The organism is Pseudomonas sp. YA1 (genome assembly GCF_058680555.1).
On sequence record NZ_JBZWBG010000033.1, the window covers coordinates 1 to 47099 of the forward strand.

Annotated in this window: 30 protein-coding genes; 6 read left to right on the plus strand and 24 right to left on the minus strand. The window is 57.1% G+C overall.

Translation table 11 applies throughout. From position 1 onward, the window contains the following. On the plus strand, positions 1-227 hold a 227-nt coding region (locus AC4OR5_RS30320), incomplete at its 5' end, for an integrase core domain-containing protein (RefSeq protein ID WP_491952858.1). Between the two features lie 26 nt (positions 228-253). Here the strand turns inward: AC4OR5_RS30320 and AC4OR5_RS30325 are convergent. Then, positions 254-442, minus strand: coding sequence for a plasmid mobilization protein (locus AC4OR5_RS30325; RefSeq protein WP_123789325.1), 189 nt, complete (start codon positions 440-442; stop codon positions 254-256). 439 nt (positions 443-881) lie between these two features. Here AC4OR5_RS30325 and AC4OR5_RS30330 point away from each other — a divergent pair, with 439 nt between their 5' ends. The 3 genes from AC4OR5_RS30330 (at position 882) to AC4OR5_RS30340 (ending at position 3332) form a co-directional block, all read left to right on the plus strand. Beyond that, a complete protein-coding gene (locus AC4OR5_RS30330; protein WP_058161069.1) occupies positions 882-1367 on the plus strand; it encodes a hypothetical protein in 486 nt (161 codons plus the stop codon). Between the two features lie 42 nt (positions 1368-1409). Then, complete coding sequence (locus AC4OR5_RS30335) at positions 1410-2015, plus strand: MbcA/ParS/Xre antitoxin family protein (RefSeq protein WP_031756422.1); 606 nt, start codon at positions 1410-1412, stop codon at positions 2013-2015. 255 nt (positions 2016-2270) lie between these two features. Beyond that, a complete protein-coding gene (locus AC4OR5_RS30340) occupies positions 2271-3332 on the plus strand; it encodes a type IV toxin-antitoxin system AbiEi family antitoxin (protein ID WP_071536203.1) in 1062 nt (353 codons plus the stop codon). A gap of 223 nt (positions 3333-3555) precedes the next feature. Here AC4OR5_RS30340 and AC4OR5_RS30345 read toward each other — a convergent pair whose 3' ends face one another. From AC4OR5_RS30345 to AC4OR5_RS30425, 17 genes are all read right to left on the minus strand, one after another. Continuing rightward, on the minus strand, positions 3556-5364 hold the full coding sequence (locus AC4OR5_RS30345) for a hypothetical protein (RefSeq protein WP_023082742.1): 1809 nt from the start codon (positions 5362-5364) through the stop codon (positions 3556-3558). Next, the gene (locus AC4OR5_RS30350) at positions 5364-7820 is read right to left on the minus strand and encodes an AAA family ATPase (RefSeq protein ID WP_003158574.1); all 2457 of its coding nucleotides are present in this window, start codon (positions 7818-7820) and stop codon (positions 5364-5366) included. The genes AC4OR5_RS30345 and AC4OR5_RS30350 overlap by 1 nt, the downstream gene beginning before the upstream one ends. After that, positions 7820-9310 (minus strand): hypothetical protein, encoded by a 1491-nt coding sequence (locus AC4OR5_RS30355; RefSeq protein WP_058160789.1) that lies wholly within the window; start codon positions 9308-9310, stop codon positions 7820-7822. The genes AC4OR5_RS30350 and AC4OR5_RS30355 overlap by 1 nt, the downstream gene beginning before the upstream one ends. After that, a complete protein-coding gene (locus tag AC4OR5_RS30360) occupies positions 9294-12686 on the minus strand; it encodes a DEAD/DEAH box helicase (protein ID WP_034002988.1) in 3393 nt (1130 codons plus the stop codon). Before AC4OR5_RS30360 ends, AC4OR5_RS30355 begins: the two co-directional genes overlap by 17 nt. A gap of 6 nt (positions 12687-12692) precedes the next feature. After that, on the minus strand, positions 12693-14096 hold the full coding sequence (locus AC4OR5_RS30365) for a protein kinase domain-containing protein (protein ID WP_003158577.1): 1404 nt from the start codon (positions 14094-14096) through the stop codon (positions 12693-12695). Between the two features lie 5 nt (positions 14097-14101). Beyond that, complete coding sequence (locus AC4OR5_RS30370; protein ID WP_058160786.1) at positions 14102-14794, minus strand: PP2C family serine/threonine-protein phosphatase; 693 nt, start codon at positions 14792-14794, stop codon at positions 14102-14104. Further along, positions 14794-15465 (minus strand): vWA domain-containing protein, encoded by a 672-nt coding sequence (locus AC4OR5_RS30375; protein ID WP_003158579.1) that lies wholly within the window; start codon positions 15463-15465, stop codon positions 14794-14796. Before AC4OR5_RS30375 ends, AC4OR5_RS30370 begins: the two co-directional genes overlap by 1 nt. 134 nt (positions 15466-15599) lie before the next feature. Beyond that, a complete protein-coding gene (locus tag AC4OR5_RS30380) occupies positions 15600-15962 on the minus strand; it encodes a DarT ssDNA thymidine ADP-ribosyltransferase family protein (RefSeq protein ID WP_071536202.1) in 363 nt (120 codons plus the stop codon). Between the two features lie 191 nt (positions 15963-16153). Beyond that, positions 16154-22489 (minus strand): DEAD/DEAH box helicase, encoded by a 6336-nt coding sequence (locus tag AC4OR5_RS30385; protein WP_058160784.1) that lies wholly within the window; start codon positions 22487-22489, stop codon positions 16154-16156. Next, positions 22482-25817, minus strand: a complete 3336-nt coding sequence (locus tag AC4OR5_RS30390; protein WP_058160782.1) for an STY4851/ECs_5259 family protein — start codon at positions 25815-25817, stop codon at positions 22482-22484. Before AC4OR5_RS30390 ends, AC4OR5_RS30385 begins: the two co-directional genes overlap by 8 nt. Before the next feature lie 51 nt (positions 25818-25868). After that, complete coding sequence (locus AC4OR5_RS30395; protein WP_058160780.1) at positions 25869-26201, minus strand: hypothetical protein; 333 nt, start codon at positions 26199-26201, stop codon at positions 25869-25871. A gap of 20 nt (positions 26202-26221) precedes the next feature. Further along, positions 26222-28051: an AAA family ATPase gene (locus tag AC4OR5_RS30400; RefSeq protein WP_058160778.1), complete on the minus strand. Its 1830-nt coding sequence runs from the start codon at positions 28049-28051 to the stop codon at positions 26222-26224. Between the two features lie 14 nt (positions 28052-28065). Continuing rightward, complete coding sequence (locus AC4OR5_RS30405) at positions 28066-29208, minus strand: restriction endonuclease subunit S (RefSeq protein WP_071536201.1); 1143 nt, start codon at positions 29206-29208, stop codon at positions 28066-28068. After that, the gene (locus AC4OR5_RS30410) at positions 29205-30779 is read right to left on the minus strand and encodes a type I restriction-modification system subunit M (protein ID WP_058160777.1); all 1575 of its coding nucleotides are present in this window, start codon (positions 30777-30779) and stop codon (positions 29205-29207) included. The genes AC4OR5_RS30405 and AC4OR5_RS30410 overlap by 4 nt, the downstream gene beginning before the upstream one ends. A 32-nt stretch (positions 30780-30811) precedes the next feature. After that, entirely contained in the window at positions 30812-32941 is a 2130-nt protein-coding gene (locus AC4OR5_RS30415) for a DNA recombination protein RmuC (protein ID WP_016253785.1), read from the minus strand. 8 nt (positions 32942-32949) lie between these two features. After that, positions 32950-36330, minus strand: coding sequence for a DEAD/DEAH box helicase family protein (locus tag AC4OR5_RS30420; protein ID WP_031758998.1), 3381 nt, complete (start codon positions 36328-36330; stop codon positions 32950-32952). A 50-nt stretch (positions 36331-36380) separates the two neighbouring features. After that, complete coding sequence (locus AC4OR5_RS30425; RefSeq protein ID WP_003158589.1) at positions 36381-37862, minus strand: sigma-54 interaction domain-containing protein; 1482 nt, start codon at positions 37860-37862, stop codon at positions 36381-36383. Between the two features lie 322 nt (positions 37863-38184). Between AC4OR5_RS30425 and AC4OR5_RS30430 the strand changes: the two genes are divergently transcribed. Both AC4OR5_RS30430 and AC4OR5_RS30435 read left to right on the plus strand, forming a co-directional pair. After that, positions 38185-39312: a hypothetical protein gene (locus AC4OR5_RS30430; protein ID WP_003158590.1), complete on the plus strand. Its 1128-nt coding sequence runs from the start codon at positions 38185-38187 to the stop codon at positions 39310-39312. A gap of 263 nt (positions 39313-39575) precedes the next feature. After that, positions 39576-41105 (plus strand): glycosyltransferase family 9 protein, encoded by a 1530-nt coding sequence (locus AC4OR5_RS30435; protein WP_058160775.1) that lies wholly within the window; start codon positions 39576-39578, stop codon positions 41103-41105. On the opposite strand, the gene AC4OR5_RS30440 is transcribed toward AC4OR5_RS30435, so the two are convergent. The 6 genes from AC4OR5_RS30440 to AC4OR5_RS30465 all read right to left on the minus strand — a co-directional run bounded on the left by AC4OR5_RS30440 (position 41060) and on the right by AC4OR5_RS30465 (position 46841). Then, complete coding sequence (locus tag AC4OR5_RS30440) at positions 41060-41794, minus strand: glycosyltransferase family 32 protein (RefSeq protein WP_049308275.1); 735 nt, start codon at positions 41792-41794, stop codon at positions 41060-41062. The two genes, AC4OR5_RS30435 and AC4OR5_RS30440, sit on opposite strands and share 46 nt — an antisense overlap. A 62-nt stretch (positions 41795-41856) precedes the next feature. After that, on the minus strand, positions 41857-42978 hold the full coding sequence (locus AC4OR5_RS30445; protein ID WP_031640407.1) for a hypothetical protein: 1122 nt from the start codon (positions 42976-42978) through the stop codon (positions 41857-41859). Between the two features lie 5 nt (positions 42979-42983). Then, positions 42984-43850: a histidinol-phosphatase gene (locus AC4OR5_RS30450; RefSeq protein ID WP_003119453.1), complete on the minus strand. Its 867-nt coding sequence runs from the start codon at positions 43848-43850 to the stop codon at positions 42984-42986. Then, positions 43847-44875: a radical SAM family protein gene (locus tag AC4OR5_RS30455; RefSeq protein WP_003158594.1), complete on the minus strand. Its 1029-nt coding sequence runs from the start codon at positions 44873-44875 to the stop codon at positions 43847-43849. The genes AC4OR5_RS30450 and AC4OR5_RS30455 overlap by 4 nt, the downstream gene beginning before the upstream one ends. A gap of 249 nt (positions 44876-45124) precedes the next feature. Further along, positions 45125-46078: a hypothetical protein gene (locus tag AC4OR5_RS30460; protein ID WP_003158595.1), complete on the minus strand. Its 954-nt coding sequence runs from the start codon at positions 46076-46078 to the stop codon at positions 45125-45127. Next, the gene (locus tag AC4OR5_RS30465) at positions 46071-46841 is read right to left on the minus strand and encodes a YaaW family protein (protein ID WP_003124228.1); all 771 of its coding nucleotides are present in this window, start codon (positions 46839-46841) and stop codon (positions 46071-46073) included. The genes AC4OR5_RS30460 and AC4OR5_RS30465 overlap by 8 nt, the downstream gene beginning before the upstream one ends. Positions 46842-47099: the final 258 nt, after the last annotated feature.

Sequence of the window (47099 nt, forward strand, 5' to 3'; positions counted from 1 at the left end):
AGTCGTTCAACGGTAAGTTCCGGGACGAATGCCTCAATGAGCACTGGTTCTGTTCGCTGGCCGAAGCGAGAATCCGCATCGCGGCCTGGCGGCGGGATTACAACGAACACCGACCGCACGGCGCGATTGGCAATCTCACCCCGGCAGAATTTGCTGCAAGTTGGCGAACTCGCCAGCAGCAGCTGAAGCAGGAAAAATTAATATCAACCCCAGGGCCTACTAACTAGGCAGCGGTACTAAAACTGGGGGCAGGTCAGATGCGGGACAAGTGATTGATCGACTCAGCGTCCCAGACTGGAATCGGCGGAATGATTTCGCGATCCAGCGCGGCCCGGACCAGCCAATCGGCAACGCTGAGATGGAGACCACGTGCTTTGGCGGTGATGATTTTCTTGTCGTGAGGAGTTATTCGGAGGCATAGCCTCGCTGTTTTTCTATCCATGATAAGCACCTTGTTATTATTTTTATATCAATGCTATTGACGTATTAAGTACGCCTTTCTTTTTCAAGCGAAGCGCCGAAAAAGCGAGCCGCGTTGGTAGGAACGAAGTGACGTACAACGCCTTTACTCGCAATCGCGCGGCCTCAAATAAAGTATCTCACAGCTAAACCTGCGAAAAACGCCGACAGGGAAACTTGGTCGTTTTCCAGGGAAATTCGGTCATTTACCCCCAGGTTAGTCACCTTTTGTGAGCGCTACTGTCGTCGAGTGTCTTTCCCATTCAGGCCTTCCTTTTCCAAATTTGGACACCTAACGTCCGAATTCGACCATGCCATTCCGACTTCGGCCGCGCGTGGCCATACGCGGTAGTCGTCTGCCGTATTTGGCTCATTGCCACCGAAATCGCCGAAGAAAAACCGAATTGGGAAAGGAGGTGCCAATGGCCCAGCTACGTATGATCAATGAACCTGGACTGGTCGAGCAGGTGCAATCCAGCCTTTACGAGGCCGGAATGATCTCCCTGACAGAAGTCAGAGACTGCATCTCGAACCCCAGGATCCGGGACTTCTACGTGAGGGATCTCGACGCATCGGGTCTTCCGCTCGCCGGTATCAGTGCCCTGAGTGAAATCAGCATGCTGGCGGACAACTGGCAGAAAACCTATGCCATCAGCCTTGATGGCTGGCGAGACAGGCAGGGGTCGCTTCAGCTTGTCGATGGCTTCCCCTTCCGGGACCCGAGCATCTCGATCGTGCAGGTCTGGTATTGCGATCCACTAGAGATTCACTCGCACGAACTGAACTGGCTGCTCGCGCTGGCAGTGTCATTCACCGATTGCGAATTGCGTCGCTGCGAACGGACCTGCGGGGCGATCAACGAAGTACTCCTACCCCATGGCTTTGCGATGGAGGACTCCTGGTTCTGAGAGCAGCACGAATCACCTAGCTCTTGAGTGAGGGAAACACCTATGGACAAAAACCTGGAATCCATCCTGTGCTCACAGTACCCCAAGCTTCTCCCTGCGCAGGGGCACGGATGCCTTCAGTTATTCGGCTTCGAATGCCAGGACGGATGGTTCGGTCTGATCTACGCGGCATGCGATTTGATACAACAGCACATCGATCACACAGGTTCGGAACAGGCCATTGCCTCACAGATAAAGGAAAAATTTGGTGGGCTTCGTTTTTATTACCACGGAGGCGATGACTACGTCGCAACTATGGTGGATCTGGTGGAAAGGCTGTCGGAGTCCATCTGCGAGCTATGCGGAGCCCCAGGCTGCATCCACGAACGCGATGGCTGGCTTAGCGCTCGTTGCCAGCACCATGAGAAATACAGTGAAACGTCACCGCCAGACTCGAGCGCCTGGCTCAGGCAAGGGGAATCACTGACTGAGGTACTGGAAGCAGCACTCGCGCTCTTCGCCCTCAACTCAACCCAAACATCGCGCTGGTTGGTATCGCCAGCCAGAGCCTTTGGTATGAAATCTCCTGTCGAACAACTGCAAGAGCACAACGGCTTTCATGATGTGATGACCCTGATCGGGCGGATTGAATATGGAGTGCTCCGGTAATCGAATCCGCTTGGCCAACCATCAGATCAACACCAGCCAGTCTGTATCGATTGGTGATGCATAGCAGTCACGAAGCAATGCCGACGCCAAGGGATGACTACCCCAAGGTGTCTGCTACAACATGGACTTCTGACCTAAGCGTCGCTTTATTAGCTCTATTGCATTGATTAGCTGTACAGCTAATCAATCTGGATTACAAAATCTGCGATGGCACACTCCGTGGTTAGACACCAGCAGTCCCACTTCGAACGAGAGATGCTTGAGCTAGTCAGGCAGGCCCTGACAAAGGCTTTCGGCAGAAGCGTTCAAGCAGAATCCAGATCCACGATCATTACCTCTGCTCACTCCATTAGCCTGCTCAAGATCGACTGGGATGGGGAACCCGCATTTGTTGCGATTGAGGTCATCCGAACTGCCTATCCCCGAGATATCCATGGTGTGCTGTGGCGCCTTGATGCACTGGAGTTGGCAATGCCAGGGACTCTCATAAAGCTGATCGCCGCGGCGCATCTCAGCCCCGGAGCGAAGTCAACACTCAAAGACAAGGGCTACGCCTTCTTCGAACGCAGCGGAAGTCTTTTTCTGCATACGGAAAAAATGCTCATCAATATCGAGTGTCCGTCCACGTCGTCAGCCCGCTCACACTCAATTGATCTATTCACAGAAGCCCGTGAAAGGGCTGTACATGGACTGCTCAAAAACGCCTCTCAATGGATGGCAGGCGCAGACCTCGCAGAGCAAGCACGGACCTCCACATACACCTGTTCCGTCGTGCTACAGGAACTGGAACGTCGAGAGTGGTGCGAATCTCAAGGTGCAGGTCGAACTAAACGGCGCAGGCTCGTTCAGCCTGGAAAGCTACTGGATGAGTGGGCTGAACATTGGCGGCAGCGAGACGTAAACAGAAGCCGCTGGTACACCTTCGTCGAACATCCTCGCCTGCTGATCGATCGGCTTAGCGAGCTGGTAAAGGAATCTGGCGTTGACTTTCCTTGGGCCTTTACCGGGGCAGCGGCAGCAAACATCTACGCCCCTTTGCTCCCCCATGTTGATTCAGCTGAAATCATCGTTCCACCTGGGTATGCGACTATTCTGGGGACAACACTTAATATGAAACCCGCGCCGAAAGGCAGCAACGTCACGATCGTCGAGCGTGGTGGCGCCAGCCTGCAGTTTCGAGAGTGCTCCCCCTTGCATTCCCCCTACTTCGCCAGTCCATATATCCAGTACCTCGATCTGCTCGATGGGCGTGGAAGAAATAAAGAACTGGCAATCCATCTCAGAGAAAGACTGGAGCAAAAATGGGTGACAGCCTAAGCCTGTGACCTGGAAAACATCATCACGAGGTTTCAATCCACGCCCTCCCGCACGGAGTGCGACCAAAGCTCGATGCCCAGAAGGCCTGGGCAGTCTCCCAAACATGTTTTGGCGACACCTCAAAAGCATGCAAGACGCTGATCACCTACTACTGGAGCAAGGTATTCATCTACCCCTTCGCTCATCTGTCAGTATTAGAGAGACTGAACAAACGACATCATGACTATATCTGCATTGAAAATGCTCTACGCCCCAAGGTAAGAAATTCGGCTCGCCCGGAAACATTTTGTTCAAATACGAATCGGCCGTCTTGCTGTCGCAGGTAGCGCTGAGTGCCACATCCCTCGCAGTTTGTCCGGAAGCCAGCAGGGCTCTGAAAAACTAGATCCGCTTTGGCTTTACAGACTGGGCAATTTTCCAAGGCAAGTATTTCTTGGTTGAGCTGTTCCAGTGCTAGCCCTTGCCGAGTTGAGTTAGCTGCAATCAAGGCATTTTTCAGCAATTCAATGGACTCTGCAGGCACGATCTCCCGCACCTCCAGAGCATGGGCCTGATGGTCAACATGTACCCCCTGGATACCGTCTGCCAAAGCCAGCACTTTGACCGGGATTTTGGTGAGCGGCTGGCTGTACGACAGCAGCACCATGCGGTACAGCGCCTGATCGACGAGCAGGCCAAAGCGTTCCACGCAGTACATATCTGATGGCGACAGAGTAATCCAGTGCCCCTGATATGCAGACTGTTGAGGCTCCTGCCCAATAGCGGGCCATGCGATGAACCTCTCCACAGGGAGATGCTGAAGCCCCTCCGGCCAAGGCACGTCGGTTAGCCAGGGCACTACGGTGAGCAGAACGTCCTCAGCAGCATGCTCACTTGAGGCGGCGCTCACCAACTGCCACTCCAACCCGCTCTGCTGGAGACGTATGCGTCTACCAGCCCATGTGCCCTCGACTTGCCCATGCAGATACGGACGTAGCGCATGGCGCAGAACCAGGCCGGCATAACGAGAATAGGCATTTGCCAGATACTGGTTCTGCCTGAATCGCTCCTCAGACGTCGCGCGATTAGCTACCGTCGTCTTAGCCAGAAGATCCCAAAGAATCGCCAAATGCCGGTAATGCGGGTCATGGCTGAGGATGTTGGTCAGATGCAGCGCGCCTGTAACCTGCGCCTGCCGGCTAACCAGCAGGTACAAGCCACTTTGCTGCAGCCCCGAAATGGTTCGGTGCAGACGCTGAAGAGTCCCTAGCGTTTCGCTTAAAAGCTCAGAAACCTTGCTGGTTGCCACTTGGTCAAATGTCATTCCCCAGAGTCGGCAAACCTCGTGAGAAAGGCGAAAATCAACATCCTCAGACCGATAGAACTTCAGTGCCTGGTCCAATGTTGCCTGCAAGCTCTTCAGTGCTGACAGCCGCCGCTGCAAATGACGCTCAGTTTCGTCCAGCAACCGGGCATAAACGCGGTTTTCATAGATGCCGTAATCATCCTCGCTAAATCGCGCTAAAACCTTCTTGGGAATCACACCGCTCAGTGTCTGCCGCTGCCAACACTCCGAATGTGATGCCAGATACACCAGAGCGCCTTTGGCCAGGCGCCGTGCCCGCGCGACATCGGCCACCTCATCCTCGTAGTGAAGATCCAGGCGCGGCCGCTGAGATATCTGATGCAGATGCCCTTGTTGCACCACATCAATCAAACGCTCCTCAAAGGGCAGCAGATGGCTCTGAGCATCAATGATCGCAGCCGGCATCAACGGCGACATCAATGAAAACTGCAGCATGTCGGCATCGATGGTTGCTATGGCTTTGCACAGCAGCTCTGCTGCCGTAGCCTGTGCCTGCTGCGGTAAAACAAAGGACCGTACCTCACCACCCAACTGGCACCGCTCACCGCCATCACTCACCAAAACACCTGAAAAAGCAGGTGTGTGCCCGTTGAAGGCTGGGCCACTGGCTGCAAGCTCATAGCGCCCCGGCTCGATTACAGGCGGTAGCTGACGACATTGTTCCCCTGTGAGTCGATCAAGCCACATCAGTTACGGCCTTCCAGGCGTCGAACATCTGCATCCAGCAACTCGAGGGACTTTCCCGGCTCCCCATCAAGACCAGCCTTGATCCAGAAAGTCTCCAAGGCGTCCTTCAAGCTTCGGACTGCGTCAGTACCAATGTTGTAGCGACCAGTGACCTTGCCCGAACGCATGACCCGAGTAGACAGCAAATGATCCAGCGCCTCGCCTGAAGAGGCGCCGCTTGCCAGCATCACCGGGATGAAGTCCAGCGCCTGCTTCTCAAAACGATTGCCCCACCCAAGCGCAAATTGGCTACCCAACTGCTCAGTGAAAGCGTCCCGAGTCATGCGCTGTATCAACTCCACGACCTCCGCCTTTCGCTCCGTGCGAGCTCGAACAAATGCCTTGCGAAGGGAACGATAGGAGTAACTCGCCGGCGCCATTTTCTTGATATCAAAACGATGATCCTGCTTGGGCAGAGTCATCACATGAGCACGGTCGTAGGTCTTGTCAGCCAGTTCATTGGTGGTTTCATCGTGGTTGGCCGTGCCAATGAACCAGACATTCTCAGGAACCAGAATCTTGCGCCCCTCATGAAGCTTGGCTGGAGCATTTGGTAGGGCTGTCTCGGACAGACTGATCAAGCGCTCGTCCCGATTGTTCTTCTCCAACGCGGAGAGGAACTCGGCGAAGTACTGCTCGGGGCGAGAAAGATTCATTTCATCCAGCAGGATGACGTTACAGGTGTCCTCCCAGCGTGGCGTCTGAGCTTTGTACAGAGCCTGCAGGCAGTCCTTCTCGTAAAAGCGCCGCTCAAAAGCGTTGTAATGGCCCAGCAGATCATCGCGATCACGCCAGCCCGCCTGCACAGTAATGTCTGTACAGAAGCCCCCCATGGCCTTGGCAAAGGCCTTGGCCAGACTTGTTTTGCCAGTTCCGCTGATACCCTGAAAGACATGCAATTGGCTCATGGCCAAGCCACCCAGCAGCACGCGAATATCTTCGAGGGGATAGAACAGCTCTACATGCTCTTCTGCTGTGGCAATCCGGTGCTGCAGCTCCTCGGCAAACAACTTGAGATCCGGCACGGCCTCCAACTCCATGCTGGCGCGATAGTCGCGGTGAGAGTCCATGAGCGACATGGCTGGGAAAGGCGTCTGGGTTTTCTGTGCGTTGGTGAGCTGCTCGATTCGGCTTTCAAGATCATCGATATGCACAGCCAGCGTATTCTTGTGCTGCTCTAACACACGCTTCTCCCGCGCTACAGCCTCCAGCTCAGTCGATGCAACACGCTTGATGCTCAGCTCTCGCCGCAGATCATCCAACTCGGGTCTCAGCGTTGCGATATCTCGCTCAAGATCAGCCTTGCTGCTGCGCAGATATTCATTTTCCCGCTGCAACTCGGCTGTGTCCGACTGCTCCAGCGAGCGTTTAAGGGCCCTATTCTCCTGCCGCAAGCTCTCAAGCTGTTCCAGAATCTCTGCAGCCGACTGCTCACCCAGCACTTGCTTGAGCTCCTGAATATCCGCCAGTTGTTCTTTCAACCCCTCAGCTTTGCTCCAGGCGTTGTCACGCTGACGCTCCATCCTGGAAATAGATTGCGCATGGCTCGCACGCTCCGCCTCCATTTCAGTAGCGATACGTTGCTCCAGGTCGCTCTCTGCAGCCTTGATTTCAGCCCACTCACGATCCAGCCTGCTACGTGCACGATCAAGCTCTATCTTCCGCTGCTGGATTTCATGCTCACGCTGATCCAACTGCCTGGTGCGTTCGGCCTCCGCCTCAGTACAGTTGAACTTGACCTCGGCCAAGCGCCGAGCGACCTGACTGAGCTCGCCATCAAGTTGGCGTTTTTCATCCTGCAACTGCTGTAGATGAGCTTCATGCTGCTGCGTCAGTTGGCGCTGTCGCTTTTCAAGCTGGCGTAGCGCATGCTCGTTCTGCTCGGCGTATCCAGCTTCTGCGTTTGCTTCACGCAAGTTCAGAGAACGTTCGGTATCCAGCAGCTCCGATTTCTTTCCAGCAAGTAGTGCTTGTTCACTTGCCAGTTCAGCCTTTTCATTCTCCAAAGCAGCGCTTGCCTCCTCAAGCGCTTGCTGCTGTGTCGCAAGTGCTTGCTCCCTTACTTCAGCAGTTAAGGCGAGCTGGTTAGCCGCCTCCCAGCGCTCGGCATATTCGTCGTGCAGATGCTCCTTGAACCTCACCAGCTCTTTGCACACATTCGCAAACTGCTCAATCCATCGTGCAAGATCGGTGTCCCCGTCGCCCCGGAAACGTTCACACACGCTGCGTAACCAATCCGGCTCAACCTGGATATCAAGGCTCATACCAAACGACCGGTACACCTTGGAGGCGCTCTCAAATGAAGCACTCCAGACAGGGATCTGCTTCTCCAGCGAAGGACGTGGCACTCCTCCTGTGGCAGTTGCAGCCGCGGGCATCTGCTGAGGACCAAACTTGTTTGAGCTCTTCTTCGCCATTACATCCATTCCTTAAAACATGCTGTGAAGCTCAGGGCGTACTGGATACTGTCCAGCGCCATACGGCTGGTGAGTTGAGTTTTTTCTCTTCCGGTAAAACTGCTCTGGGCGTGGCTACTCCGATTACGCAAATCCGCGAGCTCCAATAGCTTCGACAACTGCAGCTCACGAGTACCCAGCACCTTGAGCGGATGCTGCGGCGTATTAAGAGTGCCCATGGCTGCGGCAAAAGTGAGCGCCTTAAGCGAGGACTCAGGCTTTGAGCAAGCCCAGATAACCTGATCAATCTTCTGCCTAGCCAGCAGCCTGATGACATCCTCCGTGAATGCAGGGATCTGCAGCGCTGAGAGAATCCGCTGATTAAGCTTCGGATCGGGCCGTTGCTGTTTTGGTAGCTGTCCTACGTCCGCTGGATACGTGCGAATCAGCCACTGCATGACGACTTCCAGCAGCTTCTGGCACTCCATCAGCGCCGCGTCCAACTCTTGGTCGTGGCTGTCACCTTGATGGAGCTTCTCCTTGCGCACGAGCAGTGCAGCCAAATGACGCTTGATATCAGGCTGGCGCTCCACCCAGGGGAACTCAATCAGGACCTGCAGCTCAGTCTGCTTGCGCAATGCTTCCAGCCACTGTTCAACGCTTTGATTGTCAGCTCGCGCTATACCCACCAATGGCTCCAGGCGAGCAAGCAGATTTGCGTCACTATCAATTACCCGCCGAAGCGTGGCTTGCAGCCACCAGGCATTTTCACGTAGCTCAAATGGATCCTTGACCGCCCACAGGTCACCACCATCGTCATCAGCCGTCACCCAGACAAGAGCCCGCGCAGATTGCGGTGCATCATCCAGTCGCTGCACACCCTGCAAACTGATCTGTTTCGGTAGTTGGTTGCCGTGACCCAGCTGCTGGTTGGCGCGATAGTCTTCGCGATAATCCCGATAGGCCAGCGTCAGGGACTCATGATCGAGTGGAGGCAGATCACTTATCCCGCTCGCGATCATGAATGGCCTGATCGTCTCCCCGGTCTTTCTTTCCCCCAGAAATTCCGGGTACCGGACCAGCGGGTCTCTTGGCTCGAGCTGGTTTAGCTGAGCAACCAGGCGCGGCCAGAACTGCCCCGTCAGCGCGTCTTGGAGCAAATAGCCGGCTTTCAGGTTGGCCTCGTCTATCTCCTCGTCGTCTAGCAGACGGTCACCCGTGGCTGTCAGGGCCTGAGCATTCTCCACCAGCCAGCCATTACTAACGCCCTGAGCCAAGATCAGCTTGATCAGGTTCTGGTGAAGCCCGGTCAGCTCGGCGATTGTCTCATCGCGGACAGTGCGTGCACGAATCAACCCAAGCACCGCACGCTGAAACAGATTCAACTGCGGTCGTTTGGCGTCGGGGTATAGCACTCGATGCACTAGCACAGGCCAGAGCACCGGCCTTTTCTTGCCCCTCGGGGCGGGACCGAACCTGAGGTATGTGCCGGTTTCAACGAAGGCTGCCATGCTCACCTCCACACATCTGGTAGAAGGCCGCCAATGCCGGCACCGCCTCTTCCGCCTCGGGACTGGTTGCCAGTGCCGCGTCACCCACGCAAATCAGCATTTGCCGTTGACGGCTCATAGCCACGTTCATTCGGTTCGGCAAACGCAGGAAGCCAAACTGGCGATTCAATTGCTTCTCACGATCGTCGGCTGCATCGTCGCAGGCTTGCCCAGGCCTTGCCTGCTGGTAGGTACGTACGCAGGACAGCAAGACGACATCAAACTCCTTGCCTTGAAAGGCGTCGACTGAGCCCACACGCAGTCGCTCTTCGAGGCTGACTGAGCCATCGCCTCGCACCTTTTTGGCCCATTTGAAATGCTCGTGCGGCTCATAGGCGCCGTTGCGGCGCTCCATCAACGCAACACCCTCTATCCGCTGCTGAGCGAGCTTCTCCATGATCAGATCACGTTGCGCCGCATAGAAGGTGATGATGCCAATCGAGAGGCTGCCACCTCCGGCATGCATCAGCCTTACCACCTCTTCAGCAATGCGCTGAGCCTCAATATCCCTGACTCGGCTCGTCCCGCGGCGCTGATCCTTGCCCTGGGCAACAGGTACGTCGATCCATTGGCATACCCGGCCTCGGTAGTACGGCTCACGCTCCCCTAGAGCAGCCAGCAAATCCTGGGAGAAGACAAAATCTTCCGCAGCCCTGCCGGAGCGTACCGCCCCTAGACCAACAGCCTCGTAGAACTGTTTGCTGACGAAATCCCCCAATATGGGATGCATGCGGAACTGGGTATCCAGCATCACGACCCGGCGAATCGTGTCCTGTTTCTCCAGGTCTTGCAGCTTCACGCGCATGCGCTCGAACAGGCTGGAGCGAAAAGCCGCCAGTTGCAGCTCGGTCAGCTCGTGCTCCTCCTGTAGTTGCCCTTCAATGTCAGGCTCGAGCATGTGCGGCAACTGCCGGTCATCGCCCACCAGGACGATGCGCCGCTTGGCCATGGACATCGGCACAAACAGATCCAGAGGGTTGGCGCGGGCGGCCTCATCGATCACCACGGTGTCGAACTCAATATCGGAGCTATCCAGACCAGCCACTGACTTCAGACTCGCCATCTGCCGGCCTGCAGCTTGCTGACAGGTTGCCCCCACCACCATGGAGTACTCGTTAACCACAGCCTGAGCAGCATTGCGGTCCATCGCCAGGCTGTCGACGAGCTGCTCCAGCACCCAGGCTACGCCCTGCTTGCGCTGGCGCAGTTTGCTCTCCAGATGCCTGTCGACTTCATCAAGCAGAGCCTGCCCCTCAGGGTCCGCCTGACGCCTCAATTCCGTAGGTCGGTAATCGGGCAAATACTGTTCGAGTAGGCGACCCTGGCACTCCGCAAGCGCATGCAGGGTCGATTCCGCCGGGTGCGAGCTATCCGCAGCGTCTTGCAGCAATGCCAGCAACTCGGCGCTGCAACCTTGGCCACGACGCTTCAACCAGCTGAGCAAATCCCAGGCTCGATCGGGGCCATCGTCAGCGAATGAGGAGGTCTCGACACGTAACGCTCGAATGCGTCTCAAGGCTTCTACATCCGGCCGGCTCTCGGCGGAACTTGGCGCCTGCTTTTTTAGTTGCTCGATATGGTCCTCAAGCTGACTTTCCAGCCTGGGCGGCAATACCAGACCGCTTTGCTCCAGGCCTCGCAGTCCGTCCAGAATGCGGTCGAACACTTCCACTTGTTGAGCTGGCGATGCGCCGACAACTCGAGCTAGCGCCAATCTGGTCGACAGATCCCTGATGCGCTCCAGTTCCGGGTACTTGCTGTACTCCGTGGTAATTTTTTCCTGCAAATGGGCCACATGCCGCTCAAGCCAGGGATCGATCAGCGACGCCTCATCGCTCGCGCTGCGCTTACCGCCCACGCGCGCGCCAGGTAAGCCGAACACATCGCTGCGATCCAGAGCGTTGTCTACGGCATCGTGCTGAAAGCTGCTGATCAGGACCTGCGCGGCAATGTTCCGCTCTTCTGCCTCCTCAGCCAGACGACGCTGCAATGCCGCGATTACCTGCGTTTTGCCCGTACCGGGTGGGCCAATGATGATGGCTAGGTCTGGTGTATTGAGTGCAGCATCCAGGGCCAGGGCCTGCTTCTCTGTTGGCTTGCCCCCCTTGAAGGTTTCCTGCGCATAGGGCGTAAGCCCTTTGATGGGCCGGCGCCGGGCCGCCGGCACCGCAACGCCCTCCAGAAGCCACTTCAACTGCGACAGCCGCTTGCCCGAGTCAATGGATTGTTTGGCCGCAAGGCGCCTCTTGCCTACGGAACGCTGGCCTGCCAGTGAGAGGTAGAGCCAGCCCTCAGCCTGTTTCGGGCGAACATCGCGCCGGTTTGAGGCAGTCTTGAAGACAACACAGTCAGGCTCAAAGCGTACGGTGCCGCGCGGCGTGCTCGCGGCTGCCTTCGCCTCGTCGGTGGTCAGCTCTTCAGCCCAGTCGGGCCGCTCAGTACCCAGGTCGAACTGGGTGTCGCTTGGCAATTCGAGATCGCGCCATCGCTGACGAAACTCCCGGTAGTCGTCCTGCGATTTCGGAGTCAGACGCCAGACGTTTTCACGTCCATCTTCCCCTCCATCACATTGCACGAAACGCAGTGAGCGCAGGGTCTCGGCCTGCCGCAATGCACTCTGCCATTCCTTGTCGTTGTAGAGATTCCACAACTCCAAATAACTGGCACTGTCGCGCAGCGCGGCATCCAGCAACGCCTGCTGACTGGCGCTATTGAGAACAGCGGCAACGGAGGCATCACAAAACGCAAACTGGCCGATCAGCAATGAGAATGCACCATCACGGCGAGAGTGGCGGGTAAGGCGTTTGATCAGCAATCCACGGTCCTGCCGTTGCTCCACATCGGCGCGCCAACCCTTGCCCAGCAGTTGGAAGCCTCCTTTGGAGGCGCTGTTGCTAAAGCGCGCGACGGTGAGCCAGTCCCCCTCGGCCAGCCCACGCACCAGAAACTGCTCCGCGAACCATCGGCAAGCAAGGTCGATGCTCTTATCGGCGATTTCCTGCTTGCCGTAGAGATCATCTGCGATCAGCTCGTCTATCCCCAGTTCAAGCTGCATGGCGGACACTTCGACTGGTGCGCAGTACTGCACCAGCAGCTTGCTGCCCTGTTTGCTGGTCAGTAGCCAGCGGCTCTGATCGCGCATTACCAGACGGCTAAATAGACCATGGTCAGCCGGAGCGCAGTTGACCCTGACACGTGAGTCGCCCTGAACCGCCAGCCACTCATCCTGATAGCTCTGGAGGAAGATCGCCTGGCCGGCCAGGAAACCGTCGATACGCTCATCCGTAGAGAGAGCCAGAACATCCTCGGACAGCATGGGAAAGTCTTTAAGTTCCATACGCCATCACCACCTGAACTGCCAAATGACATGGGACTCTTCCAAGTCGCCTACATGGATCTGGTAAGGCTCCTCGTGCTGTCCACGCAGACTTTCCTTAAGCCCCTGGTAGCGCTCAAGAGGCTTCTTCGCCGCCCCCCGCTGTAGATGCAATTTGCTTTGGGACAGGGGGTGAATACCGAGCCCCTGCTCGGTGTACTCGATGCGGATATGGTCGGCAGGCCAACGGTCATAGCTGAACGTTGGCATCAGGCGCTTGAGTTCCAGATTGCCTCCCGGCTGCAGCCATACCTTGCGGCCAGTCGCCATCAAGTTGCCTAGCTCATCAGACTGACTCTCACCTTCTACCGGTAGAGCAATGAACTCCTGGAGCAACACCAGCCGGTTATCGGCAGGCTCGTCGCAGAAAAAGCATGACGCGTCATCGAGTGAGTCAAGCTCCACAGGCAGCAAGGTAGTGCCACCACAACTTGCGCAGCAATAAAGGCGCTCGTCAATTTCCGCCAGCGCCTCAAGCCACTCGGCCATGCTCGGCCGCTCGCTGGCGCGATGCCGCCCCTGCTCGAAGCAGCGGCTGAAGAGCACAGGCAGCCGACTGTGCTCAATCAGTTGGATGGGCAGGTTGGCAAAACACTGATTGGCATCGTCCTGCACGTCATAAATCCAGGGATGCTCACCACGCAGCGCAGCCTCTTCTTCCTCGGGTTCACCTTCGCTGACCAGCTCGCCCTTGAAGGGGTGGTTATGGGTCAGCAACTGGTAAGCGATGACCGCAAAACTCCAGCTGTCCGTCAGGCTGGACAGCAGCGCATCACCGCGCACCACCTCGGGCGCCCCATAGTCCGCCGTATGCACGGTCAGACCGCCATGCGCTTCCAAGCTGATGTTGTCGCAGTCAATCAGCCAGGTTTCTGCGTGGGCAGTGTCATCCGACACGAAGATATTGCTCGGGGATAGATCGCCGTAAAGCATGCCGCGCGCATGCAGTTGGTTCAGTGTTCTGGCCAGTTGGCTCAAAATACGGATACGCCGCCGAAGGCCACCCTGCCGCAGATAATCGGCAGACGCCTCATCTTCAGCATTGATGAAGCTGTCGAGCAGGCTTTGCAACGGAACCAGACCGTCCATCAGTTCCATTACATAGCCGAAGCGCGGCTCCGCCAGCAGCGCCAGTGGCCTGGCCAGTTTCAGATCACTGAGGTTCTGACGAATCAGCCAGGCAATATGCCGATGCCAGCGCTGGCGAGCTTGCGCATCCTTGTTGGTAAAGCCCTTAATCAGGGCCTGGGGGTACTGAGTTCGGTAGACGATACCCTGTCCTCCCCGGCTCATTTCCTCTCTCAGCTCATAAACCGAGCCTTTGGTGTCCTGCACCACACGCTTCTGCTGCGCTGTCGTAGTCGCGGTCATCTGCTTCAATCCGTTCTGAAAATTCCAGCGATGGTCTTGTCGTCACCATGACGAGGTGTGGACCAGCCGTGCAGCTCTCGCGTCAGCCACTGGCGCATACGGCGCTTGCTGCAACGCAACTGGCGCTGGTAAATCGCATCGAAGAATGGCTCCAACTGCTCCGGAATCAGGTCATCAGAGATGCCATCCGTGATCAGCAACACGCCATCACCCGGGAGACTCAACACAAGGTCGACGCTGCAGCCATCCTGAGAATCCGCCTGCGCCAAAGTAGTGGTCTGATTTCCGAAGCCTTGGCGCCGCTCAGCCAGCGCCGTGAACACACCCTGGCTTCTAACCAGCAACAAGCCATCCCCAACCTGACCAGCCACACCTCGCCCGGAGGCATCCACCCGAGCCCACAGACAGGTCGTTTCGTGGTCCCTGTAACAGTCACCAAAGTGAACCAGCCAGGCATCACGCAAGACCGGGGCAACCGTGCCATGCGGCATGTCTTGTCGCTGACGGGCTAGCTGCCTGAACAGCTGGACGGCTTTACGGGAGCCAAGATGACTAAGCGGACGGCTGCCCAACCCATCAGCCACGGCAATGCACCAACCGCCGCGTAGACCGCTGACGCACAGAGCATCCTGATTAGGCGTGCCATCGAGCTGATGCGCGGGACCTCGCACCGAAGCTCCGCCTGCCAGCAGGCGCATCAGAACTCCCAGTCTTGATCGTCAGCGCTGGGGATCTGCAAGGGCGTCGATTGATTAGGTGTAGCCGACTGGCTGCGCGCACTGACGCTCATGGTCACTGCCCGGAAGAAACGGTGAATGTCTCGGGCGTTCTCGGCATGGAACAGCGGCGCCTCAGGGTCATTGGCGAAGTCGCTGAGCATGACCTCCTCCGCATCGGCGCCGATGGCCATGGCAAAGCGAGTGGCCTTGGAGGAGCGTTCGCCATTGACCAGGCGAGCAAAGGGACCCTGCCAGTCATCATTGGGATAACCATCAGAGACCAGCACGATCACCGGCTTGTAGGCGCGGGAAGGGATGCTGTCCTTGTCTTCGATCATCTCGCTGGCCAGCGACAGGGCACCGCCCAGCGGGGTCATGCCCTCTGCCACCAGCGGTGTGAAACTTTGCAGTTGGTGGGCCGGGGTCAACGGCAGGTTCAGCTCAGCCTGGCTGCCGCCAAAGGTGATCACACTGACCTGGATCTCTGCACGCAGACGGCTCTCACCGGCAAAACTGCTGATCATGTCCTTGAGCCCCTTGTTCAGGGCTTCGATCTTTCCATCGACCGACATGCTGCCACTGGTGTCGGCCAGCACGATGATCGGCAGCGGGCGAGCGGTTTGGACCTGGAATTTTTTGAGTTCAGACATCTGTACTTTCCTTGTTGATTACTAGGTGACATTCACCACTAGGCGCATTCCATGCCAACTTTAGAAATTGGCTATTAATCAATTACTTAAGAAACGCATCACGAAATCGATAGCATCCGAATCCATAAGGAAATTTATGAAAATGCAATATTTTTTACTTTCCCGTTGATACCAAGGCGGCGGTTAGAGCAACGAAACCTGCACCGGTGTTGACACACGTCTGGGCGCGAGAGCGAAAGATTGGGATTTCTGGGGATCAGGTATAATAGTACGTAATCATGCAAACAGCGCTGAAAAACCGGCTCGTGCCTGTTGGCTCGCCGAGACTGTACCTCCTGATCCGAATAGTCTCGAACGTGCAGCCCCTGCTCCATTGCAGTACTGCGGGACACAAGGCCATGCTTGCGTACCCTCTGGAAGTTCTCCAACGGCATCATGTAGTACAGACAAGGCGGCAAGCCGGACATGGGCGCCATCCCATCGAGCATGGACAGCATTAACTCACTGCTCTTCGCGATCTTTGCAGTATTCACGCCGCACCACCTTGTGCAACGAAATCACCGCACCACCAATTGCAGCGAGATTCTGTTGCCATATTGGGATTGAATAAGACGATGTGACCCGCCTCGTCTGTCCTAGACGCGCTCCCCCAAAAATCGCCCCCTTCTCCGCACCAAATCAGTCTCAATTAGCTCTTTAGCTCGACCAACACGTCCGTCGCCCACTTCTGCTCAGAGTTTTGTATCCGTGCGGTTTCAACTATCCTGGCCATGTGCATGAGTTGATCCTGGGCAGCCAGATCAAAGTCAAACCACATGTCGCTATGCGAGCTAAAGCGAACCTGCCAATAGGCCACTCCTTGGTCGAACCGGACCTTCAGCGTCCTGCCGTCTTCAAACTCAAGCTCCAACCTACGGTGATGAGGGATTTCGCGATTCGACGACTCCACAATCAGTTCAACTTGATGCCCAACCATTGCCGACAGCCAATTGCGTGAAAAGAACTCGAAATCGTCCTGATTGGCCCAGTCGTCGAAGGCTTTACGACCTTGCAGCCGACCTGATTTGAATAGCGTCTTCACCTGCACAACCGCATCCGCAGAAATGCGGCTCTTCAGATCTTTCAGAACCGCACCCAGGATCGTAACTACCGCGGGGTTCTGAATGTAACGATCTGAGTAGGTCAGCCTGTTGATCTTCGCAGTCGCAATCACGTCAGCAACTTGCTGATCTCGAGCGCCAAGCAGCTCCCAGAAACGCTCACCGAATTGCAGCAGCGACCCATTGAGTTCCTCGTGGATTGATATGTCGACGATCGCTACCTTGCCGAAGGAGTCGCTCGCTGCACTGGAAAGATCCATCACCTGCCAGCCAAACTCCGGCTGACTCTTCGAGAGTACGACTAGCTCATCACTTTGATGCCAGCTACGGCCTGGAACAGTTGCCACGAGGCTGCGCGAGGCCAGCGTGACAACTTCGCTCTCTTTAAACACCTGGGCAACGAGATGCTCACCTGGCTCAGTGATCGCATTCCCGACGTTTACTCCAAGGTCCGACAGGCGCTGGAGATCCTGCACAAGAACCCCATCAGTGATATCTGCCGGGACGAGCAGCTCAACAGTCAGCTCGTCGGCCAGAACATAGGCCTGAATCGCCTTACGAAACTGTGGAGCAAGAAGATCCCACTCTGCCACATCACCAGAGGCCACTAGAGTAATTCTCTTTGCACCCTCGTTGATCAGCCGGCGCAGAACGCTCTCAATGCTGCCAGGCGCATACTGGCCATCGGCGAATGAGAGTTTGTTTTCGGCGGTCAAACCCACGTGATGAATGAAGTCTGGGCCCAGCCAGTCGAGCGCTGCCTTGCGATCCAGCTTGTCGTGATCATGCCGTGTTTGGGAGTCCAGCAGGCACTCACTACAGCCAGTTTCACAATGCTTGCAATCGAGCTTCTTCACCATCCCCCGCAGCAGCTCCTCGACATGCAGCGGCGCGCTAGTGGCAAAGCCCGCACCACCGCTGATTACGTCGAAAAGCTGAAGGACGCGAATGGACTGTCCACTTGGCAGTTTGCTTGGCCGAGTTGCATAACCCAATTCGGAAGCAGATACGCCCAGTATCTCGGCCAGCGCAGCCCGCAAAGCCACTGCTAGCGTCATGGCAATTGCACTTCCCTGCGCTGAGTCTGCAATGAACTCCCCGCGCACGGGATGGTGCAAGGTGAGTTCAAACACATCAGTAGTAGCTACAGCGCCAAGGCTCACACTAGGAAGAATGCTCCCGCTGCCCTGGCAGGGAAGGCGCTTGTTGTTCTGATCTTTGTCCTCTTTGGTCGGGCGTGGCGGATAGTGCTCGCCAGACGGCGACAGGTCTCGCGGGAACCCGCTATCCGGTTGCATGGACTCAGCTCGACCACAACTCATGCACAAGGCATAACCTGTTCCGTGCTCGCCCGAGCTGTGATGGAAGACCTTTCCATCCGCACCATAAGCCATTGCCCCAACCGCCGGGTTTGGCAATGGAGTCTTGTTGGCGTTGACGAAAACCCAGGCGGTTTCAACTGGGATGAATTTCTGATGCTGGATGTCATTGGAGGCCGACTCATAAGCATCGGTGACAAAACCAGAGGGCTGCAGGACCTTGCGAATGTTTTGGGGCTTGATCAGTGACTGGCAGTCGACATTGCTGCAAGTCAGCTCATCGGTCTTTATCAACCCCTCCTCATAGTCCAGAGCGCCACAGACATCGCAACGCCACGCAATGTCCATTTTCTGCGCTTCTTTGCTATCAGCATTGAGGTTATGCCAGTGGAGGGAAACGCCGGCAGACCTGAACACCCGGCCATCCAGAACGATTTCTGCACCAGGAGCGTACTCGCGAATGGCAATCGACAGATTGCGTGACGGCAGCCCCTTGTAGCGGGATACGTTGTCCTCGCGATCGTGCTTCAACTTTTTCCCTGCGTCCTGCTCGCGGATGTAATCCTCAATCGTGAAGTTATCGAAGTTCACCACGTCGGTAGGGAAGCCATAACCAGGCAGGAAGGTACGCGCAGCAAGATCCCGCAACAGATACTCATTGCAGTGGCGAGCCTTTTCAATCTGGAGACGCTTCAGATAGGGGCTGTTGGCTTTCGCGTGCTTCTCCTCAGAAAGTAAGAAGCGATAGCTCTTCAGCCAACGACTCTGCAGCGGCTTGATCAAATCGATTGAACGACGGCGCAGCTGAGCCGGGTCCACACCGACCAGAGCTGTGCCTTTCACCAAGTCTTTGAGCGCGTCGTCCAGATCGGAGACAACTTGTCCCAGCCGCTCAATGAATCGGTCACATTGTGAGAGACCGTGCTCATCGTCGTAGAACCACTGCGTATTCAGACTGGTTTTCTCAGTCTGAGTGAGCCCAACCACATTGCAGAGAAAGTCCGCCAACAGTAGCGAGTTGATGTGCCGTTGTACGAGTCGCTCGGAGTTCAATGCCACCACTGGCGCGGGGATCCTGGTCTCGAACGGCCAACTCGGATTGGCGAAAACCTGCTGATCATGCGGGTTGTTCTTACAAAGCGTGTAGGTAATCGCCCTGGATTCCTTGCTTCGCCCCGCGCGACCGGCACGCTGCAGGTAGTTGGCCGGGTGCGGTGGTACATTGTTCATGACCACAGCAGAAATACCGCCAATATCTACGCCCATCTCCATGGTGGTGGAGCAGTTCAGAACGTTGAGCTGCCCCTTCTTGAACATCTCTTCATAGGAGCCGAGGCGTTCAGAAGACTGCTGGGCCGAGTGCTCCGCTGTGCGGTAATAGAAGCCACCTTCCACTACCCGATCATTGATATCCGTCCACAGGTTCCGTGCTCGTAGATCGCTTACAAGAGGATCATTCGCCACCAGGTTTCTAACTCGCGCAAGTCCCGGCGCATAGTCGTCCTGAGAACGGTCAAACTCCCACAGGTCAGGTAGCTCAATCGGCTCTGCCTGATAGCTCTCGCGCTGCTCTTCAGTCAACTGAGAGAAATCCAGGTGAGCGGGTAGGTAAGGCGTAAAGCCTTTGAAGGTGGTATCCAACAGCTTGTTGGTAACTGGACAGACATAGGCCCGGTCAACCAACGAGAACAGCATGTGCTCTCTGGGTAGGTAGTACCGGTTTTCGTCAGCCTTCAGCGCTGAGCCCGGTCTGGCCAACTGCAACCAGGCAGCTCTTAGCCAAGCATTGACCAGATCAACGTCGGCCGTGTTAGCCGGGTTCAAACCAGCGCCAAGCAACAATAGTTTGATCAGGCGCTGGGAATGGTTGCCATTGCGGATCTGAGGCCAGCGCTTGACCCGGATCTCATCCGCTTCTTTCGACTCGGGATTACGCAGACTCTTGGCAGAAAAACGGCTACCGATCCAACTCAACCAGCCCTCATCGACCTGAATATAGCTGTTCTCCCGAACATGAAAGTCCAGCGCCACCTTTAGGAAGTCACGCCAATCATCGAGCGTCAGACCTTTCTGCCCCCAGTACGCCGGCACTTCTTGGACCTTATCCATGCCAACGTATGCGACCTTCACCAGCCCTTGGGTTTCCAGACTGTTCTGCCGTTTCGGGCGGCGCATAAACTCGCGGAACAGCAACATTTCCGCCAGCTTGTAGGGGCCATCATGGTCCCGGAAGATCTCGGGCTTCTGATACTTGTTGTAAAGCAGCATCGAGCCTTTCAGGTCTGCCTTCTGCTTGAGCTCATTGGAGAGCTCCGACCAAGCTAGAGAAACTAGCGTCGGCCTAACTTTCGCTCCAGTTGCTGAAGCTAGCATGGCTGTAAACCGTGTAACTTTTTCCTCCGCGGCCCTGACTTCCTCCTTGATACCAACGCTGCGGTATAGCTCTACTTCCTCTTTCGCCTTGGCGATTAATTGTTGCAAAACCGACGGATCGATGCGGCTGGAATCTACCTGAGAGCTGGCCTGGCTCCGCTGGTGCCAGCTCAAAATCTCCACGACAAGTCCACGCAACCTGCTGCGCTCCGCCTCCTGTTGCATACGTACAGCCATGCGCGCCGTGCCCTGGCGGCTGTCCGTAAAGGTAATTAGCCGACGGCCTCTGCCAGGCAGAGACTGCGGACCGTGCTCCGGCGTCTGATCTTCCTCTTGATAGTCTTGACAGTATTCAAGGACTGTCGGCACGGCATTGGCTACATAGAAGGGTCCGCCCAGCATTGCGCGGCGGAAAGGAGAAGCTCCGTGCAGCCCACTAAATCCACAGCTGTTGTGGCTGCACTTGGCATCAAGATCTCTAACCCCAAACCGTACCCGTTCAGCTGAAACAGCTGCGAATGAACCAGCGAACTTATCGACCTCAACGGGGATGTATGCGCTGCCGGCATTTTCGAACGAGCAAAGCACCAGCGGTGTCTTGACTGAAAGTACCCCTGAGCCACCAGCCCCCGCATCTTCCTCAACAGGTGTTTCAGTCTGCAGGGAAAATTCATCGCCACCAGAGCTTTCCCACTGGATCAGCTTTCCGTTCTTATCCCGCGCCAACAGATGCGGCTCATTGCAGTCATTGCAGAACGCCAACTCGAATACCGGGCTGCCACAGCTGCAGGTTTGCCTCTGATTGGCGTAGACATAACCAAAGGGCCAGTTTTGTTGCAGCGCCGTTCCGGACTTTGCTGAGCAGCACTTGTCAAAGCAGGCCCATAACCCGTGAGTAGTGCGCTGGAAGAAGTGCGCCCGCAGCTTCAGAAACGCCGGCTCACTGGCTGAAAGACGAGTGCCTGAACACACATCCAACCAACGTAGTATTTCGTCCTGTGACAGTGACCACCCACCTTCCTGACGCATCTGGCTGACCATCTCGGTTAGCTTCAACGGCTTGGGGGTGGTCACCAGCAGATTTCTCAGTGCTCGGGCTTGCGGAGAATGGACCAGGGCCTCGTATCGATCCGGATGAACCTCTGGATCGTCCGCAATTACAGGCGGCATGGACTCGAGCGTATCCAGAGCAACCAGCGTTTGTTGACAGGGGGCAAGAGGAGGAATGACCCGGTTACCCCCCCAGACATCAATCTGCGTAACCGGCCCCCCCGACAGATCCGAGAGAAACTGCTTCAACTGTCCTGCAGCGTCCTCACCGGCAATAGTCGCAGAGGTCGCCACAAAGCGGACATCCTTAGGCGTAACGCCGAAGGCTGTCATCACCCGTCGCAGCTGCAATGCCAATTCAGCCGCCTGGGAACCCACGTAAGTGTGAGCCTCGTCCAGAACAATCCAGCGCAGCGATTTCTGCTCTCTGGAGATTCTTACGATGGGCGCATCGACCTGGCGCACCATTATGTATTCGAGCATGGTGCCGTTGGTGACCAGAATAGGCGCCGGTTGCGTACGCATCAGCTCGCGCGACAGAATTTCGTTAGGCTTTAGGCTCTGCTCGCTGCGCACATTCGCCTGCAACTCCGGTGTATTGCCGTTGTACAGGCAATAGCGAATGCCGCTTCCAAAGCTCTGAGTCCAGGCATTCAAACGTTCGCGCTGCGAGTTGATCAGGGCGTTAAGTGGATACAGGAACAGCGCCCGAACCCCGACCAGCGGCTGACGAGCTGCGTCACGGTACTCGCGATAAAGATCCTCCAGCACCGGCACCATAAAGCATTCGGTCTTACCCGAGCCGGTACCACTGGTGACGACCACCGAATGCTTCTTCTCTAGCAATGAGCGCCAGCTGGCCAACTGGTGGGTGAAGGGTTTCCAACTCGCGCCAAAGCGGTAACGCCCATTCGCCTTGCCATCGAGCGAGGCCACGATCTCCTTGCTCAGCAAGTGCTCCTTGCTCGCCAGTTGCTCCATGGTGAACGCCGACTCTTCCCAGCTGAAGGTCTGCTCAAACACGGGTGGCGCCAGGAATGCACCCTCTTTCCCGCACTCCGCGCGCATCAGACTTTCCAGGTGCTCACGCAAGTCCGGATCGGTAATGCTCAAGATACTCAAGGTGGACTCAGTGGCACGGGAAAGCGCCTGCTCGACTAGCCCAGAGAAATACTTATCCATTAACCGACTCTGCCTTCTGCATATCCATGACGCTGTTCAACAAGCAATATTGATAGATCGAGTTGAACCACTTCGAATCGAAATCGCGGACCTGGCGCAAGAAGAAAATCGCCTCGACGCCATCCGCAAACGCATCTGTGAACCGAGCCTTGCCACAGGCGACCGCAGCGGCGAATACCGGTAGATAGAGCACCGCATTGCGGTAATCCATTTCCGACCTGAAGGCAATCACCGAGCAGCCTTGGCTGCTGTGCCAACGCTCCAGCCGCTTGCCGCCGAACTCCGGCCACTTTGCCTCACTGCGCTCGCGAATCAACTCAAGGTACCAGCCATGCAGGACACTCTTGAAAGTCGCTAGCGGCACCTTGATCTCTGGGCCAACAGGCTTGCCAGAAAGGAAGCGCTGCACACTCTGCCCGTAGGCTGAATAGGTTTCCCCCAATCGCGAAAACATTCGTCCGATCAGAGCATCAATGGCTTCCTCAGCGACCCCTTTCACCTTAAGGAATGCAGCGAAGCGCTTGGCCGCAAGATGGATTTCTGTAATGGGAAGAAACTCCCAGAAAATCGGAAACTCAGTCTCCAGCCGGCCAAGGAATGTCGCCTCCATTTCAAACTTGAAAAGTGCCATCGCCAACGCGCGGGTGTGCCCTACCAGAGCCTTCCAGACCTCGAAGGTCGCCAGGGGCAGATAGCCGTACCCTTCATACAAGGCCCGCAAGAACTGCCAGCCGCTATGCATAGGGTTAACCGCCATGGCATCCAACACAGGCGTGAAGGAGCTAACAGGTGAAGCATGATCGAAGGTCAACACTGCCTTTTGCAGACTCTGGATTCCATCGCTCGGCGCCAACGGCTTCCATCCACCAGCGATAAATAGCGGCCGGAACGATACAGATGAGCCCGATTTGGGCAACACCAGCCAGGGACCATCCCTTTCAACAGCTATCGGTAACTCGAAGTCGCCGGTGGGCACACCTTCGCTGGTGCGGGAACGGAGCGCGATGGAGCTACGCATAGGATCATGCAACAGCATCAACACCGGTTCGGGAATGGCGTCGGCGCCATCGTGCAGATTGGCAGCACACAGCATCTGACGGTCGCGATCCAGTTGCATCTCCGTCGAATACCTACGGATGCGGTAACTGGTATCCTGACCGTTACCGAACACCCGCAACTCGACGACCTGATCAATGCCCGACTGAAGCGAAAGCAGGTCAACAATCTGTTCACGGATATTGAACAGACTGAGCTCCAGCGGCTTTTCGGCCACCGTGTAGGTCCAGCTGTAACAAGCATTCCTGGCCGCACTACCCCTGAGGGTCAGCTCAAGGCTAAAACGGGTTGGTGCGCCAGCCCGGCCAAACAGATACAGACGCGCCCCCAACAGGTCGTCGACACTGAGATCGCGTTTCAGATGTTTGCCTGTGCCATCAAAGGCCAGAAAACCCGAGTTGGGAAACGGCAGGTCAATCTCCACTGGGTCAGCCATCAAGCTGGGGGTAACTGAAAGGCGGACCCTGACTGGAGGAAAGCCCTTTGCCGAGAGCCTAAGCTCGGTGTGATCCTCATGCTTTACCTGCTGTACCTGCAGACTGTCGTCAACAATCTGAAGCAGGCAACGCTGCCGGGAATGCACCAAAATGCTCCCCTGCCCCAGCTTCTCACCACTGCGCAGCTCAACACGGAAATCCGTCGGCAAGATACCCACCCTGCGACGTAACAGGGCGTTGCCACTGCGGTTGCGCACCGACACATATTGGGTACCGAGTACCTCCTGCAACAAGCCGCTTCCCGGCTGTTTGCCGGCAACGTACAGGTCACCGCCATGCTGTTGCAGTTCTCCAGCAGCGGTCGGCCACTGCACACGAGGCAGACCGACAAAGGTCAGAGCGGGCTTGGTCGGCCAGTCGATCTGGGTACCAGCCAGTTCCAGCCCCAAGCCCATACCAACCGCATGTCCCGTGCGTATCCGGTAGAGTTCATCACTCTCAACCTGGAACTGCGCCTTGCCCTGAACCTTTACCGTATGCAGCGAAAAAGCCGGTGCCATATCGCTGAAGATGGCTTCCTCGCCCTCTGCAGCCATGTTCAACTTCCCACCTTCGGGCAGCACCAGCAGCAGCTCTTCACCAGCCGTATTGAATGAAGCCTGACCGCACAGCTGCCAGCGATCATTCACTGGCTCGAAACCCAACGGTACTTCGCCAAGGGCCACTGCACTGCCCTCTATCGGCTGGGTGGCGATCAGCATGCCACCTGCCATAGCCACCAGGCTCAGTTGGGCACTGCAATCCTGTCGCTTTCCGATCACCTCACGAAGGCGCAGCCGGATATGGGCAACACCGTTGTCGACCAGCGCGTAGCCGGGTCCAAGCGCAGCAATCGCCTGTCCATCTTCGACAATGGCCAGCTCAAAACGGGTAGTAGATGGCTGCGTCGTCAGACGAAGCTCTACCTCCTCCGGCATCGAGACCTGAACCTTGAGCACATCTGGCTGCGCCTCATGCCAAAAGTGTCGACAAGACCATCCAGTCGCATCCCGGCGTCGCTTTTTGCCCTCAATGGTCGCTGTCTTTAAAAGACCATTGAGGAGTTCGCTGCCGGTCTCGTTATCCAGAGGCAGAGGGAACAATTCACGCCACTTGGGGTTCATGGTATCCAGGTGGACGACGGGCTCGTCCGCCTGCGCCAGCCCATAATTCCGGACCAGAGCCACAAGCTCATCGACCATACGCACAATCAGTTCGATCGACGTACGCGAGGCAAATACCTGAGGAAGGCTGGCCTTTTCCAGTTGCTGCTCCACCTGCTGTAGGGTGTTGAAGCCCAGCAGGTGCCACTGGTCGTACTGCCTTAGCAAACGGTCAAACAGCCACTGAAAGCGACTGCCTCCCTCGCGCAATACCTGAAAGGGCAAGCCTCCCTCGCCAAACAGCGACCCTAGAAAATCCCGGTGACCCGCTTCGTAGAAATGAAGGGGACGTTTCCAATACCCCTCCAACCCTTTAGGGATGACCTTGCTTAGCTCACCCGGCGACAGATTGAATCCCAGAGTTTTCCAGATCGGGTCCCAGGTCCAGGCATACTCACTGCGGTACTCACGGCGATACCACTCCGAACCAAAAAGTACCAAACAAGCACAGGCTGCCGGGTCCTTTAACGCCGCATCAAAGCCCCCAAACTCACGGAGCAAATGCTGCAGCTCTCCGTACTCTTCGAGACTGCAGTGGTACGCATAGAGTCCGCGCTGATCAGGCGCTGAAAGCCCACGACGCTGGAGAAAGCGTCCCAGCCAGGACGAGCACTTAATTACGGAGTACGACATCAACAACCTCCCTGATTGAACCACCCACTCCTAAACGCAATGAGACAGACCTTAGGACAGCGGAACCCAATCCCCCTCTCCGCTCCCTGAACTGATTGACCTGATCATCCGCTCAACCGCAGGTCGTTCTATATACTGGGAATTCCCGGCACGGTAGCGGTCTTGAAAATAGTCTTGCCCACGACGGGTCAATCTGTACCCCTCGGGCACGCGTTCGATCCGACCTGCGTCCACGTGGGTCTGAAAATTCCCCAGGAACCGCTTCAGCGGGAACGGCTTTCCCTGATCCATTTCCGTGACTTCGAGAATGGCCGCCATGTAAGTCCATAGGCGTTGCCCGGAGGGGGTGGTTGAAAGCTTGTAGAGATGATTGTTGCCTTCCATTCTTTGCTCCTTTCACGCCATCAGGCAGCCAACGCCAGCAGGTTCTCGATCAGCTCTTTCAGCTCAGAGCGTTGCTCACTGCCCTCTTGATACATCGAGCGCTGAAGGATCTGCTCGGCAGTCATCAGCGGCCAGAACCTGTCGATCACATCATCCGCTTTGACGCGCACCGCCTGGCCGATGATTTTCTTGGCATCGCAGGTGTCGGCGAAACTCACCCTTACCCCGGTTTGAACCTCAATCATGTCGGGGCACAGGTAGTTCTCGATTTCCCTTTTGCGCGTCGAGTAGAAAGGGCGCCCGCGGGCTTCGACTTCCTGTTTGCGCTTTGCGATTGAAGCTACCTGCTCCGGGCTGCCGCCGATGTCGGAGTCCAGGAACACGCACCAGGGCAACCCGAGGTCATCGGCGAGGTTGAGGGTGACCCAGTGCTTCACGCTGCCACAGCCGCCAATCAGAATCGGAACGATGCCGGCATCCTCAAGACTGGACGGAAGATACCCGCCAGCCTTTAGGGTATTGGCCGCATGGCGGAGGAAGGTGACGTCTGATTTGCCTTCTACCAGCACAACGCCTTTCGCCCGCTCCATCCCCGTTTCGGGGAGCACACCCAGGCTCTCGGCGGCCTCCTTGAGCACATCGTCATTGGGCATTTTGACGGTGGGGATGCTGTTCTCATCCTTGGTGACATAGCGGATGCCGCCGATGGGCATCAGGCCGGCCAAGGCGGGGACGTGGGTGGTGACGATGATCTGCCGGTTGGGTTGGTTGGAAAGCTCCAGCAACGCCTTCATCAGCATCATTTGGTAGTTCGGGTGCTGGGAGGTCTCTGGCTCTTCGATGGCGTAAATCACGTTGCGCTGGGAGCCCACTACCGCCTTCTCCGACTCGGCGCGGAAGAAGTTGAGCAGAATTAGTCGGCGCACGCCGCTGCCGCGCTTGTTGATGGGGATGCCGTTCTCACCATCCAGAGTGAAGCTGAAGCTCCACTTGGGCTTCTCCTTGAAACGCGGAGTCAGCTCATTGGCCAACTCGGGAGCCATTTCCCGCAGCTTGTCGAGAGTGCGGGCGGCGACATCCAGCACGCTGGCTTCGATCTGCTGCTCCAGTGCGCTGATCTGATCCTGCATTGCAGCCTGAGCTTCCTTGACCGCCTGCTGTAGCGGGTTCTTGGCCTCTGCGTCGCCATCACTGCTTTCACGATCCGCCTTGAACAGGGCGAAGGTGGGCAGCAGGGCCTCGATCTTTTCCCAGATGGATTTGCTGTCGGTCGACAGTCCTTTGCTGACGTCGAGCATCATCTCCTGGCAGACGATGGGCTGCGCTGCCGCACGAATAGCCTGCCGCCACTGTGACGCCACGCGCTTGTCGGCCACTTGCTCAGCAACGCCTTGCTGCTCACCGAGCTTTTTCAGATCGGTCATCTTCAGGCTCAGCAGCCCAGCCAGCGCTTCATCCGCAGGGTGCTGACAACGGATAGCAGTACGCTCCAGCTTGCCTGTGTTGGCCTTGAAGGTTTTGACGATCTCCAGCGCGCCCTCGGCGTTGAGCAGGTATTCCTGCGCCAAGGAAGTCTGGGCATTTTCATCCAGCACCAGTGCCTCGGGCAGGCCATCAAACTCACAGGCAATCTCGAACTGCTCGGCGCCCTCGGCCAGGCTGAAGCAGTTCATATCGCTCTTGTCGGCTTTGACGTCGCCGCTCTCGAAGAAGATCGCCAGGGCTTCGAGGATGGTCGATTTGCCATAGTCATTGCGGCCGACGATGCCGGTCATAGCTTCGTCGATGGGAATGACCGTGGTGGCACGGTAGCCGCGGAAGTGGGTGAGCTTGACGGACTTGAGGCGCATGGGGATTTCCTTATCTATAGATGACCAGAGAAGGCTTTTTTGCTTATCGAAGAAAATTCATCACTCAGCCCATCCTGGGAATGCTCCATCCCCTTACGCAAACCTTGGTATCGATGAAAAGCTTCAGCAAATTTCTGTTGTATGCTCTCTGGCGGGCAAATAAAGCGGACTTCCTCCAGCCTCCCCTTGCTAACCATGCCTTTCATGCCGCCAGTAGAGGCTGCCTGGATGGCTTTTTTGCAATACTTGGCAAGCGCATATAGAAAAATGCCATTGACACCAGGCATAGGCGTTAGCGCGTTAATCTGCTGATTAAACGAAACCTCTCTATCTGCGTAAGCCGAATTACCGATACAATCAAAACTTCCTGCAATACATGTCAGTAGCGTCGAGCCAGCAGGAACACGACGTCCGACCATGCAACCTGTCTCCGACAGATATTCAGTAGCAACAGTCAAGAAATCACTTGACGTATTTATGTTGTCTGATTTGATCCATTCGATAAAATCGCCGTAGTATTCTGGCTTATCCCTTGGAGGGGTATTTCCCGTTGTTACTTTGGCCATTTCTTTGATAGGCCTAATATTCCACCCCTTCGGATTGATCACCGGGTCGCCGAACATGTCCAGAAACACGGCGCGGAGGAAGTCGTCAGCGATCTGGATGGCTTGCTGGCGTTTGCGGCGGATGGCGTCGGCCTTGTCGAGGATGGCGGCGATGCGCTTTTGTTCGGGCAGGGGTGGGAGGGGGATTTCCCACTCAGCTATATGCGTTCGATTAACCTGCTTAAACGTTGATCCAGTTCCCTTTGATGCTAGTTCGTGCTTATGGGTGCAGATAAAATTCCAAAGATAGGAGGCGTCAAGCTTATCTTTAATAACTCTCAATCCCGCTACGCCCCGACCAAGGCAGTAAGCTCTATCACTCCAATTCAAACCCCCAATTGTAGCGCGAATACAAAGTATCAAATCCCCGGACTGGGAAAGCTTACTTGCCTCAGTAGTAAATTTTTTTGGGGCAGGAGTTATCTCTCCAAAATCTCCGGCGCCAGCCAGTAGCGGAACACCCTCACCGACTTCGTTATATGAGGCCCCCTCTGGCGCCTGTCCCATTGTAACGTTACAAACATCTGCCAGTTTAACCAAAGGCCAACTCACAGCATCCCCTCCAGCTCACCCAGATCTGCCAGAATTTCCTGCTCCAGCCCTTTGAGCCGTTGCAGAATCACCTTCGGGTCCTCGTACTGCTCCTGCTGGTATTCCACTTCCTTGTAACGGTTGATCGAGAGGTCGTACTTGTTAGCGGCGATATCCTCAGCGGGCACGACAAAGGCCCTTTTGCGCTTGTCACCGAACAGGGTGTTGATAGTGCCGGCGCTGAGATTGCCTTCGACCATCTGCCGGTATTTGTGCCACTGGGCGATGGCGTCGGGTAGGTCGTTATCCTCTTCCGGATTCCGTCGGTCATCTAATGAATAACCATCCTTCTTAAGATCGTAGAACCACACCCGCTCGGTACTGCCCCCTTTGGTGAAGATCAGGATGGCGGTTCTGACGCCAGCGTAGGGTTTGAACACGCCGCTGGGCAGGCTGACGATGCCTTCGAGCTGATTATTGTCGAGCAGCTCCTGGCGCAGCTGCTGGTGAGCCTTGGATGAGCCGAACAGCACGCCGTCCGGCACGATCACCGCGGCGCGTCCGCCGAGCTTGAGCGAGCGCAGGATGTGGGCGACGAACAGCAGCTCGGTCTTTTTGGTTTTCACCAGGCCGAGTACGTCGGGGTTGGTGTTGGTTTCGTCCAGGCTGCCTTTGAACGGCGGGTTGGCCAGCACCACGTCGAAGAAGTTCTGCTCCTGACGCGGGTAGTGCTCCTTGATGGATTTGCTCAGGGAGTCCTGGTAGCGGATGTTCGCGCCGTTCACGCCGTGGAGCATCATGTTCATGCTGGAGACGCGCAGCATGGTGGTGTCGAAGTCGAAGCCCCAGAACATCTGGCTGTTGATGTGCTGGCGGTAGGGTTCGAGCAAGTCGCCCGAGTAATGCAGATTACCGTCTTCATCGCTGAAGGTGCCTTCCGGACTGGAATGCACACGGTTGAGGTATTCCATGGTGCGGGCGAGGAAGCCAGCCGTGCCGCAGGCCGGGTCGCAAATCACGTCCGTAGGCTGCGGGGCTATCAGCTCTATCATCGCGTCGATGATGTGGCGCGGCGTGCGGAACTGGCCGTTGATACCGGCGGTGGTGAGCTTGCTCAGCAGGTATTCGTAGATATCGCCCTTCACGTCGCTCTGAGTCAACGGCAAGGCATGAACCATCTCCACGGCGGAGGCCAGCACCGACTCGTTCTTGATCTCCAGGTCGGCGTCCTGCATGTACTCGCTGATATGGCCGAGGCCTTCACGCCCACCACCCTCGCCCTCGGCACTGCCGAGCTTGGCGAAGAAGGGGTAGACGTTCTGCTTGAGGTGCTGGTGCAGCTCCTTACCGCTCTTGTGGTGGAAGTTCTTCCAGCGCAGCAGTTGGCCTTCCGGGGTGCTGGGGAACAGGCGGGCAAAGTCCTTGCCGGTGCGGTTGGCTTTGCGCTCGGCCACGTCTTCCTGCATGTCGAGCATGCGGGCGAACATCAGGTAACTGATCTGCTCGATCACGGTCAGCGGGTTGGTGATGCCGCCAGTCCAGAATTTTTCCCAGAGCTTGTCGATATCGTTGCGGATTTTGCCGGTGAGCATTCGGGGTACTTCTCTCGTTCAAAAATGGGTTGTCAGGCCTGCGGTAGCAGCTCGCCTTCGTGACTGTTCTGGATCAGTTGCGGCAAATCGTCGGCTGGCTCCGGCGCTTCGTCGAGCGCCTCTACGATCAGCGCAAGCCGCTCGTTCTCGAAGTCCATGTGAGTGGGCTCCAGCGCTGGCAGGGTCTTGCTGACCTTGGCCGAGAGCTTGTTGAAGCGTTCCACCTTGCCGTAGAGGCCTTGCTTACCAGCCAGCGCCTTGACGGTGTCGTTGTAGTGGTTGCTGACGGTGTTGAGGGTGCCTCCCAGCTTGCCGAGGCGCTCGGCCACGGTGCAGACCTGGTTGTAGATCTCGCCCGCCTTCTCGCTGATTTCCCGCGCCTCGGCGTTGCTGCGCTCGATCATCCACAGGTTGGAGACGGTACGCAGAATGGGAATCAGGGTGGTGTGCGAGACCAGCACGATGCCTTTCTTGTAGCCGTACTCGAATAGGTCCTTGTTGTGCTTCATGGCCTCGATATAGGCCGGCTCGACAGGCATGAACATCAGCACGAAGCTGGGGCTGCGCATACCGACGAGGTTGGTGTAGTCCTTGGAGGCGAGGTCGTCGATGTGCTTGCGTACGGCTTTGACGTGCTCGGTCATCGCCAGTTGGCATTCTTCCGGCGACTCGGCGGACACGGCGCGGTCGTATGCAACCAGCGAAACCTTGCTGTCGATGATGATGTGTTTGCCGTCGGGCAGCTTGATCAGGTAATCGGTCTGCCTGGAACGGCCTTCGGCATCCTTGAAGGCGCTCTGCACTTCGTAGTGCGCCTCTTCGATCAGGCCGCTCATTTCCAATGTGCGACGCAGCTGCGCCTCACCCCAGGCACCGCGCTGCTGGGAGTCACCCTTGAGGGCCGAGGTCAGATTGTTGGCCTCTTTGCTCATCTGCAGGCCGATTTCCAGCACCTTCCTGATTTCGGCATTTAGGCTGGTGTTGCCTTGCAGCGAGGCGTCGTGAACTTCGTTGATGCGCTTCTGGAAGCCTTCGATCTGCTCGCGGAAAGGCTTGAGCATCCCATCGATACTGGTCTGGCTGGTCTGGGTGAAGGTCTTGCCCTTCTCCTCGAAGATCTTGTTGGCCAGGTTCTCAAATTCCTGGGTCAGCGACTTGCGGGTGTCGGCCAACTGCGCCATCTGTTCCTGGAAATGCTCCTCGCGCTTCTGCAAGGTGGTCTTGAGTTCGGTGTGCTCGGACGAAAGTGTGCTCAGGCGCTCCTGCAACTCGTTGAACGATCGCACCTGCTGAGAAAGCGCTTCCTTGGTTTCAAGAAGTTGGCTGCGCACATCACGCTCGGCAGTTTCCAGGGCCTTGGCCCGTTTGCCCTCATCCGCCAGTCCGTCTTTCAAACGGTCACGATCCGTGTGCAGCTGTTCATTTGTGGCCTGAGCCTGAGCCAGGCGCTCACGTAGCTCGGCCACCTGCTTCTCGCTCTTGTCCAGGGAGGTCTTCAGCTCAGCATGCTCATTGCTCGTCGACTGGTAGCGCTTCTGCAAAGTGTCGAGGGCTTGCACGTGCTCGGTCAGCTTGTGCTTGGTCTCGCTAAGCTGTTCGCGAGCTTCACGCTCGGCGGTTTCCGCCACCTTCGCGCGTGTTTCTTCGCTCGCCAAGGCATCCTTGAGGCGGTCACGCTCCTCTTGCAACGCAGCATTTGTGGTTGTCGATGTATCGAGGCGCCCGCGCAGTTCGGTCACCTGTTCCTGCAGCCCTTGGGCACCAGCCTGCACAGCCTCCAGACGCCTGGCTGACTCATGATGTTGCCGGTTTGCTTCTTCCAGTTTCACCTGCAAGTCCGATCCGGCAGCTTTACGCTCATGCAGCTCGGCAGAAAGACGCGCCATGGTATCGGCCGATGCTTGCAACTGCGCCTTCAACTTGCCCTCTTCGATCTGCAGCTCATGACTGCGCGCTTCTGCTGCCTTGAGCTGAATCTGCAGAGATTGCTGCTGAGCCTCAGTCGACGCCCTGGCCAGCTCTGCCTGCTCAAGCTGCATACTGAGCTGGCTGATCTGCCTCCCCTGACGCAGGGCAGCGACCACATAGCCGATAACCGCTGCGGCGATAGCGAGCACCCCGCAGATCACGATGATTTCTGTCGTCCATTGGCTAGCTTGCATGATCACTCCTAGTGACTGCTTGGCGGGACATCCCCGCGCAGGAAGGGCTTGAGCACGGCGACCAACTCGCCGACATCCTCGGGGGCGAAGACGCCGTCGATACCCTCGTGGGAAATACTGTCGAACGGCGGCTCGTAGAGTTTCTCCACGACAATGCTGCCGTGTTGCGCGATGTAGTTCTTCAGCAGATTCATGAAGCGAACCTGCTGGGCGGTGAGGCTGGGGTGGGCATGGAGGAAGCTCTTGAAATGCTCCTCGATGGCTTGCGCATCCAGGCCAATGATCTCGCGCACGGTAAGGTGCAGCTGATCCGCGGTACGGCCGTAGAACTCGTTGAGCACTTCCAGGCTGACGCCCGGATGGCTGGTGAGGATGGTCGAGGTGAGCGTCTTCAGTTCTGGCTCGGCAATCGGCTCGCCCTTGTGGATTTTCTGCAGGGTTGGATTGGCGGCCAGCATGCCGTCAAGAATGTCCTTGAGGCGGCGGCGGTAGATCATCGCTTCGTTGGCGCCAGCGATATACACCACACGCTCTTCGCCCTGGACGTTGCCATCCGCGGTTCGCGTGGTGTCTACGCCATAGCCAGGCCCGGTGTCGGTCTGGCGGTACTTCATGATGCCACGCAGCTCCTGGCGGGCATGTTCCAGCTTGCCGATGCTGGGTTGTTGCCAGAACTCGGCGCTGCGCACCTCAGCGATCACGGCATCCTTCTGCCGCACGGCCTGAATGTTAACGGCGAGCTTGTCCACTTCGGCCAGTAGGGTGATCTTGCCATCCTCAAAGCAACTGGCCTGCTCGACCAGGCAGCGCTGGATGCCTGCGATCAGCTTGTCCAGCGCGGTGGCATGTTTGTCGCGCAGCACCCGGGCCGACATCAGTGGGGCGATACTGTCCATCAGCAGGTGCTGGGTTTTGGCATCGAACTGTTTCAGCAGCGCGGTTTGCTGCAACTGATGCACAACACGCAGCTCGCGCTTCACGGCCACGCTGGTGTCCGGCAAGTCGTTGATGTCCGCCCGCAGTAGCTCGATGGCGGTATCGAAGGCGACTGCATGGTTGTGCTTGAGCGCTGCCTGGGCCAGCTCCACGCGTGCCTCGAAGGTGGTTTGCAGGAGGGATTTGCCGCCAGTGTCCTCCGGCTCCTGATACTCCTGCTCGAAGTAGTCGAAGTTGCCGTAGTGGTCGAAGATGAGGAATTCACTCTTGTCCTTGCCTGGGCCGAACAGGTTGGGGCGCAGGCGCGTGCCACGGCCGATCATCTGCCAGAACTTGACCCAGGACTTGACCGGCTTGGCGAATACCAGGTTGACCACTTCGGGCACATCGATGCCGGTGTCGAGCATGTCCACCGAGATGGCGATGCGGAAGTCGTTGTCCGGCTTCTTGAATTCCTTGATCAGGGTGTCCACGTGCGGAATGGCGTTGTGGATGACCTTGCAGACCTTGCTGCCGTATTGCGGGTAAAGCTTGCAGAAGAGCTCTTCCAGGTGCTCGGCGTGCTCCTGGCGCTGGGCAAAGATGATGGTCTTGCCGACCAGTGAGCCGGTTTCGTCCTTGATACCGTTGTTGATCAGGTTTTCCAGGATGATGCGGTCGGTGTCTTCACTGAAGATCTTGCGGCCGATGTCCTTGCCGGCAATGGTAGTGCGCTTGGCCTCCTCTTCGCCGAGATCTTCTTCGAGCTGACGCTTCTGCTCATCGCTCAGGTCGTTGTAATGGATGCCACCACGCAGAAAATCGGTGGTGAGGTCGCGTACGCGGAACGGCACCAGGTAGGGCGGTTCGTTGTTGATGGCGGCATCCAGCCCGAACTCGAAGGTGGGGTCGGTGGTTTCACAGTCGAACATGTCGAAGGTGTTGCGGCTGATGAACTTCACTGGCGTCGCGGTCAGGCCCACTTGCAACGCATCGAAGTAGTCGAACAGGTCGCGGTATTTGTTGTAGATGCTGCGGTGGCTTTCGTCGGCAATGATCAGGTCGAAGAAGCCCACGTCGAGCTGGGCGAAGCGGTTCATCATGCCCGGGTAGGTAGCGATATAGATGCGCGCGGTCTGATCGACCTTGTTGGTTTCACCAATCACGCAGCGTGGTTCGCTGGGCAGGTTCTGCTTGAAGGCATCATCGGCCTGTACCCGCAGTTCCTTGCGATCACACAAGAACAGTACGCGCTTGGCCCAACTTGTGCGCAGAAGCAACTCGGCCAGGGCGATGGCCACACGGGTTTTGCCGGTGCCGGTAGCCTGGATGATCAGGGCCTTGCGGCGTTGCTTTTGGAAGTGCGCGGCGACGGTCTTGATCGCTTCGATCTGGTAGGGCCGATCAGCAATGCTCAGCTCGGGGTTGTGCTTTTCAACCTCGGCAATGCGGTACTGGCGCTGGTAGATCAGGTATTCGAGGCTGTCCTTGCTGTAGAGGCCGTAGACGGGACGGTAGGTGTTGTACTGCTGGTCGTCCCAGATAAAGGTTTCGTAGCCATTGCTGTAAAAGATCACCGGACGCTGCATGCCCATACGCTCGAAGCCGTCGGCGTACATGCGGGCCTGCTCGCGCCCGGCCTGCAGGCTGACATTACCGGATTTCTTGGCTTCGATCACGGCCAGCGGCTGGCCGTTGTCACCCCATAGCACGTAATCCGCACGCCCCTTGCCGGAGGTGTTATCCGGGAAGTCGACCTCCACCTCCTGACCGACCTGAGCGGGGTTGCTGACATCCCAGCCGGCCTGCAGAAGCATGGCATCGATCAGCAGGGTACGAGTCTTGGCCTCGTTCCATTGCAGGCTGTCAGCGACCATCTGGCTCTGCTGCTGACGCTTCTGCTGGTCAGGCTTAGCCGGCGGCTCCAGCTTGTCGAGATTGCGGGTGCGCTCCTGGTCCAGTTTCTCCATGACGCGCTGCAGCTCTTCCTGCTGCTGATTGAGTTCCTTCTCGTAGCTGGAGACGGTCTTCTGCAGGCTGGCGAGGGTCGCGGTCGGATCCTGCACCTCGGCAAAGGGCGGAATATCGGCCTGCGCAGTGCCGTAGTACTTGATGGCCATATACATGGCCAGCTGCTGGGCAGTCTTCAGTGCCAGCTGTGCATTGCGCAGGTCACCTTCCGCACCGTGAGCGGTGTCATTGCCCTGGATACGCAGGAAGTTGATCTGGTGAACCAGAGGCTTGCTGACGCAATCCGTGAACACCGAGTTTTTAACCAGGTCGTAGAAAGTTGACTGCGGCATGCGGGGCAGCAGCTCTTCCTTGTAGATGGCTTTGGTCAGCTCCTCGGCGAAGCTTCGCAGACGCGTCAATGCACTGCCCGGGTCGATATGCAGTACGGCCTCAGCCAGACCAGCGAGGTTAGCCAGCAGTTCGTTGCCGGGGCGGAGGAACTCGAAATTGACTGATTTCATATAGGCGATTCTGTCCATGCCAGTCCTAGAGCTAGGACCGTGCCAAGTTTTTACTCGATGCCGTATTTGTCCATCCAATTGCTCAGCGTCTGCTGGCTTTTGAGGCCTAACAGGCTGGCGGCGCGAGTCTTGTTGTGCCCGGTGAGAGTGAGCGCCTTATGCAGGTAATGCCCTGCAACCTCAGCCACAATCTCTTGTAAATCAATGCCTTGTGAAACATCACGCGCCATTACGTCGACTTGCTCCAAGGGAAGTTGGAACAGCGCCTGCTCAATATCCTCCGCGCCGATAGCACTGCCCTGGCACCACAAGGCAGATCGAAGCAATGTGGACTGAAGCTCCCGGACGTTGCCACGCCAGGGATGTCTCAGAATAAGTTTTTTTGCTTCAGCGGAAAGTTTCTTACCAGTCAGCGAGGCATCTTGCTTAGCGAGGACTTCTAGCAGCGCATCTGCCAGCAAGAGCAGATCCCCTTCACGCTCTCGCAGGGGCGGTAGATGAAGAACCCCGACGGCGACCCGGTAGAACAAGTCCTCACGGAAACACCCATGAGCCACTTCCTGCATCAGATTTCGATGGGTAGCCGTGATCAACCGCACATCAACCTTTAGCTCCTGCGTCCCCCCGACTGGCGTGAACGTGCCTTCTTGGAGAACGCGCAAAAGTCGAACCTGCACGTCCGGCTTCAGCTCACCAAATTCATCCAGAAATAGAGTGCCTCCATGCGCCTGCTGGAACACGCCATCTCGATTCTCCACCGCCCCGGTGAATGCACCTTTTCTATGGCCGAACAATGTGGAGTCGATGAGCTCGGGCGCAATAGCCCCGCAGTTGACCGGAATGAAGCGGGCCCCAGCACGTGGACCGGCGTTGTGGATAGCTCGTGCAAATAGCTCCTTCCCGGTTCCGGTTTCACCGTAGATCAACACCGGAACCTGCTTCTGCGCCAAGACCTGCGCTTGAGCCTTAAGCATCATCATGCGTTCACTCCGCGTGACTATGCTGTCGAAGGCTGCGTTGCCAGGAATGTTTTGCCCCGCAAGCTCCAGTAGCTTGGCGCTAGTGATGCTATTGGCGGCAGGCACGTACTCGGCCGCTATTTCGAATGGCACCTCAACCTGCTGTACGCCTTGTTCGAGGGAGGATTGATAGAAGGTTGCCGGGTAGCGGGTCTTGCCGAGGAGTATCCACACTGCCTGCATGGCGGGAGTACCAGGGCTGAGCAGAATCGAAAGATCAGCGCGGGAAGCGGACAAGCGCTCCAGATGCTTGTTGGCGGCCTGGTAGATTTCCCCGAAGTGGACTGGGGAGCTCAGAGATTCGTAATGAGCCTCGACCGGTATATCGACACGCTCGCGCAGCCATGCCAGATAGGGCTCAACACGCTCGACAGGGTAAGAGCAAAGCAGCTCGACACGATCAAAGGACGCAACCCGCAGGGTCGACAAAATCGGCCCGACCTCGCTGTCGTTAACAGCTTTGAGATCGTTCCCCCCTACCCAGCAAGTCAATACCCGCGGCTTCTTCGACACTGTCCCTGTACTCCCGACTCAAACTCCTGGCTGCTACCCCAGACAGGAGCAAATTGTGCTGCGATTCGCGTCGCGGATATTAAACCATTGACCCACTGGGGTCTTTGTCCACTGTCGGCTGTGCAGAGGCGCAGGTAGAACTCCTCGCACTCCCCCATGGAAAGCGGATGCGTCAATCCGGCACGGGCCAGCAAAGGGAACACGATCCGTCAAAAGGAGATGTTGCCGTCGATGCCGGCAGTTTGCCAGACCAACTGGCATGCTCACATCAAGCTGGCAGGGAGCCCTGCCGTGTCAAAGAGCCCGCCATGGAGTGCAATCGTTGGAGCTGAAACAGAAAGTCAGGGCCGCGCAACTAAGTGTTCTGAGCAAATATGGTGTCTTGGCTGATTTTTCCGCGCTGGAAGAAACCCAGCTTGACAGTGCGCTTAGGGGCACGATTCCAGCCGGAACTGCGCAAGACATGACGTTCGCTAGCTGGTGCGATCAACTGCTGGGGCAGGGTATACGCTTGCCGGTTGCCCGCTTCGATGAGTCGGTTGCAGGACAAACGAGGATCAGCAATCTCGCTGCCGGCAGCGAGCTGGCCAAAAGCATAAAGTCACGGGAAAGACAGCTACTAACCGTGATCAAAGCTGCACAGCAAGAGCTGGCCGATCTGAAGCAACTCCAGAGATATGGGGCCTCGGCTGAGCAAGAGCCTGGTTTCGCACGAGCTCTTCATCACTGGTACCGGGAAACAACCGCCCCTTTGCATCGCATTCTTTGGGAGATCAAGGAAATTGAAGGAGCGATCTTCGACTACCCAGGACAGCTGAACAGAAACTATCGCCAGCAAATAGTCGAAGTCATTCTGACTGCACTGAACTCCCTAGAGTCCTTCGGCATTTGGACCGACGTGGTCTTACGAGATGGGTCGCTGCGCGCCCCCGCTGCGCCACCGATCACCATGCGCCACAGCCAACCCCTTGAGGATGAAACAGGCGGAGCAGAATGCTTCGACTTTGTTGTAGAGGGCCTGCAAGCCGACGTACTCGAAGTCGTAAACGAGTTCCTAAACCCTGGGCAAATGCTCCCCCCCATAAGCAAGGATGCGCGCTTCAACTGCAATGTCAGCGTCTCCGTCAGCCGACGGAATCCCTTGAGCGAGGATGAGCTTTTCCACCTGTCCTGCTTCCTGCATAAGCTATTCGAGGCCATGGCCAGGTCCGGAGACCACCGTCCACGAGGCACATTGCGCGAGAAGGTTATCCTTTGCATTCTGCTGTCGTTTACGGCGCCATGTACGCCGACCCGGGCCCGACTCCCAGAAATGCTGTGTCTGCAAGATATCGTCTCTAGCGAGTATGGGGCGCCTCCCTCTGACGGTAAAAGTACGGACCTGAATATCTCTGCAGGAAGAATCGTGGAGCATCTGATTCGCGTGCTGCGCGCTCAGAATCATTGCTGACGAGACAGCCCCATTACCCAAAGCAAGTAAACGTAGTGGTCCATCCGTTCCAGACAGTCTCGTGATAGGCCACTACATGCCCCCTCCAGCCCGGCAATCCGAAAAAGGGACACGCGCTCCAACCCGATGAATACTGCATCGAGAGCCGCTTTAGCCGTAACGCTCGACCCAGAGCAGTCGCTACTGTGGTGGAGAGGTTTGCAGCTACAAGAAGGCTGGCTTTCTAATCCCAGCCCTCATAGAAAATCGAGCATCTGAGCAACATGTCATTCCTGCGGGATTTTCGCCGAGTAGTCGCGCGCGTGGTATTTCGTCTCCTGGCCGACAGGCTGCCAAAGCCCAGAAGCGCGAAAGAAAGCCTGCACATTCTCGTACCCCGTTGGGATGCCAAACTGGGTGACTCGATCGTTTCGTCTTTCTTCTTTCGTGAGGCTCGCAGACTCAATGCCCGGGTGACCGTGCTGACGGTCGAAGAGCTTGCCCAGATGCACGCGCTGGACTTTGGTGTGGATCAGGTCGTGATCACAAACGCCAATCCTGGAGTGCTCGAACTTCGCCACCTAGCGCAGCAGCTTGGACAGGTCGATGTTGTGGTGTATCTGGTAGGGAGAATCCAGCCTGCGGAGATCCTGTTTCTGCGATTGCTGCGCCCGGCCCGCGTGTACTCCTTCGATGACCGTTTACGCTGCGTCAATCGCAAGTTCGGTGAAACAACTGCCGGTCTCGACATGGCCGAGCGCTACCGACGCGTGCTTATGGACTTGGGTGCACGCATGGTCGATAGGAAGTACATCGTTCCCCTTCCTGACACGATGCCGAACGCCACCTCCGCCCCGAGAATCCTATTCAATCCCTACGCCAGCCGCCCAGACAAAAGCTTAGCCTTCGACCGATCCGTGAGTTTGCTGCACGCCATCGCCGATGCTTATCCAACCCGGTCTGTCGGCATCCTATGCAGCCCCGAGACCCGAGAAGATGCGCTGCGTATGGAAGTCGCGGCGGCTAGACGCAACGTGCGCGTCGTCCATGGGTTGGCATCCCCCAAGGATGCCGCCGGGTACATCCGCTGCGCACAGGTCGTGGTCAGTGTCGACACGGCAATCGTTCACATGGCGGTCGGCCTAGAAACAAAGCTGGTGGCAATCTACCCAGCCATGGCTGGACAAGCCAACCCGTGGCTGCCCCCACCTTCTCCTTTGACTCGGGTCGTCTATAGCCAGCAACACACTGGTCAGATTCGGCGCACCGGCAAGAAGGACATGAATGCGTTCTCAATAGAAGCTCTGTTGGACAACCTTCACGAGTTGTTGGCCACTACACCCAAAACTGAGCAACTCCATTCGCTCAGAGCGCGGATAGTGCCCGGTCTGGGCGTCGCGCAGGGAACCCTCGCTCGCCAGTTGCCACTGATCAGCAAGGACTTCCCCGAGGTCGCAGACTGTCACCCCGGGACCATAAACTTGGAGCTCGAATGTCCTCTCGAAGTGGCGCAGCCCGACCATCGCACAGCTCCGCTCGCCTGGACCCCGAGCGGACGGACAACTGAAGTATTCGACCTGGTACGCATTGAGCTCGAGTTCGGCCCATTACCAACGCGCGTGCCCGCATGGTTGTACGTTGCCCACGCCTCCCCTCACCGCGGCACACCGACTGTTCATGAGGTGATAGCCCAGCAGTTAAACCTGAGCGAGGTCCGTGAGTGTCAGATTCATCTGCGCGCAAGCGCTGTAACGCTGACACCCCCAGATCAACTAACGGCGCCCATCAGCCGCTCGCTCTCTCCTAGCCAATAGCCACGATCAGCCTCTATGTGCAGGAACAATTTGGCCAGCAAGGTACCGCCAGAGAGAAACTCTTCAATAGACTCCATACGCTTGGCCGTACGCCGAAAGTAGGTGTTGTAGAGCTTGAGCATGGCTGCATCTCTCACCAGAAAATCTGCAACGTTCACATCCTGGCGACGCATCACCTCACAGCTTGCGAAGTTGTACCGTGGACGGTAGCCGGGGTCGATGACATCTCCGGCAATAGGCACCAACTCGTCAGCAGATTGCGCCACGATGTCCTTGATACGCCCAGGATTACCCCACGCATGGGCACCTCCTTCCAATCCAGTAGACAACGCCCGGGCAAGCAGGGGGTTTCCCGGCTGGGACGCGAAAATACATTCACTATGCCAATGCAGCTTATAACTAAGGCCTGCCGGAAACAGCGAGCTGGTTGGGTCGCGCAAGAACAGTGTGTCCGCATCCACCCACGCGCCTCCATGTTGATGGACGAAGGCCATGCGGATGAAGTCGCTCTTGGCAACTATGGCCTCGATCCCCTCCGCCAGGGTGAATGGCAATGGTTCAAAGGACCATGGTTTACCAAGGATTCGAGGGTCGATCAGGCCCTGGACCGACCGCGGTGTAAGCAATTGAAAGCGCTCACCCAGGGCTCTACGCATCGAGACCAATGCCAGCGCGACATAGGCTGGCATGACCTGCCCTGGGGCATTTTCCCAATAGCTCACATATCGCACGGAACCATGAAGGCAGCTGTTCACGGATGAATCGCTCTGCCATCAGCACTCAGCAACCCGGCATCTGTCAGGTAATCCCGGAGCAACACCAAGGAGGGTGCGCATTGCACCTGACCTAGAAACTCATTTCCCAAGGCAGACTTGTACAAGCGCAACCAGGTCGGTGCAGGCACCTTCGGTAAGAAAGCGGCGAGAGACTCTCGGTTTCCCTCCCCGAACAACAGGCGAAGAGTGCGCAAGATAGGTTGGTAGTCCCGCGCAGACAGCAGCTCCGCAACGGTATCGTCCAGCCGTTGCTCGACCACCACACTATTCAGCCGATCCTCAACCGAGGCGTCGCCCAGCGCCACCCGGGGATCGATCGCCACCGGATAGATTGCGCGGAACGACTTTGCACCGTTATTCATGGATTCATAAAGCACTTTGTCGGCAGTAGATCCGGTAACCAACACATCGTCGCCGAAGATCACATGCACACCGCTCCAACGATAGAAGTTTTCAGCCGGAATGACGTGGTCCTGAACCAGATTGACGTGCTCCCGCTCCTCGGTGCTGAGGCTGGCGTAGTCCTCGCAGGGTGGCGCAATCCTGGGTAGCTTGACGTTGATGATGGTCGGCAACGCCAAATGCGCCAATTTGACGTTGACCTCCTCGACCACGATCTCATAGAGCACGTTCGCCGTGGACGGCACGTTACGCCAACCAGTGGTCATCATCACCACGTTGTCACCACAGGCCTTGGCGTTCCGGAACAGGCATGACCATTGCGAATCTGACCTATCCAGCTCGCCACAGAGGTAGTCGATCAATTGTCGTGCGAGATACTGGATATCACCCACACTGCCGTATTTTGCACGGCTGTAGATCCCGGCCAATGCTGTGGCATCGGTGCCCGTGGCCATGTCGCGGAATAACCCCGACCCGGCAGGTGTAAGGCAGTTAAGGGCAGTGCCGCCAAAAATCGAAACATACTCGGCCATGCTGACCAGTTTACGTGCAAACAGGTCGGCGGCGAACGCGCGGAAACCTGTCTTCACATCATCAGCACAGGGCTGAGCGGAAGCCTGACGAAACATCGCCAATTGGACATCAACCGGCCTCTTAAGCACCTCGGACCAAAGCAGTGATTTTTCGGGGGTCATCATGTTCAAGGCCGTTCAAGTCCTTCTGTCAAAGTTGCTGGCGTGCCCAGCAACGGCAGGCTGTCGAGGGCGACATCGATTCGTCGGCGCCTCTCGTAGTAACTAATGCGTTTCAGCCCCAAAGGCCGCAGGGCCGTGAGCAGTTCGGCAATGCCACAGCCGGCGTCACTCGGGTCATGGGTATCGGACCCAACCGTGAAGGGCACTTCGTGTGCGATGAGCTGCGCCACCAATTCCCGAGACGGATAAGACCACAAGCCCTGAACCTCCCTCCCCGTTGCAGGATCCAGGCTCGACTTTCGAAGGCCTGAGGCATTGAGCTCGAAGGCAATACCGCTTCGGGTGAGCGGTGCCAGCAAAGGTTCGAAACGGCGCAGGAAAATGTCTTCCGGTACGCCACGCAGCAGAGTGTCGGCGTGCCCTACGGCATCGAACAGCCCACTGTCCAACAGCCCTTCGAGGTTGGCGAAGTAGCGGTCCAGGAACGTCTGCCCGGCCAGGCGCGGCAGCTCCCATACCTTCACCATGGTTTCGTCTGGAATTTCCACGTAATGAATCGAGCCGATTACGAAGTCCATCGGGTAACGAGTAAGCAGCTCGCGATTGAAGGCATCGGTGCCAGGCATGTAGTCGAGTTCCAGGCCGCACAGGATGGTGATCTGCCCCTGGTAGATCTTCCGCGCCCGCTCGATGTCGGCGAAATAGCGATCAAGTTCGGACGCGAGCAGACGATTGTCCGTATCCACGGGGAATGGCGCGTGGTCGGTGATGGTTAGGATGGTCACGCCGGCAGCGATCGAGGCGCGAACCAATTCATCGACGGTGCCGGTTGCATGCTTCGAATAAGAGGTGTGGCTGTGTGAGTCGATCATGCAACCTCCCATTGTTCGAGCAACCCGGCATGACCTGCCAGCTCCTTCACCAGCCAGTAGGGGTTGTTCGCCTTGGCAATGATCGAACGCAGCAGGTCGGTGCTCTCCAGGCGCGCCAGCAACTCGGTCAAGGGGTGCGTATAGAGTGCTCGGGTCAACGGTGTCTCCCGCACGTGGGCGACCAACCGTTGCCAGTCGACCCGATCAAAGTGGATGTTGCCTAGGCGCTGGTTCTCGATACCGTACAAGTACAAGTCACCACTAGGCTTCACCGTGACATCCAAACCGTTAGCCTGCGGCGGCTTGTTCAGACTGCCGAAAGTGAAGCGTTTGTTGACTTTGGACTCGATCGCCTCGATGTACCCCTGCATGTCTAGATAACCCGGGGCGATTCCAGGAGCGGGGTGCACCAGGTTCTTGTAGTCGATGCCGAAGCACTCACCACCCGCAACCAGGACGTCTTCCAGCACACTCCGCGGCTCGATGGTTGCCTCTACTCCCCAGCGAGCCAGCTCGGACTTCAGATACTCGCGAGTGAAGTCGCGATCGGTGTCGATCGAACGGAACGAGAAGCTCAGCCCGGACGGCCGCCGGCGCCTCAGATAGTCCAGACTGAAGCCATGAGCCCGCCATTTGACCTTCTCGATATGGTGGCTGTCGGCGCTCAGGCGGATGTTACAGGTGTCGCCATTGCCCGAGACGATGCGATTGGTGGCGTCATAGAAGTCCGCCATCTTGTCATGTGGGTAGAACCCACTAGTGATGAATTCGAAGCACTTGCCACCTTCGGACAATCCGAGGATCTCGTGGAACACTTTGGCGTTGTTGAGCGGCTCGCCTTCGCCACTGACGGAGATGCGCTTGACCTCTGGGGCATTGATCAACCGGGCGAGGTTTTCCCGCGCCAACGTTGATAGCTCCATGCTGATGCCCGCCTTGTGCTTGTCGGCGTACATACAGAAGGCACAGCCGATTCCACAAATCTGGGTGATGTCGATGTAAAGCAGATGACCTTGGAGATCCATGTCCGATGACTCCATAAAGCCTCGCGCCAGCAGCGCAGGCAACTGTCCTGAAGGAAGTGCAGCGTTGGCCATGAAGGCCCGCGCTAGGAATGCAAAGAGGGAGGCAGGCCAACCTCAGTACGGGACGTTGACCTGCAATTGCGGGATCTGCACCGAGTGCGGATAAATGAGGTGGAGCAGTATCCGCTGCTCTTGTACGGCAGGCTGCTACAGGTAATCTGCCAATTGGGGCATTACCATCGCAGCCAATCAGCCCACTCGGCAGAACGCCAACCCTTGATATCCTGCCGGGCTATTGAGAACCGGTAGATCCAGTTGCTCATCGCGCATGAACTCCAACTGCATTACGTTACCGCGGATGATCTCGTGCGCACCGACAGCCTGCTCAGCGATATTCAGCAAACGAGCATGATTGGTCTCGCCCTGCCGACCCGCCCTGAGGCGCAGCGCTGGATTGCTCAGGCTCTGCTGCAGCTGCCGACCGAACCCAGCGTGACGCTCCTTGAAGTCATTGGCGAGCTGCGCAGCCACATCCATTTCACCTAGCCGAGCCAGCACCTGTACCCGCCCCTGAGCCGACATCACCCACCCACGGTAAGCGGCCCCAAACTCACCAGGCTGTAGATACTCAAGCGCACGCTCACCCACATGCTGCAGCAGCCCGCCAAAATAACTGTGGCTCTCTGCGAGCTGGCTGCTGGCAATACCCAGTTGCTGATGCATCAGTGTGGTGTTGCGATACAGCCCGGCTTCGCGTAGATGCTGCAGGGAGGCATGCAGAGGGGCCAGTCGGCCAATCATCTGTCTGGCATCCAGCCACTCCACACCCTGCCGGATGTCATCGAGCTTGCCATCCATGTGTTTAAGCTTGTTCTCGATACCCTGTAACTTGTAAAGCGTTAGCGCAAAGCCAGCGACACTAACGGCCAGATTGGCCACCTGCAGCCCCATGATCATCTGCTGCTGTACACCGAGCAGCTGCAGCTGCTCAGCCTGCTGGCGCAGCAACTGGACCTGCTCGGCCCCCTGTTTGAGCAGTTGCTCGGCCGTATCGCGTTCCAGCAGAACACCTTCCTGCAACCACATCACGATCTGCTTGTCACCTACTCTGCGGATGACGCCACCGATACGTTCGTAAACACCGTTTTTCAGCCCCTCGGCAATCGCCTCCGGAACATCGAAGATCACATTTAGCTCAGCCATCGAAAGCTCCATTCATGAAATCGGTCGCTGCCTCGGCACGAGCCTTGAGACGCAGCATGGCGATATGCAATACGCAAGGAATGGTGACCCGGTAGGCAGGCCCAGCCAGATCCACGGCGGTCCAGACACCGGCTATGACCCAGCCGACCGGCCCAGCCAGCGCGGCGACGGCACGACCGCCGGCAAAGGTTCCCCCAGCGACCACCGCACTGCGCAGCCCGTGCCCAAGCAACTGCTGGGCCATCGAATTCACGATTACCGTCGAAGTGCGATAGAGGATCATCCGTGCTACGGCCGGCACCACCAGCCCACTCAGTGCCGAACCATTCAGCAGAGCCGTCATCTTGGTCTTGTCGAGTCCCGCCTCGCGCAGAATCTCTTCCAGCTCGCGACGATCCTCGCCCGACGACTTCTCCAACGCCTGACGTAGGATCGACTGCACCATCGCCTCCTCCAGCTCGATGAGCTCCATCGAGCCAACACCCTTGACCTTGAGCTTACCGGCAACATCTCGCACCACCTCGGTGTAGGAAGGCCCGCTCTTGCGCCACAGGTTGGCGAAACTGTTGCCACCGAACAAACGCAGCTCATCAAGGATTGCACTGGCATAACGGCGGTGTTCCGGGTGCCAGCGCTTGAAGTCCACTTGCTTCGACAAGGACTCGGTTCGGGCCTTGAGGATGTATTCCACCAGAGGCTCCAGATCATCGTTGCTGACACGCTCCAGAAGCTGACGGGTATTGCTGATATCGTTGCTAGTCACTACAGCGACTCCTTGTCCTGCTGGTAAGCGTCCCGACTGATCAGCCTCACTCTATAGGTCAACACAACCGGTCGGCTCGCATACTCATTACCGTACATAGCTAATCCTTTATCGTTTTCTCTGCTCACCTGGCACACATCTGTAGTGGTCTACTGATCCCGGACACCGATTTAGGCGAGAATCCTCGCCGTGAGAGAGGTGTCTGATGAGCAAGCAACGACGTACGTTTTCCGCCGAGTTCAAACGAGAGGCCGCGGC

Bases quoted from the DNA above. Each gene is read 5' to 3' on its own strand.
- AC4OR5_RS30325 (WP_123789325.1), bottom strand. From the start codon at position 442: ATGGATAGAAAAACAGCGAGGCTATGCCTCCGAATAACTCCTCACGAC.
- AC4OR5_RS30330 (WP_058161069.1), top strand. From the start codon at position 882: ATGGCCCAGCTACGTATGATCAATGAACCTGGACTGGTCGAGCAGGTG.
- AC4OR5_RS30335 (WP_031756422.1), top strand. From the start codon at position 1,410: ATGGACAAAAACCTGGAATCCATCCTGTGCTCACAGTACCCCAAGCTT.
- AC4OR5_RS30340 (WP_071536203.1), top strand. From the start codon at position 2,271: ATGCTTGAGCTAGTCAGGCAGGCCCTGACAAAGGCTTTCGGCAGAAGC.
- AC4OR5_RS30345 (WP_023082742.1), bottom strand. From the start codon at position 5,364: ATGTGGCTTGATCGACTCACAGGGGAACAATGTCGTCAGCTACCGCCT.
- AC4OR5_RS30350 (WP_003158574.1), bottom strand. From the start codon at position 7,820: ATGGCGAAGAAGAGCTCAAACAAGTTTGGTCCTCAGCAGATGCCCGCG.
- AC4OR5_RS30355 (WP_058160789.1), bottom strand. From the start codon at position 9,310: ATGGCAGCCTTCGTTGAAACCGGCACATACCTCAGGTTCGGTCCCGCC.
- AC4OR5_RS30360 (WP_034002988.1), bottom strand. From the start codon at position 12,686: ATGGAACTTAAAGACTTTCCCATGCTGTCCGAGGATGTTCTGGCTCTC.
- AC4OR5_RS30365 (WP_003158577.1), bottom strand. From the start codon at position 14,096: ATGACCGCGACTACGACAGCGCAGCAGAAGCGTGTGGTGCAGGACACC.
- AC4OR5_RS30370 (WP_058160786.1), bottom strand. From the start codon at position 14,794: ATGCGCCTGCTGGCAGGCGGAGCTTCGGTGCGAGGTCCCGCGCATCAG.
- AC4OR5_RS30375 (WP_003158579.1), bottom strand. From the start codon at position 15,465: ATGTCTGAACTCAAAAAATTCCAGGTCCAAACCGCTCGCCCGCTGCCG.
- AC4OR5_RS30380 (WP_071536202.1), bottom strand. From the start codon at position 15,962: ATGCTGTCCATGCTCGATGGGATGGCGCCCATGTCCGGCTTGCCGCCT.
- AC4OR5_RS30385 (WP_058160784.1), bottom strand. From the start codon at position 22,489: ATGGATAAGTATTTCTCTGGGCTAGTCGAGCAGGCGCTTTCCCGTGCC.
- AC4OR5_RS30390 (WP_058160782.1), bottom strand. From the start codon at position 25,817: ATGTCGTACTCCGTAATTAAGTGCTCGTCCTGGCTGGGACGCTTTCTC.
- AC4OR5_RS30395 (WP_058160780.1), bottom strand. From the start codon at position 26,201: ATGGAAGGCAACAATCATCTCTACAAGCTTTCAACCACCCCCTCCGGG.
- AC4OR5_RS30400 (WP_058160778.1), bottom strand. From the start codon at position 28,051: ATGCGCCTCAAGTCCGTCAAGCTCACCCACTTCCGCGGCTACCGTGCC.
- AC4OR5_RS30410 (WP_058160777.1), bottom strand. From the start codon at position 30,779: ATGCTCACCGGCAAAATCCGCAACGATATCGACAAGCTCTGGGAAAAA.
- AC4OR5_RS30415 (WP_016253785.1), bottom strand. From the start codon at position 32,941: ATGCAAGCTAGCCAATGGACGACAGAAATCATCGTGATCTGCGGGGTG.
- AC4OR5_RS30420 (WP_031758998.1), bottom strand. From the start codon at position 36,330: ATGAAATCAGTCAATTTCGAGTTCCTCCGCCCCGGCAACGAACTGCTG.
- AC4OR5_RS30435 (WP_058160775.1), top strand. From the start codon at position 39,576: ATGTCATTCCTGCGGGATTTTCGCCGAGTAGTCGCGCGCGTGGTATTT.
- AC4OR5_RS30440 (WP_049308275.1), bottom strand. From the start codon at position 41,794: ATGCCAGCCTATGTCGCGCTGGCATTGGTCTCGATGCGTAGAGCCCTG.
- AC4OR5_RS30445 (WP_031640407.1), bottom strand. From the start codon at position 42,978: ATGACCCCCGAAAAATCACTGCTTTGGTCCGAGGTGCTTAAGAGGCCG.
- AC4OR5_RS30450 (WP_003119453.1), bottom strand. From the start codon at position 43,850: ATGATCGACTCACACAGCCACACCTCTTATTCGAAGCATGCAACCGGC.
- AC4OR5_RS30455 (WP_003158594.1), bottom strand. From the start codon at position 44,875: ATGGATCTCCAAGGTCATCTGCTTTACATCGACATCACCCAGATTTGT.
- AC4OR5_RS30460 (WP_003158595.1), bottom strand. From the start codon at position 46,078: ATGGCTGAGCTAAATGTGATCTTCGATGTTCCGGAGGCGATTGCCGAG.